Source organism: Anaerobacillus alkalilacustris (assembly GCF_001866005.1).
GTDB lineage: Bacteria > Bacillota > Bacilli > Bacillales > Anaerobacillaceae > Anaerobacillus > Anaerobacillus alkalilacustris.
This window is the reverse complement of sequence record NZ_MLQR01000050.1, coordinates 230,686-288,356: the sequence shown is the minus strand read 5'-3', so window position 1 is coordinate 288,356 and position 57,671 is coordinate 230,686. Positions and strand designations below refer to the sequence as shown.

The window sequence follows — 57,671 nt, the reverse complement described above, 5'->3', positions numbered from 1 at the left end:
TTGGATATTATAACAATAATGTTTAACTTTGCAAAATAATGTTGTCACCTCCCTTCTAAAAAATTGTAAGGATGAACAGCCAAAATAGCTGTATAAATAAAATCAACTTGTTAGGGGGATAAAAATGAGTACCAAGTTGAGGAAAAAAGAAGCAATTGTTGAAAAAGAAAATCAAATGATGACAGGTTCATCAATGCTGATCGAAGCAATAAAGCAAGAGGGAGTAGATGTGATTTTTGGTTACCCGGGTGGAGCAATTTTACCAGCCTATGATCAAATTTATAAGGATGGAATTCGTCACATCTTAGCAAGGCATGAGCAAGGCGCAATTCATGCAGCAGAAGGATATGCAAGAGTATCTGGAAAACCAGGTGTTGTAGTCGTGACATCTGGTCCAGGAGCTACTAATGTGGTTACGGGAATTGCAGATGCCATGATGGATTCACTTCCATTAGTTGTTTTTACTGGTCAAGTTGCAAGTTCTGTAATTGGTACAGATGCCTTTCAGGAAGCTGATGTAGTAGGTATTACAATGCCGATAACAAAACATAGTTATCAAGTGCGAAACGTAAATGATTTACCGAGAATAATTAAGGAAGCATTTCATATTGCGACAACTGGGAGACCAGGCCCTGTATTAATTGACTTACCAAAGGATGTTTCACTGGAAACAGGTTTGTTTGATTATAGTAAAGCAGTTGATTTGCCAGGGTACCAGCCTACGATCATGCCTAATAAGTTACAAGTTAGAAAACTTGTAGAAGCAGTAAGTAGTGCAAAGAAACCAGTTATCTTAGTTGGTGCCGGTGTGTTACATGCTAAAGGAACTGATGAACTGTTAAAGTATGTTGAGCAACAGCAAATACCTATTGCAAGTACCCTTTTAGGATTAGGAGCATTTCCAGGTGATCATGAATTGTTTTTAGGAATGGCTGGGATGCATGGAACTTACACAGCAAACATGGCTATTTACGAGTGCGATCTGTTAATTAGTATAGGTAGCCGTTTTGATGATAGGGTAACAGGAAACCTTGAGAAGTTTGCACCAAATGCTAAAATTGCACACATTGATATTGATCCAGCCGAAATTGGGAAAAATATTGAAACTCAAATTCCGATTGTTTCAGATGCAAAAGAAGCGCTAAAAGAATTAATTAGCCAAAATGGTGTCAAAGGACAAAATTCAGTTTGGGTCGAAGATTTAAAACGGTTAAAACAAGAGTATCCGTTATGGTACACAGAAGATACATCAGTAATAAAACCACAACAACTAATTGAGCGTATTTACGAAAAAACAAAAGGTGAAGCTATTGTAACAACAGATGTTGGACAGCATCAAATGTGGACAGCACAATTTTTTAAATTTAAAAAACCAAATCGTTGGGTTACGTCAGGTGGTTTAGGAACCATGGGATTTGGTTTCCCGGCTGCAATTGGAGCACAAATAGCTGAACCTAATACTCCGGTTATAGCATTCATGGGAGACGCTGGGTTCCAAATGACTCTGCAGGAGCTATCACTTTTACAAGAAATGAAACTTCCAGTAAAACTAGTAATTGTAAATAATGCTTCCTTAGGAATGGTTCGACAATGGCAGCAACTGTTTTTTGAAGAACGTTATTCAAACTCTTTATTCCCTGTTCAACCAGACTTCGTAAAACTTGCCGAAGCTTATGACATAAAAGGTATGAGAGTGGATAGTGTGGGTGATTTGGATAAAGCAGTTGAAGAGATGCTTGCTCATGATGGTCCAGTTTTAGTTGATTTTAGAGTAGCATCTAGAGAAAATGTATACCCAATGGTGGCACCAGGTAAAGGACTACACGAAATGATTGGGGTGAAACCATTATGAAACGAATAATAACAGCAACTGTAAATAATGTTTCAGGTGTATTAAACCGGGTGACTGGAATGTTTGCTAGAAGAAACTACAATATTGAAAGTATTACGGTAGGGCACACTGAAAATCCAGCAATTTCTAGAATGACTTTTGTAGTAGTTGTTGATAGTGAGCAAAGTATAGAGCAAGTTATAAAACAATTAAATAAACAAATAGATGTGCTCAAAGTTTCTGATATTACAGATGAGTCAATAGTTTCAAGAGAACTAGCACTTATAAAAGTGTTTAGTACGGCTCAACAAAGAAGTGAGATCGCAGCAGTAATTAACCCATTTCGTGCTTTAATTATTGATGTTGGAAAAGAGAGTATGACTGTCCAAGTCACTGGTGATCAAGAAAAAATAGCAGCACTTATTGATTTACTACACCCTTACGGGATCAAAGAGTTAGCAAGAACTGGTATTACAGCCTTTAAACGGGGGCAGAAAGTGTCAAATAATGACCAAAGAGTAGTTTTAATTAATTAGGAATTTGTAAGGAAATTGTGAAACATCACATGGTACTCTCACTTTCTTAATTTCAAAATTATAAATTTAAAATAATAAAATTAGAGGAGTTGTTTAATAATGGCAAAGGTTTATTATAATGGTGATGTAAATGAAGCAGTACTACAAGGTAAAAAGGTAGCAGTAATTGGTTATGGATCACAAGGTCATGCTCATGCTTTAAACTTAAAAGAAAGTGGAGTAGACGTAGTAGTTGGATTACGTAAAGGTGGATCTTGGGACAAAGCTGTAGCAGACGGTCATACTGTTGTTTCTGTAAATGAAGCTGCAGCACAAGCTGATCTTATCATGGTACTTTTACCTGATGAGTACCAACCAAAGATTTATAAAGAAGAAATTGAACCAAATTTAAAAGAAGGAAAAGCGTTAGTTTTTGCACATGGTTTTAACGTTCACTTCAGTCAGATCGTACCACCTGCAAATGTTGACGTATTCCTTGTAGCTCCAAAAGGTCCAGGTCATTTAGTTCGTAGAACGTATACTGAAGGAGCTGGAGTACCAGGATTAATCGCTGTATACCAAGACGCTACAGGAAATGCAAAAGAGTTAGCATTAGCATATGCAAAGCAAATTGGTTCAGCTCGTGCTGGTGTTCTTGAAACTACATTCCAAGAAGAAACTGAAACTGATCTTTTCGGTGAGCAAGCAGTGTTATGTGGAGGAACTTCTGCATTAGTAAAAGCTGGGTTCGAAACATTAGTAGAAGCTGGTTACCAACCAGAAGTGGCATATTTTGAGTGTTTACATGAATTAAAACTAATTGTAGACCTTATGTATGAAAGTGGATTAGAAGGTATGCGCTATTCAATTTCAGATACTGCACAATGGGGAGACTTTGTTTCGGGACCACGTGTAGTAACTGAAGATACAAAGAAAGCAATGAAAGATATTTTAACAGACATTCAAACAGGTAAGTTTGCGAAAGGTTGGATCCTAGAAAACCAAGCAAATCGTCCTGAATTTAACGCAATCAATGCTAGAGAAAAACAACATCCGATCGAAGTGGTAGGAAAAGAACTTCGTGAAATGATGCCTTTCGTAAAGGCAAAGCACAAGGACGTGGTCACAAGTGGGAAAAATTAATGTCTTTGATACGACATTAAGAGATGGTGAACAATCAGCTGGAGTAAATCTTAATTTTGAAGAAAAATTAGAGATTGCAAGGCAATTGGAGCGTTTAAACGTTGATATTATTGAAGCGGGTTTCCCCGCTTCATCCCCTGGGGATTTTCGCTCGGTAAAAGCAATTGCAGACACAATAAAAGGTTGTTCTGTAACAGGACTATCTCGTTCGGTTAAAAAAGATATTGATGCGGCTTGGGAAGCGCTAAAAGGTGGAGTCGAACCAAGACTACATGTATTTATTGCTACTTCACCTATTCATATGAAACATAAGTTAAAGAAAACCCCTGATGAAGTGGTTGAAGCAGCTGTTCAATCTGTTCGTTATGCAGCGAAATATTTTCCGCATATTCAATGGTCTGCTGAAGATGCATGTCGATCTGATCTAGATTTTTTAGTTCGTATTATAAAGGAAGTTATTGATGCAGGTGCTTCTGTCATTAATATTCCTGATACAGTCGGTTATATTACTCCACGTGAAATTGGAGAAATATTCTCTTATTTAAAAAATAATGTTCCGAATATAGATAAAGCTATTTTATCTACTCACTGTCATGATGACCTGGGTATGGCTGTAGCAAACTCTCTTTCGGCAGTTGAACATGGAGCAGGGCAAGTGGAGTGTACAATCAATGGTATTGGAGAGCGAGCAGGGAATGCATCTTTAGAAGAAATCGCAGTTGCTCTCAAAATCCGTGGTGATTATTACAACGCTGAAACAAGGTTAAAGTTAAATGAAATCAAAAGAACAAGTTCCCTTGTAAGTAAGCTTACAGGTATGGTTGTGCCTGGAAATAAAGCAATTGTAGGTGCGAATGCTTTTGCTCATGAATCTGGGATTCACCAAGATGGTGTATTAAAAGAAAAAACCACTTACGAAATTATTACACCAGAACTAGTTGGGGTTACTTCAAATCGAATGGTACTTGGAAAGCACTCAGGTCGCCATGCGTTTAAAGAAAAGGTTAAGGAACTTGGCTATAACGTAAAAGAGGAAGAATTAAATCGCCTTTTTGCTGCCTTTAAAGATTTAGCGGATAAAAAGAAAGAAGTAACAGAAGATGATATTTTTGCGCTTCTTACTGAAGAAAGAGTAGCGAGTAGTGTAGCTTATTATAAAGTTGAACAGCTTCAAGTCAACTACGGTACTAATAATATCCCAACTGCGACAATCACACTGAAGACTCCAGAAGGGGAAGAACTTCAAGAAGCTGCAACGGGTTCTGGGAGTGTAGAAGCCATTTACAATACTCTTGAGAGAATGATTGAATCTCCAGTTAAATTATTAGATTACCGTATTCAATCGGTAAGTGGTGGTAGAGACGCACTTGCGGAGGTTTACGTAAAAGTTAAGTTTAAAGAAGTAGAGACAAGTGGACGAGGAACGGCTAATGATGTCTTAGAGGCTTCAGCAAAAGCATACGTAAACGCGATTAATCGTGTTTTAAATCGCAAATCAAAGGAAGAATGTTCAGAAACAGTTCAGTTGTGATGTTAAAGGGGGAACAAAAATGAATAAAATAATAACAGTGTTACCTGGCGACGGAATTGGTCCTGAGGTTATCAAAGCAGCGCAGAAAGTATTAGATACTGTTGCCGAAAAGTTTAGCCACCAATTTACGTACCTGAATGCCAAAATAGGTGGAGTGGCGATAGACGAAGAAGGAACACCACTTCCTCAAGAAACAATTGACCTTTGTAAAAAAAGTGATGGTGTTTTGTTAGGAGCAGTAGGTGGACCAAAGTGGGATACACTTCCAGGACATATGCGTCCGGAGAGAGGTCTACTAGGTATCCGTAAAGCGTTAGAATTATATGCTAACTTACGACCGGTCACTGCTCACAAAAGCTTATTAGATGCTTCAACCTTAAAGAAAGAAGTTATTGAAGGTGTAGACTTAATGATCGTTCGTGAATTAACGGGCGGATTATATTTCGGTCAACCTCAAGAGCGACGACAAGAAAATGATGGAGAGTCAGTTGTCGACACTCTTTATTATAAGAATTACGAGATTGAACGAATTATTAGGCAAGCTTTTGAATTAGCTCGCCTACGTCGTAAAAAAGTGACATCTGTTGACAAAGCTAATGTTCTTGAATCAAGTAGAGTTTGGCGTGAGATTGCAATCGCTGTTCACGCAGATTATCCTGATGTAGAGTTAGAACATATGTTAGTTGACAATGCTGCGATGCAGCTAATCAGAGATCCTAAGCAATTTGACGTTGTAGTAACTGAAAATATGTTTGGTGACATCTTAAGTGATGAAGCATCAATGCTAACAGGTTCTCTAGGGATGTTACCATCTGCAAGTATTAATGGAAATGGACCAGGGCTTTATGAACCAATTCATGGTTCTGCACCGGATATTGCAGGGAAAAACTTGGCTAATCCATTAGCAACGATTTTATCAGTTGCAATGTTACTTCGTTACTCGTTTTTAATGCAAGAGGAAGCGGATGCTGTTGAAACTGCTGTTTCGAAAGTTTTGGAAGCAGGATACCGTACAGGAGATATTGCAGAAAAAGGACAGCCAGTGTTAAGTACAGAAGAAATGACTGAAAAAGTTATCGAACATATTCAATTAGCAGTAACAAATTAAAATGTAGAAAAGAGATGTAGAATTAAGAATTAGCTTGAAGGCGCTGCTTTTAAGTAGCGCCTTCAATAATTCTACATTTTCTTTTTACATTAGAATGGGAGAGGATCATGATGAGTAAAAAAACGATCATCGAAAAAATTTGGGATAAGCATACAGTTGTTGATGAAACAGGTAAACCTACTCTATTATACATCGACCTTCATATGGTTCACGAAGTTACCTCACCTCAAGCCTTTGAGGGATTACGTTTAAAGGGAAGAAAAGTTCGTCGTCCTGATTTGACGTTTGCAACAATGGACCACAACGTTCCAACGCTAAACCGTTATACAATCACTGATGAAATTGCCAAAAAGCAAATGGATACCTTGTCTGAGAACTGTAATCAATTTGGAATTAAAATTGCTGATTTAAACAGCCCTGATAGTGGGATTGTTCATGTAATCGGTCCTGAATTAGGTCTAACTCAGCCAGGTAAAACAATTGTTTGTGGAGATAGCCATACGTCAACTCATGGTGCGTTTGGTGCATTAGCGTTTGGAATCGGAACAAGTGAAGTAGAACATGTACTAAGTACACAAACATTATGGCAATCAAAGCCAAAAACGTTACAAGTACATGTAAAAGGTGACTTACCTATAGGTGTAACAGCTAAAGATGTTATTTTAGCAATTATTGCTAAATATGGTGTTAATTTTGGAACTGGTTCAGTCATCGAATTTACAGGTGAATCTATTCGTAAAATGACTATGGAAGAACGTATGACTATTTGTAATATGAGTATTGAAGCAGGTGCAAAAGCTGGTTTAATAAGCCCAGATGAAGTAACTTTCGAATACTTAAAAGGAAAAGAATATGCTCCACAAGGAGAAGCGTTTGAAAAAGCTGTTGCAGAGTGGAAAGCCCTTGCTACCGATGAAGGAGCTACTTATGATCAAACAGTTGAAATAGACGCATCTGAAATTGAGCCACAAGTAACTTGGGGAACAAATCCTTCACAAGGAATTGGTATTAATGGAGTAGTACCTAATCCTGCTAATGCTACAAATGCTGTTGATAAAAAAGCTGTAGAGCAAGCACTTGAATACATGGGTCTTGAACCTAATACACCAATTACTGATATTGAGATTCAACATGTATTTATTGGTTCATGTACAAACTCTAGAATGAGTGACTTGCGTGCAGCAGCGCAAGTAGCAAAAGGAAGAAAAGTAGCACCAGGAGTACGAGCAATGGTTGTTCCAGGTTCGCAGAAAATCAAATTACAAGCTGAGGCAGAAGGTTTAGATCAAGTTTTCTTAGAAGCTGGCTTCGAATGGCGTGAGTCTGGTTGTAGTATGTGTTTAAGCATGAACCCTGACTTCGTACCAGAAGGAGAACGTTGTGCTTCTACTTCAAACCGAAACTTCGAAGGTCGCCAAGGAAAAGGTGCAAGAACTCATCTAGTTAGTCCGGCAATGGCAGCGGCAGCAGCAATAGCTGGTAAGTTTGTTGATGTTCGTACATTTACTGAGGCAACAGTTTAATAGAATACATTTTTGTTGGAGGTGCAGTTAGTATGGCTGGAATTGTAGTTCATAAAGGTAATGCAGCGGCGATGGACCGTGTAAATGTAGATACAGATCAAATTATTCCAAAGCAATTTTTAAAACGTATTGAAAGATCTGGTTTTGGTCAATTCTTATTTTTTGATTGGCGTTTCAATGCTGATGGAACAGATAATAGTAACTTTGAATTAAATCAACCACACAACAAAAACGCAACTATTTTAGTAGCTAATGAAAACTTTGGTTGTGGTTCTTCAAGGGAACATGCTCCTTGGGCGATCCAAGATTATGGGTTTCAAGTAGTTATTTCACCAAGTTTTGCAGATATTTTTTACAATAACTGCGTAAAAAATGGTATTCTTCCGATCAAACTTACAGAATCTGAAGTAGAGGAATTACTAACGAAAGCTGATAAGGATGTTTATGAATTAACAGTTGATTTAAAAGAACAAACTGTATCTGATGACCAAGGTTTTTCAGCAAAGTTCACAATCGATCCGTACTGGAAAGAAATGCTAATGAACGGTTGGGATGAAGTATCTGTAACATTAAATTATGAAGAAAATATTTCTGAGTATGAAAAACAAAGAGCATAAGTAAGAGCAAGAAGGGGAGACAAACAATTGTCTTCCCTTCTTGTTTAAAAGATAAGCACAATTTATTAATTTCTAAGTTAGAAACTGTCTAGCTTTGTGAGTAAGTAAATCATGTGTGTTCTTGTTATAAGGCGTAGGAAGTTGTTTCGTTGTATTTCATATATTAGAGTGGTAAAATTAAAGGAAAAGGCGTTACTAAAGGGTGGAGCGATTGTTTCATGAGAGAGAAACAAAAAAAATTTAAGGAAAAGGTAGTTTTATTTCCGGGTGTAGTGGAAAAGCTTGTAGCAAAAGGTATGGAAGCATTAAAGCAAAAAAGTTTTTCAGATGCATTTTCATTTTTTGACCAAGCACTACAAATTGAACCGGATCATCCGCAAGCAAGGTTTGGTCTTGCTTTAAGCTTAATTGAACAAGCAAGGTTAGAAGAAGCTAAAGAAGTTACTGAACAAATGCTTAAAGAAGATGTTGGTAATTATTATGATATTTTACAAGTACATATTTCTTTATTGGTTCAACTAGGAGAATATGATGAAGTAGTTACTATGCTTGAAGGCATTATGACTGAAGAAAAGCTGCCGGCAAATCTAGCAGAATCTTTTTATCACCTATTACATTTTAGTCGTCAGATGGTAGATGATGGGACAAATGTAGAAATTGATATCGATATCAAACAGCCGCCAGAAGAAGTGTTAAATATGTTATATAATGGCACTGTTGAGAAGCAATGGCTAGCAATTCAAATGTTAGGGAAATTGCCAGCATCAGTTTTTATAGAAGCAGTCAAACAATACTTAATGACAAACCACTTTGATCCAGTACTGAAAAGTATTATTTTGCAGCAGCTAAAAGAAAAAAATGTAATAGAAAATATTGAAATACATAAGTTTGGTAAAGTGATCAACATAAATATTTCTGAATTAGAAGATGTTTACCATGAGGAATTTGGTCAAAATACTTTAAAGTTAGTAGCTGAACAATTAGAAAATGATAATCCTAGTTTATTTGAAGTAGTTACTCAATTGTGGTGGCATTATCTCTTTGCTATCTATCCTATTTCACCTGAACCGTTGCAACCTTCACTATGGGCTGCTGCTGTGCATAGGACGGGAATTGAAATGGCAGGAATGGACTTTGATGATTATAACTTAGCAAACAAATATAACGTAGATAAAGAAGAGATGGTCGTTTGTTCCGAGGAGATATTGAAAATTGAGAACGAGACATATAAAGGAATTACATAATAATACTGGTTACGATTCTTTTAAGTGTATTAGAGCCAGTATTATAGCTGGAAAGATAATGTACTAATTTCTAACAGTTGAAATGATACTACTCTATGGTATAATAGAATGGTTGTAAAAAGTGGAATATCATATAATTTTATATGCTTTAAGAAAGGTTATACCTTTGTTGGAGGATTAAATTACAATGAAAAATGAAACTCAATCTTATAATGATAGTTAGTTAAATTTTTCAAGTGTACAAGCCACAAATACTTAATGATTGAAAATGTTGGAGGGAAAGAATAAATGACTGCAAAATGGGAAAAGTTAGAAGGAAATCAAGGCGTACTTACAATTGAAGTAGAAGCCGCAAAGGTTGATGATGCGTTAGATCAAGCTTTTAAAAAAGTAGTAGGTAAAGTGAATGTACCTGGGTTCCGTAAAGGGAAAGTGCCTCGTGCAATGTTTGAACAACGTTTTGGAGTTGAATCGTTATACCAAGATGCTTTAGATATTTTATTGCCAAATGCATATGGAGCTGCGATCCAGGAAACAAATATTGAACCTGTAGACCGTCCTGATATTGATGTTGAACAAATGGGCAAAGGTCAAAATCTTATTTTCAAAGCTACAGTAACTGTAAAGCCAGAAGTTCAGCTTGGGGAATATAAAGGTTTAGAAGTTGAAGAATTGGAAACAACTGTAACTGATGAAGATGTTGAGCTTGAGTTAAAGCAACTTCAGGAAAAACATGCTGAATTAATCGTTGTTGAAGAAGGAACAATTGAAAATGGCGATACTGCTATTATCGATTTCGAAGGTTTTGTTGATGGTACACCTTTTGAAGGTGGAAAAGGTGAAAACTATTCATTAGAAATTGGTTCTGGTTCATTTATTCCAGGTTTTGAAGAGCAATTAGTTGGTGTTAAAACAGGAGAAGAAAAAGAAGTTGGAGTATCTTTCCCTGAAGAATATCACGCTGCTGATTTAGCTGGTAAACCTGCAGTATTCAAATGTAAAGTTCATGACATCAAACGTAAGCAGCTTCCAGAGCTTAATGACGAGTTTGCAAAAGATGTAAATGAGGAAGTTGAAACGTTAGAAGCTTTAAAAAATAATATTAAAGAAAAAATGATCCAAGACAAAGAAACAGAAGCTAACCACCAAAAACGCGACTCTTTAGTAGAAAAAGCTGCAGAGAATGCTACTATTGACATACCAGAAGCAATGATTACAACTGAAGTAGACCGTATGTTAGAGGAGTTTGGACAACGCCTTCAAGCTCAAGGTATGAATTTAGATTTATACTACCAGTTCTCAGGTACAGATGAAAATGGTATGCGCGAGCAATTTAAAGCAGATGCTGAAAAAAGAGTTCGTATTAACTTAACTCTTGAAGCTATTGCTCAAGCAGAAAATTTAGAAGTATCTGATGAAGAAGTTGAAGCTGAACTTGAGAAAATGTCAGAACTTTATAAGCGTTCTGTTGATGAGCTTAAACAAATTCTAGCAATGCAAGGTGGAATTACTGCTATGAAGGGTGATTTAAAAGTTCGTAAAGCAGTAGATTTACTTGTAGAAAATAGTAAAGTTGTTGCATAACAACACTAATAACAAGGCGCGATTATTTTCGTGCCTTGTTTTATACTATAATAATTTATAAATACTAATGAAACTCATAATTGTTTATCTTTGCTACTCTGATACTAAATGTAAATGTGGTTGGATGATGATTGTTTCAAACAAGATTTAGACTTATGTAGCTCCATTTAGTAATTATGAAATTCACTCACATAAAATAAATAAAATTTTTTAGATAAATAAGTTATGTTTTTTGTATTATTAGTAAATTAATTGTAGTAGGAACTAACAGGTATGATATATACATAAAGGCTTTAAATTATGTAAGTATATTTTCTCACAAGGAAATTTGAATTTCTTTATTTTTTTAAAAGGAAAAAAGGAGGTAAAAATTGAATTAATTACATATACTCTTAAATACATACGGAGTAATCAAAACTCAACTTCGTACATACTATGTTTTATATAGTGGGTGCTATAAATAGCGCTTACTGCCTAAGATGTGATAAAATGCAATACATACGAAAGACTAAATGAATTCGGTAAAATTTTAGTACCATATTAGTAACGAGAGATAGAACAAACTTTGAGGGGTGAAAATTTATGTTTAAATTTAATGACGAAAAAGGACAGCTGAAGTGTTCTTTTTGCGGTAAGACTCAAGATCAAGTTAGGAAACTTGTTGCTGGTCCAGGTGTTTACATATGTGATGAGTGTATCGAGTTGTGTACTGAAATCGTTGAGGAAGAATTGGGAACAGAGGAAGAAGTTGACTTTCAAGATATTCCTAAACCAAAGGAAATTCGTGAAATTCTAGATGATTATGTAATAGGACAGGAACAAGCTAAGAAGACATTATCAGTGGCTGTATATAACCACTATAAACGTATTAATTCTGGTCAAAAAGCAGATGAGGTTGAACTTTCAAAAAGTAATATTTGTATGATAGGCCCAACAGGGAGTGGGAAAACCCTCCTTGCGCAAACGATGGCTCGAATTTTAAATGTACCATTTGCTATTGCAGATGCTACAAGTCTCACGGAAGCAGGATACGTTGGTGAAGATGTAGAAAACATTCTTCTTAAATTAATTCAAGCAGCAGATTACGATGTGGAAAAAGCCGAAAAAGGAATTATTTACATCGATGAAATTGATAAAGTTGCTCGTAAGTCAGAAAATCCTTCTATTACTCGTGATGTATCCGGTGAAGGTGTGCAGCAAGCCCTTCTTAAAATTCTTGAAGGGACAACAGCAAGTGTTCCTCCTCAAGGTGGTAGAAAACACCCACATCAAGAATTTATTCAAATTGACACAACGAATATTTTATTTATTTGTGGTGGGGCATTTGATGGTATTGAACAAATTATTAAGCGTCGTTTAGGTAAAAAGGTTATTGGGTTTGGCTCTGATGTTGGTAAACAAGAAGATTTAAAACCGGGTGAATATTTGTCAAAAGTATTACCAGAAGATTTACTTCGTTTCGGTTTAATTCCAGAATTTATTGGAAGACTACCAGTCATCTCAAGTTTACAGCCTCTAGATGAAGACGCATTGATTGAAATTTTAACTAGACCAAAGAATGCTCTAGTTAAGCAATATGTCAAGTTGTTGGAATTAGATGACGTTGAATTAACATTTACTGATGACGCTTTAGTGGAAGTAGCAAAACAAGCCATTGAGCGTAAAACGGGAGCTCGTGGTTTACGTTCAATAATTGAAGGTATAATGTTAGATGTGATGTTTGAATTGCCTTCACGTGATGATATTGCAAAATGTACAGTTACCCCTGAAGTTGTTACTGATAATGCAAATCCTATTTTGGAAACAAAAGATGGAGAAGTTATACAAAAACCACTTCCGAAAGAAAGTGCGTAAAAACATAACATGATATAACGTGACGGCTTAACTGAATAATAGTTAATCAAACACTGATTTGTGCTCAAGGGTCATAGACCCTCACCTCCAAGAGTAGCGTAGGAGGGAACTTCCATTAAGGTGGAGTTGAGACTCCATCTGAATTTCCGATGTTCTAGCAAAGCTAGAACGAGTTCTCTTTTCTGCTCTTGTGGGTTGAATGAAAGCTAGTGAACAAACTATTTGTTCGCTAGCTTTTTTTTTTATTATAATCAGAATTTATAAATTTCTAACTTGGAAACTGTCTAGCGCAAGCAGCCTACGAGCTTGGTCACTTCAGTCAAGCAACTGACTTCAATTACCTCTTGAAATCCTTCGTTGATTAACTTCATGCAGCTTTGCTCCTGCGGTTACTCGTCGCACGAAAAACAATTGCTCCTGCGGTTACTCGTCGCACGAAAAACAATTGCTCCTGCGGTTACTCGTCGTACAAAACACTGCTTCGAGGAAGCTTGCTACGAAGCTTTGCTAGAAGACGCAGAAGCACATAGATTGCGGTCAAAGAGCAGACCGCTTCTTGTCGACCTTCCAGTGTTTGTCGCCGATAGGCGGGCGCCTTGCGCTTTTCATATAGGGAATGAAGTTCTTTGTAAAAATTTTTGAGTAGAGTTAGTAACTATTTTTTCCATGCGATAACAATTATTCCCTTCTTACAATTTGAAGATTACTCCATACATTACCGGAGATACTAAATGGCATAAGATCTTGAAAAATTAGTAGGAGGGTACTTCATGAATTGGACAGGCATAGCATTGTTAATTCAGTTATTTTTTGGGATTATCATTGGTCTTTATTTTTGGAACCTGTTGAAAAGCCAAAGGACACAACGGGTGTCAGTTGATAAAGAATCAAAAAAAGAACTTGAGCAACTAAGAAGAATGAGATCAATAAAATTAAGTGAGCCTCTGTCAGAAAAAGTGAGGCCGAAAAACTTTGATGAAATAGTTGGGCAAGAAGATGGTATTCGCTCTTTACGTGCTGCCCTATGTGGACCAAATCCACAACACATTATTGTATATGGTCCGCCAGGTGTCGGAAAAACAGCGGCTGCTAGGTTGGTTCTTGAAGAAGCTAAGAAAAACCCAGCTTCACCGTTTAGGGCTTCAAGTGTTTTTATTGAATTAGATGGTACAACAGCTCGATTTGACGAAAGGGGAATAGCAGATCCATTAATAGGTTCAGTACATGATCCTATCTATCAAGGTGCTGGTGCTATGGGTCAAGCTGGAATTCCACAGCCGAAACACGGTGCGGTTACGAAAGCGCATGGTGGAGTCTTATTTATTGATGAAATTGGAGAACTTCATTCAATTCAATTTAACAAATTGTTGAAAGTCCTTGAAGATCGAAAAGTATTTTTAGAAAGTGCATACTATAGTGAGGAGAATACACAGATTCCACAACATATACACGATATTTTCAAGAATGGATTACCTGCAGATTTTCGTTTAATTGGGGCAACAACACGAACCCCAAATGAAATACCACCAGCTATACGCTCTCGCTGTTTAGAAGTCTATTTTAGAGCTTTAACACCTACTGAAGTCATTAAAGTTGCTCAAAAAGCTGTAGATAAGATTAATTATGATTTAGAGGAAGGTGTTTTAGAGTTAATTTCTAAGTATGCAACAAACGGAAGAGAGGCAGTGAATATTGTCCAAATATCTTCTGGAATTGCGACGTCAGAAAATAGAGAATTTATTAAAGTTTCTGATGTAGAGTGGGTAATTCATTCTAGTCAACGATCTCCACGTCCAGAAAAGAATATTCATAAAGAACCAACCGTTGGCCTGGTAAATGGTCTTGCTGTTTATGGACCGAATTCAGGATCTATTATTGAAATTGAAGTTACTGCCTATGAAAATAAAGGAAAAGGAAAAATAAATATAACAGGGATAGCTGAGGAAGAAAGCACTGGTGACAGAGTGCGTTCAATTCGACGAAAAAGTATGGCCAAAGGCTCTGTGGAGAATGTGGCTACAGTTCTAAGAAAAATGGGAGTTCCTACAGATGATTATGATATCCATGTCAATTTTCCAGGGGGGACACCTATTGATGGTCCTTCAGCAGGAATTTCAATGGCTACAGCCATTTATTCTGCTATCAATACTATCAAAATTGACAATGAATTAGCTATGACTGGTGAATTAAGTATTCACGGGACAGTAAAACCTATAGGTGGTGTAGTAGCTAAAGTTGAAGCTGCTAAGCAGGCGGGTGCGAAACGTGTATTAATTCCGATTGAAAATTACCAAGCGATTTTTAAAGAACAAAAGGATGTTGAAGTAATTTGTGTGTCTACTCTACAAGAAGTTTTTGATCTCGCTTTTGTTGTCGAAGAAAGTTTAAAAGAAGAAGATGTCATTCCTGCTAGTATAATCAATCAGGATACTAGTCCTTCTGCGCTGGTTTAATAATAGTTGGGGCTTCTTGAACATATGAGGCCCCTATTAATAGTGATAGTTTATGTTATTGTTCTATACCATTGAAGAACACTTGGAGAACCGAAAAATATAGGTGTGAAATATTTGCTAAAGTATAAATAAAGAATAACTTTTATTCCTTAAATTAAGAGGGTTAGTTGCTCATACGTCTAAGCTTATTTGGTAGCTATTTTCATTAATGGTAAAACGCAAAAAACAATAGTTATGCTTCTGTCTAAGTAATACGCCTAATTTCATTGTAATATTAGACAAACTAGGAACGATAAGATAAAATTGTACAAGATTAAGTTTTTTCATTTCCTTCTAAATTTTACTAAATAAAAGCAAAACTTTTTCTTATGTAAAGTGGATTTAAGTGCTCTTATAAAATTTAATAAAAAAGTATTTATATTAGAGTAAGTGGAAGTTATAAGTTTCATGATAAGCATCCTCTCCATAAAAATAGAAGAAGTTGTACGGAGGTGTATACATAATGGCTGAAGAGAATAAAATTGTTATCCCGCTTTTGCCTCTTAGAGGAATACTTGTTTATCCAACAATGGTACTTCACCTTGATGTTGGTCGCAATAAGTCTGTTCAGGCTTTAGAGCATGTTATGGTGAATGACCATAATATACTTTTAGCCACACAAAGAGAAATTTCAATTGATGAACCAACAGAAAAAGAGATTTACACAATTGGTACACTTGCTAAGGTTAAGCAAATGTTAAAATTACCAAACGGTACTATTCGAGTTCTCGTTGAAGGGCTGCAAAGAGCTAAAGTTGAAAAGTTTTTAGAGAACGAAGAGTATTTCGAAGTGGAAATGACTCTTGTGGAAGATGAGATATTAGGCGATGCTGAGGAACAAGCACTGATGCGTAATGTCTTGCTTCATTTTGATCAATATATCAAGTTATCTAAAAAAATCTCAGCAGAAACGCATGCTGCGGTTGCAGATATTTTAGAACCAGGACATTTAGCAGATGTAGTTGCTTCACATTTGCCATTAAAAATTGTTCAAAAGCAAGAGATATTAGAAACTTTTTCTGTTAAAGACCGTTTAAATAAGCTAATTGAAATATTAAACAATGAAAAAGAAGTTTTAGGATTAGAAAAGAAAATTGGTCAACGTGTGAAAAAGTCAATGGAGCGCACACAGAAAGAGTATTATCTACGTGAACAAATGAAAGCAATTCAAAAAGAACTTGGTGATAAGGAAGGAAAAGAAGGTGAAATAGAAAGCTTTAAAGAGCGAATTAAAGAAGCTAACATGCCTGAAGTAATTGAGGAAAAAGCCTTAAAAGAACTTGAACGCTACGAAAAAATGCCGGCTACTTCTGCGGAAAGTTCTGTCATTCGCAACTATTTGGAATGGTTACTTAATCTACCGTGGCATAAAGAAACAACTGATGTATTGGATATTAAACGTACAGAAACAATTTTAAATGAAGATCATTATGGTCTTGAAAAAGTAAAGGAACGTGTACTTGAGTATTTAGCTGTGCAACAATTAACTCAACAACTTAAAGGACCAATTCTTTGTTTAGCTGGACCACCTGGAGTTGGGAAAACATCACTTGCTAGATCAATTGCAAGATCATTAGATCGTAATTTTGTTCGAATTTCATTAGGTGGAGTTCGTGATGAAGCTGAAATCCGTGGTCATCGTCGTACATACGTTGGTGCAATGCCTGGCCGTGTAATTCAAGGTATGAAAAAAGCAGGAACCATAAATCCTGTATTTTTACTTGATGAAATTGATAAGATGGCTCATGACTTCCGTGGAGACCCAGCCTCGGCTCTATTAGAGGTATTAGATCCTGAACAAAATAATACGTTTAGTGATCATTTTATTGAAGAGTCGTATGACTTATCAAAAGTAATGTTCATTACTACTGCTAATAACGTGGGTATGATACCAGGTCCTTTATTAGACCGAATGGAAATTATTCATATACCTGGCTACACTGAGGTTGAAAAGCTTCATATCGCGAAAGATTATCTGTTACCCAAACAAATGAAAGAGCATGGACTAGATAAAGGGAAATTACAAGTCAAGGACGAAGCAATATTAAAGGTTGTTCGTTACTATACTCGTGAAGCTGGAGTACGTAATCTAGAGAGACAGATGGCAACAATTTGTCGTAAAGCTGCAAAAATCATAGTCTCAGGTGAAAAGAAAAAAGTTATAGTCACAAATAATACGATTGAACAAATGCTTGGAAAATCGAAATACCGATATGGATTAGCTGAAGAAGAAGATCAAGTAGGTGCAGCAACTGGACTTGCTTATACATCAGCAGGTGGTGACACATTGTCCATTGAAGTGTCTATTGCCCCTGGGAAAGGTAAATTAACCTTAACTGGTAAATTAGGGGATGTCATGAAAGAATCAGCCCAAGCAGCCTTTTCGTACATTCGCTCACGTTCAGTGGAGTTAAATATTGATCCTACATTCCATGAAACAAATGATATTCACATTCACGTACCTGAAGGAGCGACACCTAAAGATGGTCCATCGGCAGGAATAACCATGGCGACGGCTCTTATTTCAGCCTTAACAGGTAAAGCAGTACGGAAGGAAGTTGGCATGACTGGTGAAATAACGTTAAGAGGTCGGGTCCTACCGATAGGTGGTTTAAAGGAAAAATCAATGAGTGCCCACCGAGCGGGATTAAAGATCATCATTCTTCCTAAGGATAATGAGAAAGATATAGATGATATTCCAGAAAGTGTTCGAAAGGATTTAACGTTTATTTCTGTATCACATTTAGATGAAGTTTTAAAGCATGCATTAGTGGGAGAGAAAAAATGAAAGTCACACAATCAGAAATAGTTATAAGTGCAGTAAAACCCGAGCAATACCCTGATACTGGTCTACCAGAGGTTGCTTTGGCAGGACGATCTAATGTAGGAAAATCATCATTTATTAATAAAATGATTAATCGAAAAAATTTAGCAAGAACCTCTCAGAAGCCTGGGAAAACACAAACGTTAAATTTTTATATTATTAATGAAGTGATGTATTTTGTAGATGTACCTGGCTATGGCTTTGCTAAAGTATCAAAATCAGAACGTGAAGCCTGGGGAAGAATGATTGAGACCTATATAACAAATCGCAAAACATTAAAAGCAGTGATTCAACTCATAGATATTCGCCATGATCCAACTAAGGATGACGTAGCAATGTACGAGTGGTTAAAGCACTACGACATACCTGTAATTATCATTGCTACTAAAGCAGATAAAATTCCTAAAGGAAAATGGCAAAAACATGAGAAAGCTATTAAAGAAAAATTAAATAAAGCTCCTAGTGATCCAATTGTTGTCTTTTCTTCAGAAACTGGTTATGGAAAAGATAAAGCATGGAAAACGATTGAAGAATATTTAGAGTCCTAAAGCAAGTGCTTTAGGACCTTTTCTATTTTAAAAGAAAATTATTAGATTTAGTTAGCCAAATGTTCGTTATATTTTTATCTTTATCAAATACTTCAAAAGATAGTAAATAAGGACCTGCTTCATACGAATAATAATAACTATTTTCCATTTCAGAGTATGATTTGTTTGTAGGTGCGCCTAATTTTTCAATAACTTCTGATATTTGAACGTTAATTCTTAGCCCAGGCATATTAATTGCAACTACATTTGAAGCTTCATCGAAAAGGTAGGCCATATCATTATAGTAATAATAAGTACCACCTAAATACCAATCAGTCATTGATGGCTCACCAACCTTTAAAATAACCTCATTTTTACTTGATCCAATGATTATAGGAGAAGTAACCATCCTTCCCGTAAGAGCTTCTGTAATAAATGAACTAGTCACATCCAAATCGTGATAACTCAAATAAAACTTGTTGTTTTCATGCCAAATATCAGAATAGAATTGTCCTAATTGTAAATCGACATCATCAGTAAACTTTACCTTGTCTAGAATAATTATTTCGTCTTCATTTTCTATCCAAGTATAAAAACTTATGCCTCTGACATGGTTATCTTGTTTCTCGGTTATAATTGTTTGGAATATACCTTCTTTTATTTCTTTAAGAAGGTTATTTTGAGTAAAATAATTATTATTTGAGGTGGTTATGAGGTTTTCATCATTATCAGGAGAAATATTCAATAATGTTGCTACTAGTTCATTTTCACTAGAAGAACTAATATAGATGTTGTGATTTCTGGAGTATTCATCTTCTAAATGGTGTAAATTAGTTTCTTGATTTGTACCACACGCAACTAAAAATATCCAACAAATGACGAATAAAATTTGTTTCATAGCAAGTCTCCTTTAAAATCAATAAAAATATCTACTAGCTTGTTTCGATACATTATGTTAAAAACCCTATAAAAAACATATGAAAAATTGCGACTATTTATTATCAAAAACTACATAGTTTAAAGGAAAAATAAAGAATTTTAGAGGAATATACCTTATTATGTAATCAAAGCGAAAGGTTTATTGAGTTAAATGTTGAAAGGTGGCCGAGAATGTAGAAATAGCATTTACGAAAATAACATAAACGCTGAGTCCTATTATATGGGATATATTTCTTACCCACATACTAGGTATTTGACCCTCAAATATGGTAAAATCGATAGAATAACAAAATACGTATTGGTGAACAATTTGTCACAATTAATAGACTTTTTAATAGTTGGAAGCTATCGTGTGTTCACTTTCTGTTCACAAACTTATTTTGTACTAGTTTAGCAACGTGTTATAATATATTTTAACAAATGATGCTATACGCACGTGTATGGGAATTAGAAACCAACTCAGGGGGTGAAAAAACGTGCACATCCTAGTTACTAGTTTAAATTACAAATCAACGCCTGTAGAAATTCGCGAAAAGTTTACGTTTCAAAATGAGGAGCGTACTTGCGCTATAAAAAGGCTTAAAAATACAAAGAGCATTTTAGAGGGTGTAATCGTTTCTACTTGTAATCGGACGGAAGTCTATGCAGTTGTCGATCAGGTACACACTGGTAGATACTATATTAAATCATTTTTATCTGAGTGGTTCGAACTTCCTATGGACGATTTTATAGATTATTTAGATATATATCAGGATGATCGTGCTATCGAACATTTATTACGAGTGACCTGTGGATTAAATTCAATGGTTGTAGGAGAAACTCAAATTCTTGGACAAATACGTGAAAGTTTTTTGTTTGCTCAAGAACTTGAGGCAACTGGCACGGTTTTTAATCATCTTTTTAAGCAAGCTATCACATTGGCTAAGAGAGCTCACTCTGAAACTTCAATCGGTGAGAATGCCGTATCTGTTAGTTATGCTGCTGTTGAATTAGGAAAGAAAATTTTCGGAGATTTTAAAAATAAGCATGTACTTATTTTTGGTGCTGGAAAAATGAGTGAATTAACTGGAAAACACCTGCATGCTAATGGTGTTGGTAAAGTGACAGTCATAAATAGAACAATGTCTAAAGCTATACAACTTGCGGATAAATTTTTAGGGGAAGCAAGACCTATAAATGAATTAACAGAAGCGCTAATAGATGCTGATATCTTAATTAGTTCTACTGGTGCCAAAAACTATGTTGTTACAAAGGATATGGTATCTTCCATTATTCGAAAGCGTAAAGGGCGTCCTTTGTTTATGGTTGACATTGCTGTTCCGCGAGATATTGAACCTAGTTTATGTGAGTTAGAGAGTGTCTATTTGTATGATATTGATGATCTTGAAGGGATCGTTCAAGCAAATCTAGATGAGCGGAAACGAGAAGCGGAAAAAATCGAAATAATGATTGACTATGAAATTGCAGAGTTTAAAAATTGGCTTAATACATTAGGAGTCGTTCCTATCATTTCTTCTCTCCGAACTAAAGCTCTTTCTGTCCATGAGGAGACCATGGCTAGTCTAGAAAGAAAGCTGCCTAATTTATCGGAACGTGAGAAAAAAGTGTTAAGTAAGCATATGAAAAGTATCGTTAATCAGCTTTTACGTGATCCAATTGTAGCTGCCAAAGAGTTAGCAGCTGAGCCTAATGCAGAAGAATCGTTAGCGTTATTTACAAGGATTTTTTCTCTTGAAGATCCAACTGTACAAGAAAAAGAATCCTGTAGTCAGTTAGAAGAGAGGGCTGAAGCAAAGCGAGAAGCTATTGTTTATGCCAAAGGTGCTGTAGTACGCTCCTAGAGAGGAGTTAAAAATGTTAAGTATGAATTTTATATATATATTCACTGTGATATTATACTGTTTAAGTGTTTTAGGTTATTTTATTGATTTCTTACAGAACAACCAGAAGGTTAATCGAATTTCCTTCTGGTTGCTTTCTATTGTCTGGGTACTACAGACAATTTTCTTTGTTTTACGGATGCTCGAATATAATCGACTCCCATTAATGACTTCTTTTGAAGGATTGTTTTTTTATGCTTGGATTATCGTTAGTGTTTCTTTAGTAATAAATTGGTTTTTCAAAGTGGACTTCTTCGTATTCTTTACTAATATATTTGGATTTGCAATTATGGCGTTTAGTATTTTTATTCCAACTGGTGATATTTCGCCTAAGCTACAAGAACTATTAATTGTAGAATTACTTTTTATCCATGTAACATTAGTATTGCTTGCGTATGGATCATTTACGTTTGCATTTATATTTTCAATTATGTATTACTACCAGCATCAAATGTTAAAGAAGAAAAGATGGTCTAAAAGATTGTTTCGTTTTGGAGACTTATCCAAATCAGAACATTTAGTCTTTATGTTTACGGTACTAGGATTTCCGTTATTATTGATGGGGGTTTTTTTAGGTTTAGTATGGGCTGCATTATCATTAGAACAGGTACCATGGTTTGATGCAAAGATTGTTACATCGGCACTAGTACTCCTTGTTTATGGATATTACTTGTATCAAAGAGTTGTGAAAAAAATTAGAGGTTATTCACTTGTTTTATTAAATATTGCTGGATTTTTATTAGTGCTAATTAATTATTTTCTATCAGGTTCACTTTCTAAGTTCCATCTCTGGTACTAGATAACGATTTGCTTTGTTCATTTGCCTAAGGTATTTAATCGGAAGAAGCAATTATATAGCTTCTTAAAGAGATAATATATAAAATAAAGAAATGAACAGTTAGAATTACTGTTGTTTCATCTCAAAAGAGTTTTCGAAATTAATCTTTTTCTTAATTGAATTCATACACGGGGGTTTATATGCGAAAAATTATTGTAGGTTCAAGACAAAGTCAATTAGCATTAACACAAACAAATTGGGTTATTGATCAGCTAAAAAAATTAGGGGCTCCATTTGATTTCGAAGTAAAAAAGATTGTTACAAAAGGGGATCAAATATTAAATGTAACTTTATCTAAAGTCGGTGGTAAAGGCTTATTTGTTAAAGAAATTGAGCAGGCAATGCTTAATAAAGAAATAGATATGGCAGTTCATAGCATGAAAGATATGCCAGCTATCCTACAGGAAGGACTTACAATTGGTAGTGTACCAAAGCGTGTTGATCCACGTGATGCATGGATTTCCAATAATGGCAAAGGCCTAATGGAAATTGAAGCAGGTTCTGTTGTAGGTACGAGTAGTTTAAGACGTTCTGCTCAAGTTTTAGCGAAGCGTCCTGATTTGGAAGTTAAATGGATTCGAGGGAATATAGATTCTAGATTACGTAAGTGTAGGGAAGGCGAATACGATGCGATTATTCTAGCTGCCGCAGGTTTGGCTCGTATGGGATGGAGTGCTAATGTTGTAACTGAGTATATCTCTACTGAACTCTGTTTACCAGCTGTTGGTCAAGGAGCGTTAGGTATCGAGTGTCGTGTAGACGATGTTGAACTTAAAGAGCTCTTAAATAAATTTACTGATGAAAACACAAATCGCTGTGTTATGGCAGAACGAGCATTTCTTCATAAAATCGAAGGTGGATGTCAAGTGCCAATCGCAGGCTACGCTGAACTAAATGAAAACGATGAAATTGTCTTAGTTGGTCTTGTGGGTTCACCAGATGGCAAAGTAATTTTACATGAAAGAATGGTAGGTAAAGAAGCACAAAGTTTAGGTGAACAGTTAGCTGTGAAACTACTTGATAAGGGCGCAAAAGAAATATTAGACGAAGTTATAAAAGAGCTAGAAAAGTAATGGAACTTAAAGGAAAGAGAATATTAGTGACGAGGGCAAAGGCACAAGCTTCTGCTCTCTCATTACAAATAGAGAAATATGGTGGAATTCCAGTTGAAATGCCGTTAATAACGTGCAAAGCAGTAAAAGATAAGACTATTATCCACAAAGAATTACGACTTTTACATACATATCAGTGGTTAATATTTACAAGTAAAAATGGGATAGATTTCTTTTTTGAAGAATTGAATTTAGTAAACGGTAGTTCGAATATACCGCCTACATGTAAAATTGCGGTGGTAGGGGAAAAGACAGAGAATGCTTTAGCACCATACGGTTTAAAAGCTGATCTAATTCCGGAATTATATGTTGCTGAAAGTTTGGTTGATTGTCTGCTTAATGTTTTAATTGAAGGGGAACGGGTATTAATTCCTCGTGGAAACTTAGCAAGGGATATCATACCGAAACGATTACGTGAGAACGAAATAAAAGTAACTGAGCTTGATGTTTATGAAACTGTTATTGAGACAAATTCGAAAGATGAGTTGTATAGAGCGATAAAAAATCAAGAACTCGATGTAGTTACTTTTACTAGTTCATCTACAGTTGAAAATTTTGTTCAACTTCTCAAAGGTTCTGATTGGCGGAATTATTTAGGTAACATAATTTTTGCTTCTATTGGACCGATCACAACAAAAACGATGAAAAAACATCACGTACCTGTCCATACAGAACCAAGCGAATATACTATCAATGGCATGCTTATTAGTGTGATGGACAAGCTAAAGGAGGAAAAATAAATGTTAGAGTTTAAAAGACATCGCCGTTTACGATCGTCAAAAAACCTTCGTTCAATGGTCAGAGAAACAGTTTTAAAAAAAGAAGACTTAATATATCCTATCTTTGTTAAAGAAGGAGAAAATATTAAAAATGAAGTTTCTTCAATGCCTGGAGTATATCAAATTTCTTTAGATTTATTAGAAGAAGAAATTCAAACGATTACAGATTTAGGTATCGTCTCAGTAATTGTATTTGGTGTTCCGAAAGAAAAAGATGAGGTAGGTACAAGTGCATATTGTGAAAATGGTATTGTTCAACAAGCTATTAAAAAAATTAAAGAGGTAAATAATGAGCTAGTAGTTATTGCTGATACATGCCTTTGTCAATTTACAAACCACGGACATTGTGGCGTGATAGAAGAAGGTATCATCTTGAATGATCCAACACTTGAACTTCTCAGTAAAACGGCTGTCTCTCAAGCGAAGGCAGGGGCTGATGTAATTGCACCTTCAAATATGATGGACGGATTTGTTGCGGCAATTCGAGTGGGGTTAGATGAAGCTGGCTTTAGTCATATTCCGATTATGTCATATGCAGTAAAATACTCTTCTTCATTTTATGGGCCGTTTCGTGATGCAGCTCATAGTGCGCCTTCATTTGGTGATCGAAAAACGTATCAAATGGATCCAGCTAATCGCTTAGAAGCACTACGTGAAGCAAAGAGCGATGTTCTTGAGGGAGCTGACTTCTTAATTGTAAAACCGGCATTATCATACCTAGATATCATCCGTGAAGTAAAGGATAACTTTACATACCCAGTAGTAGCTTATAATGTTAGTGGCGAGTATTCGATGATTAAAGGTGCAAGCTTAAATGGTTGGATTGATGAAAAAGCTGTAGTGATGGAAAAACTAATAAGCATGAAACGTGCGGGTGCTGATTTAATCATTACATACTTCGCTAAAGATGTAGCAAGATGGTTAAGCGAATAACTTAATATTTTTTGGATTTCATAATACATTTTTTACGTAACTAAGATACTATTTCTGGTTGAATTAGTGCTTTTTCAACTAGATATAGTTTGATGTCGCTAGATTAATGGAATTATGATATTCACTCATCTAGTAAAAAATATGATATTTACATTGTAGAGGGGGATATAAATGAAATCATTTGAAAAATCGACGGCAGCATTTAATAGAGCAAAATCATTAATGCCAGGGGGGGTTAATAGTCCTGTACGCGCGTTTAAATCAGTGAAAATGGATCCTATATTTATGGAACGAGGTAAAGGATCTAAAATTTATGATATTGATGGCAATGAGTATATTGATTATGTACTTTCCTGGGGGCCACTTGTATTAGGCCATGCTGATGAGCAAGTCGTTGAAGCTTTGAAAAAGACTGCCGAATTAGGAACTAGCTTTGGTGCTCCTAGTGAATTAGAAACCAAAATGGCTGAACTTGTAATCAGTCGTGTTCCTTCAGTTGAAGTTGTTCGCATGGTTAACTCTGGTACGGAAGCTACAATGAGCGCATTACGTTTAGCGCGGGGCTATACAGGGCGAAATAAAATTATTAAGTTTGAGGGCTGTTATCATGGGCATGGAGATTCTCTCCTTATTAAAGCAGGTTCCGGTGTAGCGACTCTTGGTTTACCGGATAGCCCTGGAGTACCTGAAGCAGTAGCTATGAATACGTTAACTGTCCCATACAACGATTTAGAAAGCTTGCGGTATGCTTTTGAACAATATGGTGATGACATTGCCGCTGTAATTATAGAACCAGTTGCTGGTAACATGGGAGTTGTACGTCCTTTACCAGGCTTTTTAGAAAGCGTACGTGAAATTACCGAACAAAATGGTACCCTCCTTATTTTTGATGAGGTTATGACAGGTTTCCGTGTTGGCTACCACTGTGCACAAGGTGTACTAGGAATTACCCCAGACCTTACTTGTTTAGGAAAAGTAATTGGTGGAGGACTGCCGGTTGGAGCGTACGGTGGGAAACGTGAAATTATGGAGATGATTGCTCCAAGTGGCCCGATATATCAAGCTGGTACACTTTCTGGAAATCCTTTGGCAATGACTGCGGGATACGAGACTCTATCGCAACTAACGGAAGCTCACTATGCTGAGTTTGAACGCCTTGGTATTAAATTAGCTAACGGTTTATCAGAAGCGGCAACTAAATATGGGATCCCACATTATACAAGTCAGGCGGGGTCTATGGTTGGCTTTTTCTTTACAGGAGAAGAAGTGATTAATTACGATAAAGCCAAGACATCTGATCTTGAGAGTTTCGCAACTTATTTCCGTTACATGATTGAAGAAGGAATATCTTTACCACCTTCACAATTTGAAGGTATGTTCCTTTCGACTAAACATACCGATGAAGATATTGAAAAAACGATTGCAGCAGCTAATAAGGTTTTTGCAAAATTAGTTGAATAAAGATAATTTTAAAAAGTTTTATAAGACTGAACTAACAATCATGGAGGCCTTGATCTCCACTGATTGTTAGTTTTACTTATACCACGGACATATGATTAACTAGTCATCGGCTTTCACTGGTGAAAGTTATTCTATATCGGACCTTAAGGAGCAGTTAATCCTCCACCTAAACTTTTCAATTCTCTCAAATTTTGAGGTGGGGTCTTACTGCCCCATAAGAGTGGGGATAATTGAACGAAAGAGGCCTAGCACATTTATTGTGTTGGGCCTTTTTACTTTTTGTTAATTTCTCTATTCGCCTCGAAAATATAGAAATTCATGAAAGTAATCATATTTTACTGAGTTCTGTCATACATCTGTAACGTATTGGTATAAGTCCGTTTAACGAGGACGTGTCCTTAAGTTTTTGCGGAATTACTTAAATTTAAATAGAGGAGGAGAGGTAGTTGACACAAGATCATTCATCAAAGCTATCATTTTCCATCGAAGAATCAGTGTGGCTAAATAAAGGTCAGGAAGTAGACGAAATTGTATCTTTGTCACTAGATCCGGAAATAACAGTACAAGAAAATGGAGATTACGTTTTAATTCGAGGTGGATTAAAGCTAACTGGTGAATACCGCTCCAATGGTAATAGCAATTCTAGTGAAAAGGAAAGTGACTCTCTTAGTGATCAAGTTGCTTATCGTTCAATTGAAGAAGTAACCTTAAATTCAGACGGTACGGGTGAAATTAAGCATTATTTCCCAATTGATGTGACCATTCCACAGGAACGTATTAGGAGATTAGACGAAATATATGTGATAGTTGAGTCTTTTGATTACGATTTACCGGAAAGAGGTTGTATTCAGCTAACTGCAGATATTGCAATTACGGGGATGTCTTCAGGAAAGGCCCAAAGAGATGCCCAATATTCAGAAGAACCAGCAGTTGATACTTTTAACCCATACTATGAAGAAGGAACAGATACAAAAGAACAAGATACAGCGCTAGAAAATGAAGAACGTACTTTCCATTATGAAGCATATAATCAGGAAGATACTGTAGTACCATTTCCTAGTGAAGAAGTACGATATGAAGAAGGGGAATCAGAAGACAATATTGAAGAATTTAATTCCGTAGAGGACGATGTAGAAGAACCGGTAGAAGCTAGCTTAGAGGAAGAAAATGATGCTAAAGAAGAAAGAACAGAAGAGGTTTTAGCGGAAGAAACAGAAGAAGTAAGCGAGGAAGTTGAGGTAACAAACGAAGTTACTGAGAAAGTGAAATCACCAGCAATAGCATTTGGGGTTATAAAAAAACGACCTAAACAAGAAGTAGTGGTAGAAGAAAATAAAGAACCACTAGAAGATAAAGATCAATCATTTAGTACGTTAAAAAGCCTTGCTGGCGATAGAAAGCAAGTTGTCAAAGACGAAGAAAGACTTGAGGAAGCAGAAGTTGATGTTACTGAAGTTTCTCTAGTGGATGAAGAGCAAGAAGAAGTAGAAACACCGCCTAGAGAAGAGAATGCATTGTACTTAACAAAAATGCTTTCAAAAGGTGAAGAGGAAGAATTTAAGAAATTAAAAATGTGCATCATTCAAGAAAGTGAAACATTAGATACAATTGCAGCGAGGTATGAAATTACCCAAAGTGCTCTAATTAAGGTTAATCGACTTGATGATGGAGAAGTAAAAGAAGGTCAGATTTTATATATTCCAGTTCCAAAATAAGCAATATGATAGGGAGAAATAATTATGGATATGTTGAGTCGAATCAAAATGGAATATGACCTTTCTGAACTAACGTGGATAAAGGAAAATACGATTTTTCAAAGCGAAAGAGGTAAGAAAAGGATCCGTATTTGGAAAGATAAACAGCTACTCGAGTGGCATGTTAATTGGCGTGATGAAATTAGTAAACAGTCTGGATTTTTGTTAGACCGTATGATCCGTACGAGAGATAGGAAGCCATTTTTCATTTGTGATAAAGACTTCGTTTCAATTCATGATGAAATTGTTGAACCTTATCCGACTAAAGGAAAAGAACAAGAGTGGGGTAGATTAATCGGTCATGCTTTGACTTATGGCATAAACCAAAGTAATGAAAATCATTGTTTCAAAAAAAGTGAACCTTTGCCATTAAAAACAGTAAGGGGGAGCCTAGAGCAGCTCTCCTTACTAGATCCAATGGCTAAGCTTGTCTTAGAGCGAAGCTACCTTGAAGCGAAAAAGAGAAACGAAAAAGCAAATTTGATACAAAAACGTGTCCAAGAAAAGAAACTTCCTGTCCTAACAAATTTTTCAAAACTAGAAGATGCAAGGCAAGTTTTTTTTCACTTGTATTGGATTTGTGGCAGTGAACAGCCGATAAGAGGTTATAAAACAATTAGAAATCTACTAGAGAAGTGGTATAGTAAGAACGGGAATCACTCAACAGTAGAATTACTTGATTCGATTAATCGATACTTTTCATTAAAAGAAGACCATGGCCTATTGTTGTTATCAGAATTGTTAATGCCACATGAGTTTGAAGAGACAGTTGCCAAATTATTTACATGCAAAAGTGTTAATGAAATGCCGGAAATTATTAATCAATATTTCAGTAGGTGGAAAACAACTCGAGAACTAGTGATATTATTAAGTAAGTGGATTGAAAAAGACGGAGAAAGGGTGGTGGCCAAATGATTAATAATGCAGCCCCCCGGAACTCTATAGGGCATATCCTTTTTCAATATGATTTGTATCCAGGAAAAATTGAGCAATTTGGCAAAGTTAAAAAAATTACCTCACCTAAAGGTACTTTTGCATTAAAAGAGTCTAATATGACACAGGAGCAAGCTAATTGGTTTTCTCATGTAATGAGAAGATTAGAAAAAATTGATTATTATCAAGTAGTTCCAGTCATACCTAACAAATATGGAGACTTAACGATTACTCACGGTAATAAAACATTCTATTTACAGCCGTGGTTTTGGGAAGAAGCTGAAGTACCTGATGAGAAAAAAGAAATAATTCTGTTTCGACAGTTGGGAAAACTTCATAGTTTAACCGTAAAACCTCAAGAGTTTTCAAAAGATACAATTGAAAATTCATATCAAGAATTATTGAAAAGATGGGAAAAGAGACGGTTAGAAATGGAATACTTTGCGGAACTGTGTGAACGAAAAACTTATATGTCACCCTTTGAGCTTACGTTCCTAACCCACTACAGCAGAATGGAGCAATTAGCAAATACTGCTTCAAATTACTTAAAGGAATGGTATGATGACTGTCTTGAAAAACAAACTTTTCGTGCTGTACTTTGTCATGGAAAGTTAGATCGTTCTCATATCTTCTATCATCCAAATGGATATGGTTATTTATTCAATTTTGAAAAAGCAGTATTAGATACACCAGTAAGAGATTTAGCCATTTCTTTTCGAAAATCTTTCCAGTATACGTTGTGGAAAGAAGATCAAGGAGCTGATTGGCTTGGGACATACGAGAGGTACTTACTTCTTGAAGAGGAAGAGAAGAAATTATTTGCAAGCTATTTAATTTATCCTGAGCTTATCTACAACTGTGTCGATCATTATAATCGTAGAGATGGTAGTATAACTGAATTACAATACGTACAAATTCTTGAAAAACGTATCATCACAATGACAAGAGTAAATCACTTTATTCATAATATACTTCTAAAGAAAGAAAGCAGTCAACCATCTGAATAGGTTGACTGCTTTCTTAAGGTTTATCAAAGAATGATGTGAAACTAGTATTGATTAGTTTTTGATCAGTCTAGCATCAGCGCCTACAAGAATCCTAATTACTTACCCTCTGTTAACTTTATAAATATACTCCTTGTTCTAGAAGACTACAGAGTGTTATTTTCAGTCGAAAAGGTATTCTTGTTTGTTCTTCACCGAGATTTGTTATAGCACTCCAGCAACGTACGTTAAATATAATACAACTAGTATGGCCAGGATAACTACATCAATGGTTGTGGGAAATAAAATTGTTCTAATTAGTTGAAACATTGATAATGGGATTAAAAATTGATAGCCGGCATCACGGACTCTCCGTAACCAAAGAGGAAGTCGATATTTACCTTTTTTAAACACCAAAAGTCATCCTCCTTATTCTATATTTCTTGTTCGTATAATGAATTTCATTCAATATTTTCTCTACTAAGATACTATAACTATTTACGCTAAACTATTCGTAATAGATATAGATTATGCGTCTCGGTATTGATAACTATGAAATTCACTCGAATAAAAAGTAAATTTTTTTATAACTAGAGCTAAAGTAAACAAACGTTTCTTAATAAGGGATTTGCTGAAAGTAAAGCTCCTCTAATATTTATGATATGCTACTAAGTTAGGCGAGTGAATATATTTTTTAAGATGAATTGAAAACAATTTGATTTACTGAGATGTAAGAACGGGAAAGTGTATGTTTTGTTCTCTCGAACGTCAAAATATTTACTTTATGTATGGAACAAGATATTTTGGAAATAATGCTAGTAAATTTTGATGTCACCTATTGACGTTTTTTTGTTATTACATGTAAAATGTTATTACACATTTGAAGTGAATATTTATCTGCTTAGAATGGGAAGAGTACATTTGTAAGACCATCAGAGAGAAAAATCAAAGATGCCTACTAGTAAGGTATCTTTTGCTGAGAGATTTTTTTGGTACGAAAAATGGAAGGTCGCCCTGGAGCTGCTTTTCTGAAATTTTTATATTAGTAAGAAAAGCCGGTTACATAACCGTTACATAAATGAAGTGTGCTATTTTAATTCATTTTTATTAGAATTATAGCAAACAAAGGTGGTACCGCGAATCAACTCTCTTCGTCCTTTGAGGATGGGGGAGTTTTTTATTTTTGAAAAAATAACTTATTTAAGTTTGAAAGGTGGTTAGCCAGTGTTTACTCAGTTGAAGGCACTTTAACTTACTTATGTAATAAATCGTCAGTGCTTTTAGTGTGTGAATAAGGTGCTTGCACTTTTCTAAAAGGGAGGAAATAAGAGATGGCAAATCAAGATTTATCAATGCCAACAAAGTATGATCCAAAAGCTACGGAAGCCAAATGGTATCCGTACTGGTTAGATGGGAAATTTTTCGAAGCGAAAGGTGAAGAAGGTAAAAAGCCATATACAATTGTAATACCACCACCAAACGTGACAGGAAAACTTCATTTAGGTCACGCGTGGGACACGACGTTACAAGATATATTAATACGTACAAAGCGAATGCAAGGTTATGACGCGTTATGGCTACCTGGAATGGATCATGCTGGGATTGCGACACAAGCAAAAGTTGAAGGTAAGCTTCGTGAAGAAGGGATCAGTCGGTATGACTTAGGTAGAGAAAAATTTCTAGAGAAATCATGGGAATGGAAGCACGAATATGCTGATTTTATTCGTAAGCAGTGGTCTAAGCTTGGTTTATCCTTAGATTATTCTCGTGAACGATTTACGCTAGATGAGGGATTGTCAAAAGCTGTTCGTGAAGTTTTTGTTAAGCTTTATGAAAAAGGACTTATCTACCGTGGTGAGTATATTATTAACTGGGATCCTCAAACAAAAACGGCATTATCGGATATTGAAGTTATTTATAAGGATGTTCAAGGTGCTTTCTACCACATGAAATATCCGTTAGCTGATGGTACGGGCTACATCGAAGTGGCGACAACTCGACCAGAAACAATGTTAGGTGATACGGCTGTAGCTGTTCATCCTGAAGATGAGCGTTATAAGCATTTAATAGGCAAAAAAGTGAAACTTCCAATTGTTGGTAGGGAAATCGAAATTGTTGCTGATGACTATGTAGATATGGAATTTGGTTCGGGAGCTGTAAAGATTACTCCAGCCCATGATCCAAATGATTTTGAAATTGGGAACCGTCATAATCTTGAACGTATCCTTGTTATGGATGAGTCAGGAAAAATGAATGAAAATGCAGGTAAGTATGAAGGTTTAGACCGTTTTGAATGCCGTAAGCAAATTGTAAAAGACCTTCAAGATGCAGAAGTATTATTTAAAATTGAAGAACATCTGCATTCAGTTGGTCACTCAGAACGTAGTGGAGCTGTTGTCGAGCCATATCTTTCAACACAATGGTTTGTTCGTATGGGACCTCTTGCAGAGGAAGCGATTAAGTTACAAAAGTCGGAAGGGAAAGTCAATTTTGTCCCTGAACGTTTTGAAAAGACTTATTTACACTGGATTGAAAACATTCGTGATTGGTGTATTTCTCGTCAGCTATGGTGGGGGCACCGTATTCCTGCTTGGTACCATAATGAGACGAAAGAAGTATATGTCGGTCATGAAGCACCAGCAGATCTTGAAAATTGGACACAAGACGAAGATGTTCTTGATACATGGTTTTCATCAGCGTTATGGCCATTTTCTACAATGGGTTGGCCAGATAAGGATGCAAAAGATTTCAACCGTTACTATACTACAGATGTCCTTGTAACAGGCTATGATATTATTTATTTCTGGGTTGCACGAATGATTTTCCAAGGTCTAGAATTCACTGGTGAACGTCCATTTAAAGACGTGCTTATTCACGGATTAGTACGTGATTCTGAAGGACGTAAAATGAGTAAGTCATTAGGAAATGGTGTTGATCCGATGGATGTTATTGACAAATACGGTGCCGATGCCCTCCGTTTCTTCCTCTCAACGGGAAGTTCCCCGGGAAATGATTTGCGTTTTTATTGGGAAAAAGTCGAATCAACTTGGAATTTCGGGAATAAAATTTGGAACGCATCCCGCTTTGCATTAATGAATATGGAAGGCTTAACTTATGAAGAAATTGATCTTACTGGTAAAAAGTCAATAGCAGATCAATGGATATTGACACGCCTACAAGAAACAATTGAAAATGTTACACGATTAATTGATGCCTATGAATTCGGTGAAGTAGGTCGTCTACTTTATAACTTTATTTGGGATGATTTCTGTGACTGGTATATTGAAATGGCGAAATTACCTTTGTACGGAGAAGATGAAGAAGCTAAGAAAACAACTCGTTCAATTTTAGCTTGCGTTCTTGATCATACAATGAAGTTGTTACATCCATTTATGCCATTTATTACAGAAGAAATTTGGCAGCACCTTCCGCATGTAGGAGAGTCAATTACAGTTGCACCTTGGCCAGTAAGAAACGAAACGCAAGTTTTCCCAGAAGCAACAAAGAAAATGAATTTACTTAAGGAAATCATTCGATCTGTTCGTAATACAAGAGCAGAGTTGAACGTTCCAATGAGTAAAAAAATTGAGTTGTTAATAAAGGCAAAAGATAGCGAAGTACTAAGCAATCTTGAAGAAGGACGTAGTTATTTAGAGAAGTTCTGTAATCCAGATCAATTAATGCTTGGTACTGATCTTCAAGCACCAGAAAAATCAATGTCATCAGTTCTTTCTGGTGTAGAATTGTACTTGCCATTAGCAGGACTACTAGACCTTGATGAAGAAATCGCTCGCCTAGAAAAAGAATTAAAACGACTTAATAGTGAAGTGGAACGTGTACAAAAGAAATTAAATAACCAAGGCTTCGTTTCTAAAGCGCCTGCTAAGGTTATTGAAGAAGAGAAAGCAAAAGAAAAAGACTATTTAGAAAAACGCGCTACTGTGCAAGCGAGAATTGATGAGTTGAAAGCATAAAGTTACAGAGGGTGCCCCAAAAGTGTCAGACACTTTTGGGGCACCCTCTTGCTTTACCTATCTGTTTCACGAAATGAAATCGATTTAAATTCGTTCAGGTGTTTATCGAATTCAACATCAACAAAAACACCGAACTCTCGATTATCCTCACGTAGCCAAAGTTTAAACTTCTCAACAGAGATTTGGTCATTTTTATTTTCTCTACCAATATGAAGGTAATCAATAACATTAGCTTTTGGATACTTTTTAATGGTTTCTTTCACAGCGATGTTCCCCCATTTAGCATAAGGAGGAATTTCATTTTCAGCCAGTACTCTCGAAGATAACAAGCTTACTAAACAAAGTATTAGTGTAAAGACAACCTTACGTTTCATTTCTTACACTTCTTTCTCTTTATGTAAGTATGTGAAAATTCACGCTAAACTTTTCAATACATGCTCTAAATAAAGTTTTACAATATTAACATTGGAATGAGCATAAAGTGTTCGTGATCCAGCAACATCTTCAATTTCGTTAAAAATAAATGAACCATCTTTTGCAAAAAGGAAGTCTATACCAACAAAGCCAAATTCATCTTCAAATTGATCCAATACCTTATGTACTAATGCCATTTGTTCACGCGATAACTCGTATAGTCGAGCTTTCCCACCTAATGAGAAATTAGCACGAAAATCATCATCAGAATACCTGAGTATTGCAGCAATAATTGTTTTTCCTACTACAAATACACGTACATCACGTCCAGGAACATCCCCCATTCGTTGAATAATTAGTTCTTTAGCTTGAACTTTCCTAAGTAACGTCTCTAACTCCTCTACGCTAGTTGCAGCAAACACTTCATTCCCACCTCTTCCAGTGACATCTTTGACTACGACCGGATAAGGAAATGGTAAATAATTTGGTTCGAATTCATCGCGATTTATAAATAATGTATCTAGCATTGGAATGTCTTTATTAGCTAAAAATTGATGTGTTTTCCCTTTATGATTACAAATATCTGATGTGAACGCTGTGTTATAAACTCTAATTTGTAAAGCTTCAAGCTGTTTACTCAGTAGTGGATCATTATTTCGTGAAATTACAAAATCGGGTTTTTCAAGCGTAACTCCTTTATGAAAAATAAATAGTTTATGATTTAATACACCATAACTAAGGTCCTCTTTTATTAGTAAACGAAGCTCAATATTTAGTTTTGTTGCTTCTTCTATAAACCAAGTAATAAAGCCTTCATTTATGATCGAACTTTCTCTATTATAAATTAACCATCCTGTTTTTTTCATTTGTACTCCTACCTATCCTTAAATTTTCTTGCTTGTAAGACATTCATATTATACACTAATATGAAACTTAATTTTAAAGGAGCTCGAACGATGATCTCTTATGATGAAGCATGTAATATTGTAAATTCGGCTAGTAAATTTGGAATTTGTTTAGGCTTGGAGCGAATGGAAGAAATATTAGTCCACTTCGGTTCTCCAGAAAAAAAGATACCGGCAATTCATTTGGCTGGTACAAATGGTAAAGGCTCTACTCTAACGTATTTAAAATCTATTTTTACGGAAGCAGGGTATTCGGTAGGTACGTTTACTTCACCAGCTATTCGTAAAATAAATGATAAAATTCAAGTGAATGATAAAGAAATCCTAGATTCTGACTTTTCTCTTATCATTGAGCAACTGAGCCCAATTATTAATAAAATAAAAGAAACAAGCTTAGGGGCGCCAACAGAGTTTGAAATCATGACTGCTGTTGCATTTCAATATTTTGCAACAAAGGCAAAACCAGATATTGTACTAATTGAAACAGGACTCGGAGGTAGATTAGATTCTACGAATGTCATTCAACCGCTCATCTCAATAATTACCAATATTGGACATGATCACATGGATATTCTTGGTCATACAATTGAAGCAGTAGCTAAAGAAAAAGCAGGTATTATTAAACAAGGTGTACCTGTTGTTTCGGGGTGCAAACAATTAGATGCTATTGAAGTGATGAAGAAAAAAGCGAAAGAAGCGTCCGCGAGTCTTTATCAATTTAAAGAAGACTTTACTTGTGATCATTCCGAGGGTCATTTTTCTTTTCAATACAAAGATTATGTTATAGAAAATTTACAGACTGGGATGCTCGGAAGACACCAACAAGAAAATGCAACGTTAGCGTTAATGGCAATTAGTATCCTTGAAAAAAATGGTTTTCAGGTTGGAGAAAAAGCTATTCGAAATGGGTTGGTTAAGGCAAAGATCGCTAATCGAATTGAAATCGTTCAAGAACAACCAACGATTATCTTTGATGGTGGGCACAATCCAGAAGGGATGGAGGCTTTAGCAACAACGTTAGCAAATTCTTTTCCTTCTAAAAGAATATACATACTTTTTTGCGCAATGAAGGATAAGAATATGAAAGATATGTTAAAACCGATTAGTACGATTGCAAAAGAAATTATTTTAACGAGCTTTTTATATGATCGTGCCATGGATCCTCACCAAGTATATGAGGAATGTTCGTATTCGAATAGCAAAGTAATTGACAATGTATCTGATGCTTATGACTACTTAGAAAAAAAATTACATGTTGATGATGTATTAGTTGTAACTGGATCGTTATATTTCTTAAATTATTTTAGAAATGAATGTAAAAAGTAGTACTTGCTACTTATTATAAATATCTAATGCTTTTATTTTATAGTATATTAGTATTGAGGACTATCTACCTAGAATGGTTATTGGGGGGAAGGTAATGTTTAAAAAAACAAAAAATATGTTATCTTCTGTAAGCGCAAAGCTATCTAACGGTAGTCAAGGTGGTTTTACACTAATTGAAGTTCTAGCATCATTGGTAATCTTATCAATTATACTAGTAACTTTTTTTGTTTTTTTTAATCAAGCTTTATTATTTTCAGGTAAAAATGAAGATAAACTTGTAGCTTACAACTTAGCAAGAAAAACATTAAACATAGTAGAGGAAAATTATGCTGATCTGACCGGAAGTGAACTAACTATTTCTTGTGAAAGTTACCCAACTCATTATCGTGACGATTTAAAGTTGGCTCTGTATGAAACAACTTGTTATTACAAAGAAAATAATCGTTACTATTTTCCAGAAATAACGATTACGAAACAATCTTTTGATAATTTTACAAGTCCAGTTTTATACCTTGTTCATGTCAAAATATATTCATCAGATAATTTAGTAGAACGAGAACTATTGTCTGAAACGTTTGGGTATGTAAGGGGTGGAGTTTAATTGATGTATGTAAAAAATAGTAAAGGTTTAACATTAATTGAGCTGTTAGCTACCCTTTCAATTTCAATTATTATTTTAGGACTCGTTTCAAGTGTTCTTATTCAAAGTTATCGAAGTATGGAAGTAAGTAACACCCATATTGACTTAAGGCAAGAAGCAAATATTATTATAACGATGTTGGCGAACGCTCACGAAAAAAATAATTATGAGATTTTCTATAGTAAAACTGGGAATGATAAATGGGAAATTATGATAGGAGATCAAAAAATTAAAAGTAGAGATTATGACCTTGTTGTAAAAATATTTTCAGGTAATTCAACATTAGAAATTAATACTAGTATAACAGATCCACAATCCATTAGTCTTCCTTTTACAGTGAATGTAAAAGAGCCGTTACATGTAGATGAATTAAGATTAACAAATATAAATGATCCGACAAAATCATTTGAACTATCTACAATTATAAGTCGTTTGTAGGAGGTAGGTATAATATGAAACGATATTTCAATAATCAAGGTTATACTTTAGTAATTGTCCTCCTAACTATTGTATTAATTAGTTTGTTTTCCTTGATGCTTATTCCCAAAGCTTTAAGTACATCATTGCAGATAAATAAAAGCGAAGGAATGGCACAAGCAAAAGATCTTTCTGAAATGGGCATCCATTACGCACATGCATTAATAGAAAATAAGATAATTTTGGCTATAAATGACGCAAAAGGAGATCCGAATTTCAATAAAACAAATCACGACAAACTTTTCTGTGAAAAATTCACTAATCGTCTAAATCAACTATCATTTCCATATTCTATCAATGTGAACCCAAATTATTTATACAAAATACAATATGCAGATCAAATAAATATAAACTCAAAAGATAATACGAATTGTATAGGGTTTAAAGATCTTACTTTACCCATAGAAAGTGTGGGGATGGTAAATGGAAAATTCGAAAAGCGGATTGAGGGTCAATTTGTGATCGGAAATAAAGGAGTATATCCAATTCCAAGCGAATCAGATGGTGGTTCCGGTGAACTACAACCTGTTGATCCAAACACTTTACCTTTGATTGAAGTTTTAAACACAGTTATATTAAGTGGTAGGGATGTTGAGGAAATGTATTCTTCTCCTCGCTTTTCGCACCCCGTCAGCATAAGAGGGAATGGGCAGCTCTCAATTGGTGGAAATGCCTGGTTTAACGGTAATCCCTCTTTTGATTTTAGAGGCAATAACGGGATTTTAATCGTTTCAGGAAATGCATATTTTAGAGATAAGATAGAAATTCACGGGAATCAAACTAATTATGTTTGTATTCGTGGTGATGCTTTTTTATTACGAAGTGGAACACAAAATACATGGGATCAATATACAGATATTAAAAATTTAGTTAGTTATTGCCCACCTTTTATTTGGGAACAAATTGAGTTTTTTTATGATATTAATGAGTGGGGAATTAATGAGAATTTAAATGTCATTTATTAATTTTTTTTACGAAATAGAAACGTATCTTTCAACAAAAAGGATGACATACCTTGATACAGTTTGTTTTTATCATTATTGGAGTTGTTTTCTCGGTTCTAATTTTTAGAGTTTTTCCTTTTAACTTAAAGCGTAAGTATTTAATAAAGGTGATAGGTATTGCTGTTGTGAATGTACTAATCACTTATTTGTTGTACTCCATGTTTTCATTACCTATTGCTATAGGTGGCCTTTTAGTATTGACAGCTCTATTTGCTTATTTAGTAACGAACCAAGAAGCAGTTGATAATCACGTTTATAATGAAGTGAATGAGAAAGATAAAGATAAAGAAAAAAATGAGCAACACGTACAACAACCAAATGAGCTTAATACTATACATATTCAATTAGATCAAGATAGTATTGATCATCTTGTTAAGGCTGTGGCTGATGATGGCTTAGAGAGTTTGGTAGAAAAGGAAATCACTCCTAGATTAAAAGAGACTTTTACTTCACATGAAGATACTCAAGCTATAAAAGAACAAGATCAGCAGGAAAATCCTGAAGTAAATGAACATTTTATAAGTAAACCTATAGGGAAAATAAAAATAAAAGGAGAAAACAAAGTTCACATTGAAGAATCCTCTGAAAAAATATCGAAAGAGATCGAATTGTTAGGTGAAGATGAAAATAGGGTGGAGTCTTTTGAGTACAATGAACGAATAGAAATGAATGGTACTCCCAGTCAAGATGAACTAGAACTATTATTTGCAGGTAGTACTCGAAAGAACATGCTTGTAGATGAAATAGAAGATCATAAAGAAGCAACAGAATACCATTTACCTCTTTATGATAGAAGTTTATTTAATGAATTTAAGTCCGAAGAAGTGTCTGAATTAGATGAAATAAATAAAGATAAGCAATATGTTGATATTGAAGCAAATAATAAGCAAAGTGAATTAAAGGAAAGTATCTTGAAAAAACGCACAAAGCTTTTTGAAGATATTGAAAAAGATTACTAAATTAGGGGAGAGGAAGGGAGTATGAAGGATTACAGTTTTTTTAGTAAAACGTTTTTCATAATTTTATTTTATACTTCTTTTATCGGTTTGTTCTCAGTAGGTGGAACTTATGCAATCGAGACATACTACCCTAAACAAAGTTATTTTCCAGACGGCACTATGCTAAGTTCAATACCGATTAGTGGGTTATCGGAAGCTGAAGCTAAAGATGCAGTAAGAAGTGAAATTGAAAATTGGAAAAGTAGTGCATCTATTTCGATCGTATACTTTGATGAAGCAGTTGAATTAGATAGTAGTCAAATTGAGTTTTTCATTCAAGAAAGTTTAGAAGGTGTTGAAAATGGATATGGTGACCTTTACTCAAATGTTTCATCAGTGACAGAAAAAGCTATTGAATCTTTTTCTTATGATGTTAATAACATAAATCTAAATTCGCTAACGGAAGAAGTCCAAACCTATGTAAATTTACTAAGTACAAGCCCACTTTTTATTGATGTAAATGACTACGTATCACCTAATCATCCAATTGAAGTTGTCGCAAGTAGTGTTACAACTAATTTTGAAAGTACATTCTTACTTCCAAGATGGGTAGAACAACTCGATGGGGTTGTGATTGATGCAAGAAGCAGGTTTTCGTTGCTTCAAACTATGGCTGACATAGGTGCAGTACGAACAGAGACAGAATCATTAAATGTATTAGCTACTGCTCTTTACAATTTGTTTTTAGAAACGAACTTTCAATTTATTGAACGACATGGTGGGAGGGCTTTACCGAATTATGCAGATGCCGGTTATTATTCAGTTGTTAAACCTGATCAAGCAGATTTGATTGTAGAAAATCCTAATTATTATTCGTATACACTTAAATTGGCATTGGTAAATAATGAATTGACAGCTTCACTCGAAGGGGTATCTTTACCATATCAATTTACAGCTGTTACAAAAAATGAAAAAGTCATTGCTCCAAGGAAAGTTGTTCATTTTTCTTCTATTCGTAGGAAAGGTGACAAACAAATAGTTAAAAACGGAGAAAATGGTTATTATGTAGAATTGTACCGTCAAATAAGAAATAAAAAATCAAACAAACTGATTAAAGAGTACTTATTATTTGAAGATTTTTATTCACCAGTTCATCAAGTTGAGGAATGGAGTGTAAAAGAGAGACTAGAACAGCTTCGAAATGCTAATGATCTAAATGATAATGACATTGAAGAACAATTAGACAAAGATGAATTATTACGAAAGCAAAAAGAGGATCAAGATGATATTGGTTCAGATGAACAATATTTTGAGGAAGAAGATGAATTAATTAAAGGTTATTAACTGAGAAAAGTTCATAATTATCCAAAATATTAAATCTATATTTAGTTATGATCGGTTTACCGTGACTTAATGATGGATTTTAGTGGCAAGAATATTAAATTATGAAATTAATTAACGACCTTTGCTGATATTACTTAATTGTTAAGTGGGGTATTTGCATGGCAAAAGAACGAAAACGATTAGGCGACCTACTTGTTGAAGCAGGTCTTTTACAGAAAGATCAGGTTGAAGCAACGTTAAGGTCGAAAAAACAAGGTCAAAAGCTTGGTGACGCGTTACTTGAACGAGGTTTAATCACAGAGCAGCAATTAATTGAAGTATTAGAATTTCAATTAGGTATACCTCATATTTCTTTGCAACGCTATCCTGTAGATACAACATTAATGAATATTGTTCCTAAGGAGCTTGCGCGAAGAAACATTTTAATCCCGATAAAAAGAAATGGAGATCAACTTCTCGTCGCAATGGCTGATCCGATGGACTACAATGCGCTAGATGATTTACGTATGTCTACAGGTTTCCAAGTTGAACAAGTCATTGCATCTAAAGAAGATATTCTACAAGCGATTAACAAACACTATGCAATGGATGAGTCTATGCGAGACTCTATCGTAGAAAAACTCGAGGAAGATTTAGCAGCAGCTGTAGCCAATGCAGGTGAAGAAGATGCGCCAGCCATTCGTTTGGTCAATCAAATATTACTAAATGGAATTCAGAAAAAAGCTAGTGATATTCATATTGATCCTCAAGAAAGGAAGCTACTTGTTAGGTATAGAGTCGATGGTCTCTTAAAAACGGAGCGAGCTTTACCGAAAAATTTACAAAATGTCTTAACAGCTAGGATTAAAATAATGGCAAACTTAAATATTACTGAAACTAGGTTGCCACAAGATGGTAGGATTAAGGTTACGATTGATTTTAATCCGATTGATTTACGGATTTCAACTTTACCTACTGTTTATGGAGAGAAAATTGTTATACGAATTTTAGATTTAGGTTCTGCCTTAGTGAACCTTGGACAACTTGGTTTTAACAAAATCAACCATAAACATTTTGTAAACTTAATTGCAAAGCCTTCAGGTATTATTTTAATTACTGGACCTACAGGTTCTGGGAAAACCTCAACATTATATGCAGCATTGAACCACTTAAATAGTGATGAAGTTAATATTATTACGGTTGAGGACCCTGTTGAATATCAAATCGAAGGCATTAATCAAGTACAAGTTAATACAAATGTTGGACTAACTTTTTCTACTGGTTTACGTTCAATTTTACGCCAGGATCCTAACGTAGTTATGGTCGGGGAAATTCGTGATGCTGAAACCGCTGAAATTGCGATTAGAGCCTCACTAACAGGCCATTTAGTATTAAGTACCCTTCATACGAATAGTGCAATTGCGACAATTCCCAGGCTAATTGATATGGGGATAGAGCCTTTTTTAGTTGTATCTTCACTTTCTGGGATTGTTGCTCAACGACTTGTCAGAAAAATTTGTCGTGAATGTAGCGAAGAGTATGAACCAACCGAAATGGAAAAAAATCTATATATACGTCGTGGTATTAAAATGGGTAAAACATATCGTGGTAAAGGCTGTGAGGTTTGTGGTTCTACGGGTTATCAAGGACGTGTCGCAATTCAAGAAATATTGGTTATTGACGATGAAATTCGCCAGATGATGATGAATAACAAAACGACAACCTCTATTCGTGATTACGCACTTCAAAATGGGATGATCTTTCTTATTGATGATGGTTTATTAAAAGTTAAGCAAGGACTAACAACAATAGAAGAAGTACTAAGGGTTGCAATAGAAGACTAGACAAGGAGGAGCAAAGTAATGAAACAACGACTTGAAGAATTATTAAGAGCGGCTTTTGAAAATGGTGCATCTGATTTACATTTAACAGTCGGTGTTCCTCCTGTAATGAGAATTAACGGTGACTTAAAACAGTTTGGAGAAGATATTTTAAAACCAAATGATACAGAAGGAATGGCTAAATCAATCATTTCAGAAGGACTTTGGAAGGTTTTTTTAAAAAAAGGTGAACTAGACTTTTCTCATGGAATGATTGGTTTATCTAGGTTTCGGATAAATGCTTATTTTCAACGTTCCTGTGTTAGTATGGCTATACGAGTTGTACCGACAAGTATACCAACACTCGAACAATTAAACATGCCAGTTGTTCTTAAAGATATAGCCAAAAAGCCACAAGGACTTGTTCTTGTCACAGGTCCAACTGGAAGCGGAAAGTCAACGACTCTTGCTGCGATGATTGATCATTTAAATAACACCTATCGAAAGCATATTATTACGTTAGAAGATCCAATAGAATACTTGCATAAACACCGCCTATGTATCATTGATCAACGAGAAATAGGGTTTGACACTCAAAATTTTTCTAATGGACTACGTGCGTGCTTACGTCAAGATCCTGATGTTATTTTGGTAGGAGAAATGCGAGATTTAGAGACAATTTCTACAGCTATTACCGCTGCAGAAACGGGTCACCTTGTATTAGGGACGTTGCATACGACAGATGCTCCCGCTACGATTGATCGAATTATTGATGTATTTCCACCAAACCAACAACCACAAGTTCGAATACAGCTTGCCTCCGTATTAAAGGCAATTGTGTCTCAACGATTACTACCAACTGCAGATAATCAAGGTCGTTGCGCTGCTACGGAAATATTAATTAATAATTCTGCTATAAAAAACTTAATACGAAATGAAAAAATACATCAAATTACAAGTGTCATGCAGACCAGTAGGGCAGTAGGAATGCATACACTTGAAATGTCAATAAAAGAGCTCTTAGATCAGAAAAAAATAAGTGAGGAAGTTGCTCAACCTTATGTTAGTGAGTTGGGGTCGTAATGCCGTATTTTAAGTATACTGCAAGAGAGAGCACCGGTAAGTTAAAAGAAGGACGAATAAAAGGTTTCTCAGAGAGAGAAGCAAAAGAAACATTAATCGCTGATGGAATGATTGTGAAGGATATTGAAGAATTAACAGGACTATTATATAAAGATATTTCCTTTGGAAGTGTGGTAAAGTCACAACAATTTGTCATGTATTTACGTCAATTTTCAACGTTACTAAAAGCTGGAATTTCAGTTATTGATGCGACTAGTATCTTAGCTGAACAAACAAACTCGAAACGATTACAATATACATTAAAATCAATAGAAATAGAACTTCGAGCTGGAAACCCATTCTCTGAAGCTGCTGAAGCTCATAAAAAAGTTTTTCCAGCCTTGTTTACAAATATGCTTCGTGCAGGTGAAGCCGGCGGGAATTTAGATGAGGTTTTAGAACGGTTAGCTACTTATTATGAGAAGCAATATCTTACTAGACAAAAAGTAATTTCTTCTCTTTCATACCCTGCAGTGGTAGGCTCTATTGCGATAATTGTTGTCGTCTTTCTATTGTCATTTGTCGTTCCGACATTTGCTGATTTGTTTCGATCATTCGATTCAGAGCTTCCGTTGATTACCCAGATGGTTTTATCAGCTGGTAGTGTTTTTAAAAAAGTTTGGTGGTTACTAATTTTACTACTTATAGGCATGGTTGTCGCTTTTAAAGTCATTCAAGAAAATCGACGCTATAAATATTATTTTGACTTTTTAATTTTGAAAATTCCTATCTTTGGATCACTATTTCAAAAAGCGGTATTAGCAAGAATGACACGTACACTAGGGTCACTATTTTCTTCATCAGTACCAATTTTACAAGCAGTTTCGATCGTTGAGAAAATAGTAGGAAATGAAGTAGTGGCAAAGGTAATCCGTGAATCCCGAAACGCACTAGAAAAAGGGGAATCGATAGCGGGTCCCATGGAAGCCCATTGGATTTTTCCACCACTTGTAACTCAGATGGTGCGGGTAGGAGAGAAAACAGGATCACTTGACACAATGCTTGACAAAGTTGCCGATTTTTACGAGACAGAAGTAGACATCGCTACGGAACGCATTAAATCATTAATAGAACCTTTAATGATAGTAGTTCTAGCAGGTATAGTCGGAGTTATCGTTGCTTCAATTGCCATACCAATGTTTCAGATCTTTGAAAATATTGGGTAAATAGTCATAAAAAGTACTAGTCAAAATGACACGGAACTACTAGAGGAATAATATTAAAAGTAATATAATAATGTTAAGTATTAAATAAAATAATATTTTGAAGCTAAGAAGAATCATCTATATTTGGGCACTTGGATGATTTCGAGCTAGTAGTGCAACCGGCCAAATTTTGTATATGCATAAATTTATGGATATTGAAGAGTTGGTCGTCTTTTATTTTTAAAGTCATTTTGTTGCAAGAAGCACTAAGTAAACTTTAAAAAATTTTATTGATGGAGGAAAGATAATGAGAAAAATGTTAAAAAATCAAAAAGGTTTGACGTTAATTGAATTGTTAGCAGTTATTGTTATATTAGGAATCATCGCAGCGATTGCGGTGCCGAGTATTGGGAATATAATATCAAAAACTGAGGAAAAAGCTAAGGTTGCAGAAGCTATTCAAATTATTAATGCAGCGAAGTTGGATAGAGCTGCAAACCCAAGTAGAGCAGTGTGGTCACATAATGGAAATCAGCCTACAGATGGGAATTTTGGAGAGAGTGATACTAATTATAATGAATTATCAAGTTATCTTGAAAAAGTTTCAGATACAACTTATGAAGTTCGATATAATTCAGGAAATTTTGAGATAAGATTACATGATGCTAATGACGTAGTGAAAGATGGATTTACGAATAGCGCAACAGAAACTGAGCTAATAAACTATACTAGGTAACCTTATATGTACTTTTTACTCTATCTCTACACTCTCACCCTAGGTCTTGTCCTAGGGTCTTTTTACAACGTCGTTGGTTTGCGGGTGCCGAATGGTCAATCGATTGTTCGCCCCCGTTCTCACTGTTCAAAATGCAAACGTACGTTATCTGCATTAGAACTTATTCCTGTTATTTCTTACATATTTCAAAAGGGGAAGTGTAAAGGATGTGGGACGAAAATATCTCCCATCTACCCTTTCATAGAGGCTACTACGGGTCTCTTATTTGTCTATGCATTTCACCAATTTGGGTTTACATCGGAAACTATTGTCGCTTGGGTTTTCATTTCATTACTCATTATCATTTTTGTTTCCGATATCCACTACATGATAATTCCAGATCAAGTTTTACTTTTTTTTGCTCCATTTCTTTTAGTCATGCGTTTGTTTTTAGCGCCATTAGACACATGGTGGAATCCTTTTTTAGGTGCGGTTATCGGCTTTACTTTACTACTAGCCATTGCCATTATTAGTAAAGGTGGAATGGGTGGCGGTGACATTAAATTATTTGCTGTCATTGGGGTTGTTTTAGGTTGGCAAGGTGTATTACTAGCATTTTTTCTTTCTACACTGATCGGGGCAATCATTGGTATAATAGGTTTAACGTTAGGGAAAATAAGGCGAGGTGAGCCCATACCATTTGGACCATTTATCGTAATAGCAACCCTCATAACTTATTTTTTCGAAAAAGAGATTTTTACGTGGTATTGGAGTCTATTTATATAATTGTCATTAGAAACGTGGTGAAAAACTGTGGTATTGTTTCGTGGGAAAAAGCAAATGAGAACAGCGATAATTATTAAAGATCATGTGATTCGCTTTGTTCATGCAAAGCGAGCAGACTTAGCTAGTATTGATTCCTTTGGAGAACGGTACTTACCTACTGGAGTCATTCATGATGGGAAAATCGTCGAGTGGGAAACGTTAGAAGGGATATTGCACGATTGTATTGAAGAATGGCAGTTAAAGAAACATTATGTTCAGTTTATTGTTCCTGATGCCTATACGGTTTTACGTCATGTTCAAGTACCTCTTAGCATAAAAGTTGATGAAATAAAGGGGTATTTATATACAGTTATTGGTGAAACGGTACATCTTCCGTTTGATGAAGCTACCTTTGATATTCATAACCTAGGTGAGAAAGATGGTCAAAGAGAAGTTTTATTAATTGCTACACCAGAAAAGAAAGTACAGGAATACGTAAATTTATTAACTGAAGTGAAGGTAAAGCCGAATGCTGCCGACATCTCAGCTTTATCTCTTTACAGATTATTACATTCTTTGGATCGCGATAATAAAAATGATCATTTTTTGTTTGTACAAGTTGATTTACTATCAATAAATATTACGATTTTTCATAATCAGAAACCTGTTTTTATGAGACATATAAAGTTATCGACCGAAGATAAATGGAGGTATTTCAACGAAGGTACCGAAGAAGTTTCTTGGGAAGGAAATCAAAGTGAGATAGAAAACCAAATACAAGATATCATAACGGAAGTTGATCGGATTATGAATTATTATCGTTACAGTATGAGGCAAGGAAAATATCGTGTAACAAAATTGGTTGTAATCGGAGATCATCCATATTTAATTGATATTAGTAAGAAATTTCAAAAATCTTTTGGCGTTGATATCGAAACGATAACCAAAGAAACAATTAAAACTATGAATGGAAAAGAGATACCTGAACGCTTCTATGAAATTGTAGGATTAGCTTTGAAAAAAGAGGTTCACGATGTTAGTTGAAATTAATTTATTAACGGAAAAAGATAAAAAAGATATAACGAATTGGCTAATCGTCACGGTGATCTTTGTCCTATTACTAGTTTCTTTTCTATTCATTTATGTTCATAGTAACAAATACGAGGCAGAAATCGATGCTCTTACAGACGAGCACTCCTTCGTTATGGAACAAATCTCCCTAAAACAGCAGTTAATCGACGATAAGCCAGCTTCCTATTATGAACAATTGAAAACAGCAATTTATTCTTTAGAGGAAATAGTTATTCCCACTTCAATGCTTCTAAATGAGTTGGTGAGATTATTGCCTGAACATGGTTATTTCTCACAGTTTTACTTTCAAAAACCTGACGAGGTAACTATAATTGCTTATTTTGACCAAATGTCTTCCATTGCTGCCTATAGTTATGAGCTAAATAAGTCTCCATATATGTTTTCTGTTCATTTAACGAGTATTGAAACAGCAATGATGGTTGGAAATGAAACGATTGTTGATGATATATTACCGAGGTATGTTGCTAGTTTTACAATAAAAGTAAATCGATCAGCTTTTCATGTAACGGAGGACTCATAGATGAAAGTATCATTTACGAAGAAAAAACTGATCACTCTCATTACTGGAATAGTTTTAGTTTTCATTAGTTATCTAGGTTGCTACTTTTATTTGATTTACCCCAAATTAACGATTATCGATCAGGTAACTCACCAACTTGATACTGAAAAACAAATTTTACTAACATTAGAAAAAAGTCTTTTAAAAGAAGAGGACCATAATGATGAAACAACTGAACTGCAACGACAGCTACCGGTTGATCCACTCATGGACCAATTGCTATTACATTTTCAGAGAGTAGAGGCATTATCAAACACTTACATTCTTTCAATGAATATTGATCAGGATTCAACCGTATATCCTGTGTTTTTAGAAGACGTGGAAGAAAACTTGGAATATTCGATTGATACATTAGAAGGAATAGTGGCAATGAATGTAAGTTTAACAGTCAACGCAAAAACGTATGAAGATCTTTTTCAATTTCTTGTTGAGATAGACCGCTTACCTAGAATAGTAAGTATAGATAACATTTCATTTATAGGAGCGCAAGAAACAGAGATCATTCACGACCCTCAAGAGTATCTTGAGTTTTTTGTAACAGTAAGTGCGTTTTATTACCCTGATTTATATGAGTTGAGTGATGAGGTACCAAAAGTTATTCATCCTAACCCAAGTGAGAAAAAAAGTCCGCTTCTCGTCCAATAAAAACTAGAATAAGACTGAAATAAAGTGTACTACGTGTAAAAGACATTTTATCAGAAGTCTTGTTCTTTTTTTACAGTATCAGAATTTATAAATTTCTAACTTGGAAACTGTCTAGCGCAAGCAGCCTACGAGCTCGGTCACTTCAGTCAAGTTTCTGACTTCACTGACTTCTTGGCTTCCTTCTTTGAAGATACTTCATGCTACTTTTCTCCTGCGATTACTCGTCGCACAAAACACTGCTTCGAGGAAGCCTACTTCGAAGCGGTGCAGTTAGACGCTAAAAGCACGCTGAAGCCAAAGAGCGGCTTTTAGTCAAAGGCTGCCCCATTGAAGCTACTACTTGGATTACTTCGAAGCTGCTTTGCTCTTGAGCAAACGGAGTGGCACACGAGCAGCTGCTCGTGACCAAGGTGCTTGCGCTTTTCCTGTTGAAATTATTTCAATATCCCTTTAACTTTTCTAGTTCTATCTATCAATATTTATTAATAGACTATAGTAAATTGATTATAGAAAGGAGCTGGCAATGTTGGACAATACGAAGAAGAATGACCGGCGAATTTCAATCGTATTAAATGGACAAGAGAAACGGTATGAAGAGCTGGAGAAGGACAAGCACGCTTATGAGCATTTACTAGAAAAGGAGATAAGTGCAACTCAAGAAGAGGATCATAAGGATGAATTTCATTGGATCCTCCCTGAAAACGAATCAAACGATTCTTCACCTAAAATTGTTGACTTAGGGGAGAGGCGTCATAATAAAAAAAAGTTAGAGGGGCCTTTTTGGGATGATGGAAAAAGTGAACAAGCCCCTAAATTGCCACCAACAAAAAGAAAAAAGAAGCAAAAGTTTGATTTTAAATTTAAAATTAAAGATCTTCCCTTAGGGATTATTGGTATTGTTATGTCTGCAATTATCGTAGGGGTTAGTTTTGGCTTTATGATGTTAACGATCTTTACTGGTGATAAACCACAAGCCATGGAAGTGATAAATCCTGTACAAGCCACAGAAATCGCGACAACAGAAATAGAAGCCCCAGAAGTGGTTATGAATGGACAAATTCCTGTTCTTGGAGTGGAGATTGTGCAAGGTGGTGCTTTTTCTTTAGTGGATAAAGCTACAGAAACAGCGAAGTCTATCCAAAATAAAGGATTTGCAGCAGCGATTACAAATACAACCGAGCCTGTCTATTTATTTATTGGTCTTGGTATAGACCGAGAACAAGCAAATGTTTTAGCCGAGCACTATAAGGCTAATGGACAAGATGTATATGTAAAGCCATATGCTGTTACAACTTCAGGTACGGTTGATAGTCAAGAACAATCTCTTTTCCTAGAAAAAAGTGTAGATTTATACCAACAACTAATTTTATTATCCGTAAATGGACTAGCTAATGGATCATCATTAGTAACAGACGAGACCTTAGCTGATTTAAAGGCAACTAATGAGATACTTGTATCATTAGGGAACCCTTTTAAAGGTAGTGAACAAGAATCGTTGGCTAACGATTTTCAAAACGCATTAGTTAATGCTTATCAAAGTTTGTTAAGTTATGCTTCATCGAACGAACCAAACAACCTCTGGCAGGTTCAACAATTTTTATTAGATGGAATGCTAGCCTATGAGAAGTTAATTAAGACCTTTTCTTAGATGATAAAAGAGGCTAACTCAAACGTCGTATTAAACGACCATTTAGTTCAGCTTCTTTTTATTTTTTACAAAACAGAATTTATAAATTTCTAACTTGGAAACTGTCTAGTGCAAGCAGCCTACGAGCTCGGTCACTTCAGTCAAGCAACGGACTTCAATTACTGCTTGAGATCCTTCTTAGATTAACTTCATGCAGCTTTGCTCCTGCGGTTACTCGTCGCACGGAAAACAATTGCTCCTGCGGTTACTCGTCGCACAAAACACTGCTTCGAGGATGCTTGCTACGAAGCTATACTAGAAGACGCAGAAGCACGTAAACGTAAGAAGCCAAAGAGCGGCTTCTGTCAATGGCCGCCCCAGTGAAGCTACTACTTGTATTACTTCGAAGCTGCTTTTCTCTTGAGCAAACGGAGTGGCACAGGAGCAGCTGCTCGTGACCAAGGACCTTGTGCTTTTTTTACTTTGACTTTTCTCTTTTTACAATTTATAACTAATGTTGTACATAATATAAAAGTAGGGTAAAGCTGAAATAAATGTCACACGTTAGATGCAACAAATAGATAGAGAGGTGGAGGTTTTTACATGTCAAATGTTCGGATTGAACGTGATTTAATGGGAGAAAAGGAAATACCTCAAGACGCTTATTATGGGATCCAAACGGCACGTGCCATTGAGAATTTTCCAATCACTGGTTATCCGCCACACCGTGAATTAATTCGAGCGTTCGGGTTTGTAAAAAAAGCAGCAGCAATGGCAAATCGCGATGTAGGGGTATTAAATAAAAAAATTGCTGATGCCATCGTTCAAGCGAGTGACGAGATCATTGAAGGAAAGCTCATTGAACATTTTGTTGTTGATTCGATACAAGGTGGTGCAGGGACTTCATTTAATATGAATGCAAATGAAGTAATTGCTAATCGGGCAATTGAATTGCTCGGGGGGAAAAAGGGAGACTACATGACAGTTAGTCCGAATACGCATGTTAATATGGCCCAATCAACAAATGATACGTTTCCAACAGCTATCCATATTGCCTGTTTACATTTAGCTAGTGGGCTTACAAGTTCATTACATGAATTAATTACTGCATTGGAGAAAAAAGAAAAAGAATTTGATCAAATCATAAAAATGGGGCGTACCCATCTTCAAGATGCTGTACCTATTCGTCTTGGGCAAGAGTTTGGAGCGTATAAACGTGTGTTGTCTCGTGATTTAAAACGTATTAAAAATTCAGTCTGTCATTTATATGAAATTAATATGGGAGCTACCGCTGTAGGTACTGGATTAAATGCAGTACCAGAATATATTACTCTTGTTGCAAAATATTTAGCAGAACATACAGGTATGCCGTTTAAAAGTGCTGAAGATCTTGTTGATGCTACGCAAAATACCGATGCATATACTGAACTTTCGAGTTCATTAAAAATATTAGCGATTAATATATCAAAAATTGCTAATGACTTAAGATTGATGAGTTCTGGCCCGCTAACTGGAATAAATGAAATTAACTTGCCGCCTCGCCAAGCAGGTTCATCGATTATGCCTGGTAAAGTCAACCCAGTTATGTGTGAAGTCATAAACCAAATCTCGTTTCAAGTGATTGGTAATGATCACACGATTTCTTTAGCATCTGAAGCAGGTCAATTAGAATTAAATGTGATGGAACCCGTATTAGTATTTAATTTATTACAATCTTTATCAATCCTTCAAAATGGAATGAAAGTATTTAAAGAATACTGTATCGAGGGAATAACTGCTAACAGAGAGCGTTGCTTAGATATGGTAGAAGGAAGTGTTGGAATTATTACTGCAATAAACCCACACGTAGGATATGAGGTAGCAGCTAGAATTGCAAAAGAAGCCATTCAGACAAAACGTCCAGTTAGAGAAATTTGTATTGAAAGAGGGATACTCTCAGAGGAAGAGTTAAAAGTTATTTTAGATCCAAATGAAATGACTGTACCTGGAATTGCTGGGGCAGATCTACTTTTTGAATAAGTAAGTGTCTTAGTTCCCAAAACCGAGCGACATAAAACTATAGCTAGTTGGAATGGTTTTAGTATCTTGGTGGAGAAAATAATTTAAAAATAAAAAAATAATTGAAAATTTTGTACAATTTGGTATCCTAAGTATATCCTTTGTACAAAATTTTCTTTTTACATGTAGTTCAAAAAATAGGCAGATATTTTGCTGCCCTACCTTTTGGTCCTCAAGGTAACGTTTTGAACAGCTATGAGAAAAATAATTAGACAAAGGAGAATCTTCGTGAAAAAACTCATATTAGCCTCTGGCTCACCTCGTCGAAAACAGCTTCTTGAACAAGGGAAGCTTGAATTTTCTATTTCCACAAGCACAGTTGATGAAAACGTAGATGAAACGAAACCCCCAAATGAAGTAGTAGAAGAGCTTGCGATGAGAAAGGCAAAAGATGTCTTATTACGTCATGATGATAGTATTATCATCGGAGCTGATACAATTGTTTCTATAAATGGGCAAATTTTAGGAAAGCCTAATAATGAAACTGAAGCAACAGAAATGCTCCAACTCCTTTCAGGAAACGATCATGATGTATACACTGGTGTAGCAATACTCTCAAAGATGAAAACTGTACTCTTTCACGAAAAAACAGTTGTATCTTTTTGGGAGCTTACAAACGAAGAAATTATTCAATATATTGCAAGTGGTGAACCTTTTGATAAGGCTGGATCCTATGGTATACAAGGGTTAGGTGCGTTATTTGTCAAAAAAATTTACGGTGACTATTTTACTGTTGTCGGACTACCACTAGCGAGGACCATAAGAGAGTTAAAAACTTTCGAAGTTTAATCGGGAGTCGCTTAAGTTTTCGCTACCATGTCTTGCATCAAAAGCTGCTTCCATGAAAAAGGAGGAGAATTTATGCAAGCAAAACCACTAATGATTCGTGATGTGCCAAGTGGTGAAAGACCAAGGGAACGTCTGTTAAAAGAAGGGGCTCAAGCTCTATCTAACCACGAACTCATTGCGACAATTTTAGGTTCCGGGACAAAGCAGGAATCTGTCATTCAGTTATCTCAACGAATTTTACATCATTTTAACGGATTACGTCTATTAAAAGAAGCAACGGTTGAGGAATTGAAAAGCATAAAAGGTATTGGTGATACAAAAGCGGTACAATTACTTGCGGCGATAGAATTGGGGAGTAGAATTCATAAACTGCAGGTAGAAGATCGCTTTATTATTCGCTCACCAGAAGATGTTTCACGCTATGTGATGGAAGACATGCGTTTTTTAACACAAGAACATTTTGTATGCTTATACCTCAACACAAAAAATCATGTTATTTTCAAAAAAACAATTTTTATTGGAAGTCTTAATGCTAGTATTGTACACCCAAGGGAGATATACAAAGAGGCATTTCGACATTCAGCAGCATCAATTATTTGTCTTCATAACCACCCCAGTGGGGACCCGGCGCCAAGTAGAGAAGATATTGAAGTCACTAAGCGTCTTGTTGAAAGTGGAAAAGTAATTGGAATCGAAGTTTTGGATCATATTATTATTGGTGAGAAGAAATTTGTAAGTTTGAAGGAGAAAGGGTATGTTTAAATTCGTAAAAAGTTCGTGAAAAAGAGGAATATTGAAAGTAGGCGCTTTGAAGCGCTTACTTTCAAATTTGTTTTATAAGCTTTGATATTCTCTATGAAACCACTATCCTTTTTTATTTTTTTTAGATATAATCAAATTTATGGATTTATTTATGCTTAAAAAAAGTGTAAGCTTATTTATGGTAACAAAAAACAATTCTAAATAATTTGTTGATAAGCGCCAAGGACCATATACAACTAGAATAACATTTTTAGCGGTAACGCTTTTCGATTGAAGGGAGATACATAGATGTTTGGTGGTTTTTCAAAAGATTTAGGAATAGATTTAGGTACAGCTAATACCCTAGTTTACGTGAAGGGGAAAGGTGTTGTCGTACGTGAACCTTCTGTTGTTGCGATTAGAACAGATACAGGTACGATCGAAGCAGTTGGTAATGATGCAAAGAACATGATCGGTAGAACACCAGGAAATATTGTAGCAGTTAGACCAATGAAAGACGGTGTAATTGCAGACTTTGATACAACTGCAACTATGATGAAATATTTTATTAGGCAAGCACAAAAAAATAGATCGATTTTCACCCGTAAACCAAATGTAATGGTGTGTGTACCGTCAGGAATTACCGCAGTTGAAAAGCGTGCGGTTGAAGATGCTACAAAACAGGCGGGAGCGCGTGAAGCTTATACGATTGAAGAGCCTTTTGCAGCAGCAATTGGTGCAGATCTTCCAGTTTGGGAGCCTACTGGTAGTATGGTTGTCGATATCGGTGGTGGTACGACTGAAGTTGCGATTATTTCATTAGGTGGTATTGTTACGAGCCAGTCAATTCGTGTAGCAGGCGATGAAATGGATGATGCAATTATCCAATATATTAAGAAAGCTTATAACTTAATGATTGGTGAGCGTACAGCTGAAGCTGTTAAGTTTGAAATAGGCTCTGCAGGTATCCCAGAAGGTATTGATGATATGGATATCCGCGGTCGTGACCTTGTTACTGGTTTGCCAAAAACAATCACGATTACTGCAGTGGAAATAGCAGAGGCGCTTGCAGATACAGTTAACACTATTATTGAATCAGTGAAAAATACATTAGAAAAGTCTCCACCAGAATTGGCAGCAGATATTATGGATCGTGGTATTGTTCTAACTGGTGGTGGTGGTTTATTACGAAATCTAGATAGAGTATTAAGTGATGAGACACATATGCCAGTATTGGTGGCTGAAAATCCGTTAGATTGTGTTGCGCTTGGAACAGGGAGAGCTTTAGAAAATCTGCACTTGTTCCGCTCGAAGGCAGGTATTACAGTTCGTTCAAATCGTAAGTAAGTAGGTGTGTTAAATGCCCCAATTTTTTTCAAATAAAAGACTAATAGTGCTTCTCGTTTGTATTATTCTATTGGTGGCATTAGTAGGCTATTCCATGAATGATCGACGAAGCTTAACATGGCCCGAGCAGTTTGTCAAAGATTCAGTCGGTTGGGTCCAGACCGTTTTTCAACAACCCGCTCTTTATGTAGCGGGTTTCTTTGAGAACGTAAATAATATGAAAAATTTATATGAAGAAAACCAGATATTAAAAGCGCACCTAGATAATTATGCCGAAACTGCAGTAGAGGTTAATGTATTAAGAAGGCAAAATGAAAATTTAAAAGAAGCGCTAGATATTACAGAAAGCCTATTTGATCATAATGTTAGGCCAGCCTTAGTTATTCATCGTTCTCCAGATCGTTGGAATGAATATATCGGTATAAATAAAGGTGAACAGCATGGTGTCAAGAGAGATATGGCCGTTATTACATCAAAGGGCTTGGTTGGTAAAGTTAAACATGTTTCGCAATTTACTTCTACTATTCAACTTTTGACAGATCACGATCGTACGAATCGTATTTCTGCAATGGTGGATGCCGAGGACAAAGAAGTATTTGGTTTTATTGAGGGATTTGATGAGATAACTGGAGCATTGATGCTCCGGAAAATAGAGGCAGATGCCGAAATCGAAGAAGGTCAAAAAGTCATTACTTCTGGACTAGGTGGAGTTTTCCCTCAAGGATTGTTAATCGGAGAAATAATTCGTGTTGAGGCAGATGAATATGGACTGACAAAAAATGCATACGTCCAACCATCAGCGAGCTTTCATAATCTAGATTATGTATTAATTATCGAACGTACTAGCCCAAAACTTGGTGATGAGATAATTTCAAAACAGGAGGGAGGATAATATGGTTCGCTTTTTCCTTCCTTTTCTTATTTTCCTCCTTTTCATTATTGAGGGAACGATTATGCAAACTTTTTCTCCTGAACGGTTCGGATCTGAGTACTTTATTATTCCACGATTTGCTTTTCTTGTTGTTCTCGTTTTAAGTATTTTTCTGGGCAGAGCATTGGGTACTGTTTATGGTTTGATTTTAGGTTTGTTCCAAGATGTTGTTTATACTCATATTTTAGGTATTTATATTTTTAGTATGGGTTTAATCGCTTATTTTTTAGGCCTTTCATATAAGTTATTTCAAAAAAATCTGTTTTTATTAATTATTACAGCGGTTTTTGGTACGGTATTATTAGACTACCTAGTTTTCGGTTTACATACAATGATTGGAATAACTGAACTTGCCCATGAGCGCTTTTTTCGAGAAAGACTTCTGCCGAGTATCATTATCAATAGTGTATTCATGATTGTGTTTGCATATCCTTTAAGGAAATTTTTAGTCTTTTTACAAAAATGTGATGACATTGAAGAAAAAATAAACAAAAGAAAAAAGGATTTTAGGTGGCAACGTTGAATAAAAGAAAGTTGAGGTGAACTTTGGAACATGCAAAAAACTAATAATATAACCATAAGAGGGACCAAAGAAGGCCTAATTTTATTTTTAGACGACGAATGTTCGTTTTCTGATCTAGTTAGTGAGCTTGAAGAAAAGCTTTCCTCAAAGTATCCTCAATCTTCAGAAGGACCTGCAGTGCATGTTAAGGTATCTGTTGGAAATCGTTATTTAACAGAAGGACAGACAATTGAGCTTAAGAAAATTATTAATGATAAGCAAAAGTTGATTATTAATGAAATCGAATCGAATGTTATGACGAAGGACGAGGCAGAAGATCTAATAAAAGAATCACAAATGACGACGATTGTAAAAGTAGTTCGCTCAGGTCAAGTTTTAGAAGTTAA

General features: G+C 35.5%; 49 protein-coding genes, 1 riboswitch and 1 other annotated feature (1 of these 51 running past the window's edge). Of the genes, 45 read left to right on the top strand and 4 right to left on the bottom strand.

Features of this window, described 5'->3' with window-relative positions; genetic code table 11:
• The first annotated feature begins 124 nt into the window (after nt 1-124).
• From ilvB to yihA, 13 genes are all read left to right on the top strand, one after another.
• Nucleotides 125-1,852, top strand: a complete 1,728-nt coding sequence (gene ilvB / locus BKP37_RS18900; protein ID WP_071311179.1) for an acetolactate synthase large subunit — start codon at nt 125-127, stop codon at nt 1,850-1,852.
• A complete protein-coding gene (ilvN, locus tag BKP37_RS18895; RefSeq protein ID WP_071311178.1) occupies nt 1,849-2,367 on the top strand; it encodes an acetolactate synthase small subunit in 519 nt (172 codons plus the stop codon). The genes ilvB and ilvN overlap by 4 nt, the downstream gene beginning before the upstream one ends.
• A gap of 99 nt (nt 2,368-2,466) precedes the next feature.
• Nucleotides 2,467-3,489, top strand: a complete 1,023-nt coding sequence (gene ilvC / locus BKP37_RS18890; protein ID WP_071311177.1) for a ketol-acid reductoisomerase — start codon at nt 2,467-2,469, stop codon at nt 3,487-3,489.
• Nucleotides 3,476-5,020, top strand: a complete 1,545-nt coding sequence (locus BKP37_RS18885) for a 2-isopropylmalate synthase (protein ID WP_071311176.1) — start codon at nt 3,476-3,478, stop codon at nt 5,018-5,020. Before ilvC ends, BKP37_RS18885 begins: the two co-directional genes overlap by 14 nt.
• 19 nt (nt 5,021-5,039) lie before the next feature.
• Nucleotides 5,040-6,128, top strand: a complete 1,089-nt coding sequence (gene leuB / locus BKP37_RS18880; protein ID WP_071311175.1) for a 3-isopropylmalate dehydrogenase — start codon at nt 5,040-5,042, stop codon at nt 6,126-6,128.
• A gap of 110 nt (nt 6,129-6,238) precedes the next feature.
• Complete coding sequence (gene leuC, locus BKP37_RS18875; protein ID WP_071311174.1) at nt 6,239-7,651, top strand: 3-isopropylmalate dehydratase large subunit; 1,413 nt, start codon at nt 6,239-6,241, stop codon at nt 7,649-7,651.
• A gap of 32 nt (nt 7,652-7,683) precedes the next feature.
• A complete protein-coding gene (gene leuD, locus BKP37_RS18870) occupies nt 7,684-8,268 on the top strand; it encodes a 3-isopropylmalate dehydratase small subunit (RefSeq protein ID WP_071311173.1) in 585 nt (194 codons plus the stop codon).
• A gap of 218 nt (nt 8,269-8,486) precedes the next feature.
• Nucleotides 8,487-9,512, top strand: a complete 1,026-nt coding sequence (locus BKP37_RS18865; protein ID WP_071311172.1) for a tetratricopeptide repeat protein — start codon at nt 8,487-8,489, stop codon at nt 9,510-9,512.
• A 288-nt stretch (nt 9,513-9,800) separates the two neighbouring features.
• Nucleotides 9,801-11,096, top strand: a complete 1,296-nt coding sequence (gene tig, locus BKP37_RS18860; protein WP_071311171.1) for a trigger factor — start codon at nt 9,801-9,803, stop codon at nt 11,094-11,096.
• Between the two features lie 582 nt (nt 11,097-11,678).
• A complete protein-coding gene (clpX, locus tag BKP37_RS18855; RefSeq protein ID WP_071311170.1) occupies nt 11,679-12,950 on the top strand; it encodes an ATP-dependent protease ATP-binding subunit ClpX in 1,272 nt (423 codons plus the stop codon).
• A gap of 770 nt (nt 12,951-13,720) precedes the next feature.
• Nucleotides 13,721-15,403 carry an ATP-dependent protease LonB gene (gene lonB, locus BKP37_RS18850; protein WP_071311169.1) on the top strand — a complete coding sequence of 561 codons (1,683 nt, stop codon included), beginning with the start codon at nt 13,721-13,723 and terminating at the stop codon, nt 15,401-15,403.
• 502 nt (nt 15,404-15,905) lie between these two features.
• Entirely contained in the window at nt 15,906-18,230 is a 2,325-nt protein-coding gene (lon, locus tag BKP37_RS18845; RefSeq protein ID WP_071311168.1) for an endopeptidase La, read from the top strand.
• Entirely contained in the window at nt 18,227-18,814 is a 588-nt protein-coding gene (gene yihA, locus BKP37_RS18840; RefSeq protein WP_071311167.1) for a ribosome biogenesis GTP-binding protein YihA/YsxC, read from the top strand. The genes lon and yihA overlap by 4 nt, the downstream gene beginning before the upstream one ends.
• Nucleotides 18,815-18,836: 22 nt before the next feature.
• On the opposite strand, the gene BKP37_RS18835 is transcribed toward yihA, so the two are convergent.
• On the bottom strand, nt 18,837-19,691 hold the full coding sequence (locus BKP37_RS18835) for a DUF4309 domain-containing protein (RefSeq protein WP_071311166.1): 855 nt from the start codon (nt 19,689-19,691) through the stop codon (nt 18,837-18,839).
• A 517-nt stretch (nt 19,692-20,208) separates the two neighbouring features.
• Between BKP37_RS18835 and hemA the strand changes: the two genes are divergently transcribed.
• The 9 genes from hemA to ysxE all read left to right on the top strand — a co-directional run bounded on the left by hemA (nt 20,209) and on the right by ysxE (nt 30,429).
• Nucleotides 20,209-21,573 carry a glutamyl-tRNA reductase gene (gene hemA / locus BKP37_RS18830; RefSeq protein WP_071311165.1) on the top strand — a complete coding sequence of 455 codons (1,365 nt, stop codon included), beginning with the start codon at nt 20,209-20,211 and terminating at the stop codon, nt 21,571-21,573.
• A gap of 13 nt (nt 21,574-21,586) precedes the next feature.
• Nucleotides 21,587-22,411: a cytochrome C assembly family protein gene (locus tag BKP37_RS18825; RefSeq protein WP_071311164.1), complete on the top strand. Its 825-nt coding sequence runs from the start codon at nt 21,587-21,589 to the stop codon at nt 22,409-22,411.
• A 179-nt stretch (nt 22,412-22,590) separates the two neighbouring features.
• Nucleotides 22,591-23,523 carry a hydroxymethylbilane synthase gene (gene hemC, locus BKP37_RS18820; protein WP_071311163.1) on the top strand — a complete coding sequence of 311 codons (933 nt, stop codon included), beginning with the start codon at nt 22,591-22,593 and terminating at the stop codon, nt 23,521-23,523.
• Nucleotides 23,523-24,302, top strand: coding sequence for a uroporphyrinogen-III synthase (locus BKP37_RS18815; protein WP_071311162.1), 780 nt, complete (start codon nt 23,523-23,525; stop codon nt 24,300-24,302). The genes hemC and BKP37_RS18815 overlap by 1 nt, the downstream gene beginning before the upstream one ends.
• On the top strand, nt 24,303-25,274 hold the full coding sequence (gene hemB, locus BKP37_RS18810; RefSeq protein WP_071311161.1) for a porphobilinogen synthase: 972 nt from the start codon (nt 24,303-24,305) through the stop codon (nt 25,272-25,274).
• 171 nt (nt 25,275-25,445) lie between these two features.
• A complete protein-coding gene (hemL, locus tag BKP37_RS18805) occupies nt 25,446-26,735 on the top strand; it encodes a glutamate-1-semialdehyde 2,1-aminomutase (protein WP_071311160.1) in 1,290 nt (429 codons plus the stop codon).
• A 446-nt stretch (nt 26,736-27,181) separates the two neighbouring features.
• Nucleotides 27,182-28,450 (top strand): stage VI sporulation protein D, encoded by a 1,269-nt coding sequence (spoVID, locus tag BKP37_RS18800; protein ID WP_071311159.1) that lies wholly within the window; start codon nt 27,182-27,184, stop codon nt 28,448-28,450.
• 24 nt (nt 28,451-28,474) lie between these two features.
• Entirely contained in the window at nt 28,475-29,404 is a 930-nt protein-coding gene (locus BKP37_RS18795) for a hypothetical protein (RefSeq protein ID WP_071311158.1), read from the top strand.
• Nucleotides 29,401-30,429 carry a spore coat protein YsxE gene (gene ysxE / locus BKP37_RS18790; RefSeq protein WP_071311157.1) on the top strand — a complete coding sequence of 343 codons (1,029 nt, stop codon included), beginning with the start codon at nt 29,401-29,403 and terminating at the stop codon, nt 30,427-30,429. The genes BKP37_RS18795 and ysxE overlap by 4 nt, the downstream gene beginning before the upstream one ends.
• A 201-nt stretch (nt 30,430-30,630) precedes the next feature.
• Here ysxE and BKP37_RS18785 read toward each other — a convergent pair whose 3' ends face one another.
• The gene (locus BKP37_RS18785; RefSeq protein ID WP_071311210.1) at nt 30,631-30,819 is read right to left on the bottom strand and encodes a hypothetical protein; all 189 of its coding nucleotides are present in this window, start codon (nt 30,817-30,819) and stop codon (nt 30,631-30,633) included.
• Between the two features lie 479 nt (nt 30,820-31,298).
• Nucleotides 31,299-31,567, top strand: a binding site (T-box leader).
• Between the two features lie 169 nt (nt 31,568-31,736).
• Between BKP37_RS18785 and BKP37_RS18780 the strand changes: the two genes are divergently transcribed.
• Nucleotides 31,737-34,379: a valine--tRNA ligase gene (locus tag BKP37_RS18780; RefSeq protein ID WP_071311156.1), complete on the top strand. Its 2,643-nt coding sequence runs from the start codon at nt 31,737-31,739 to the stop codon at nt 34,377-34,379.
• A gap of 53 nt (nt 34,380-34,432) precedes the next feature.
• On the opposite strand, the gene BKP37_RS18775 is transcribed toward BKP37_RS18780, so the two are convergent.
• Nucleotides 34,433-34,753 carry a DUF3889 domain-containing protein gene (locus BKP37_RS18775; RefSeq protein WP_071311155.1) on the bottom strand — a complete coding sequence of 107 codons (321 nt, stop codon included), beginning with the start codon at nt 34,751-34,753 and terminating at the stop codon, nt 34,433-34,435.
• 39 nt (nt 34,754-34,792) lie between these two features.
• Nucleotides 34,793-35,659 carry an ATP-grasp domain-containing protein gene (locus tag BKP37_RS18770; protein WP_071311154.1) on the bottom strand — a complete coding sequence of 289 codons (867 nt, stop codon included), beginning with the start codon at nt 35,657-35,659 and terminating at the stop codon, nt 34,793-34,795.
• 90 nt (nt 35,660-35,749) lie between these two features.
• Here BKP37_RS18770 and BKP37_RS18765 point away from each other — a divergent pair, with 90 nt between their 5' ends.
• The 22 genes from BKP37_RS18765 to minC all read left to right on the top strand — a co-directional run.
• Nucleotides 35,750-37,024 (top strand): bifunctional folylpolyglutamate synthase/dihydrofolate synthase, encoded by a 1,275-nt coding sequence (locus BKP37_RS18765; RefSeq protein WP_071311153.1) that lies wholly within the window; start codon nt 35,750-35,752, stop codon nt 37,022-37,024.
• Between the two features lie 94 nt (nt 37,025-37,118).
• Nucleotides 37,119-37,625 (top strand): type IV pilus modification PilV family protein, encoded by a 507-nt coding sequence (locus BKP37_RS18760; RefSeq protein ID WP_071311152.1) that lies wholly within the window; start codon nt 37,119-37,121, stop codon nt 37,623-37,625.
• A gap of 3 nt (nt 37,626-37,628) precedes the next feature.
• Entirely contained in the window at nt 37,629-38,102 is a 474-nt protein-coding gene (locus BKP37_RS18755) for a PulJ/GspJ family protein (protein ID WP_139193182.1), read from the top strand.
• A gap of 14 nt (nt 38,103-38,116) precedes the next feature.
• Nucleotides 38,117-39,106 carry a hypothetical protein gene (locus BKP37_RS18750; RefSeq protein WP_071311150.1) on the top strand — a complete coding sequence of 330 codons (990 nt, stop codon included), beginning with the start codon at nt 38,117-38,119 and terminating at the stop codon, nt 39,104-39,106.
• A gap of 50 nt (nt 39,107-39,156) precedes the next feature.
• Nucleotides 39,157-40,104: an APC family permease gene (locus BKP37_RS18745; RefSeq protein WP_071311149.1), complete on the top strand. Its 948-nt coding sequence runs from the start codon at nt 39,157-39,159 to the stop codon at nt 40,102-40,104.
• 21 nt (nt 40,105-40,125) lie between these two features.
• Nucleotides 40,126-41,427 (top strand): VanW family protein, encoded by a 1,302-nt coding sequence (locus BKP37_RS18740; protein WP_071311148.1) that lies wholly within the window; start codon nt 40,126-40,128, stop codon nt 41,425-41,427.
• A gap of 158 nt (nt 41,428-41,585) precedes the next feature.
• Complete coding sequence (locus tag BKP37_RS18735) at nt 41,586-43,250, top strand: GspE/PulE family protein (protein WP_071311147.1); 1,665 nt, start codon at nt 41,586-41,588, stop codon at nt 43,248-43,250.
• Between the two features lie 18 nt (nt 43,251-43,268).
• The gene (locus BKP37_RS18730; protein WP_071311146.1) at nt 43,269-44,309 is read left to right on the top strand and encodes a type IV pilus twitching motility protein PilT; all 1,041 of its coding nucleotides are present in this window, start codon (nt 43,269-43,271) and stop codon (nt 44,307-44,309) included.
• The gene (locus BKP37_RS18725) at nt 44,309-45,514 is read left to right on the top strand and encodes a type II secretion system F family protein (protein WP_071311145.1); all 1,206 of its coding nucleotides are present in this window, start codon (nt 44,309-44,311) and stop codon (nt 45,512-45,514) included. The genes BKP37_RS18730 and BKP37_RS18725 overlap by 1 nt, the downstream gene beginning before the upstream one ends.
• Nucleotides 45,515-45,603: 89 nt before the next feature.
• A riboswitch (cyclic di-GMP riboswitch) is annotated at nt 45,604-45,687 on the top strand.
• A 113-nt stretch (nt 45,688-45,800) separates the two neighbouring features.
• Complete coding sequence (locus BKP37_RS18720) at nt 45,801-46,229, top strand: pilin (RefSeq protein WP_071311144.1); 429 nt, start codon at nt 45,801-45,803, stop codon at nt 46,227-46,229.
• Nucleotides 46,230-46,235: 6 nt separating this feature from the next.
• Complete coding sequence (locus BKP37_RS18715; protein ID WP_071311143.1) at nt 46,236-46,994, top strand: prepilin peptidase; 759 nt, start codon at nt 46,236-46,238, stop codon at nt 46,992-46,994.
• 27 nt (nt 46,995-47,021) lie between these two features.
• Complete coding sequence (gene pilM, locus BKP37_RS18710; RefSeq protein WP_071311142.1) at nt 47,022-48,017, top strand: type IV pilus biogenesis protein PilM; 996 nt, start codon at nt 47,022-47,024, stop codon at nt 48,015-48,017.
• Nucleotides 48,007-48,585, top strand: a complete 579-nt coding sequence (locus BKP37_RS18705; protein WP_071311141.1) for a PilN domain-containing protein — start codon at nt 48,007-48,009, stop codon at nt 48,583-48,585. Before pilM ends, BKP37_RS18705 begins: the two co-directional genes overlap by 11 nt.
• Nucleotides 48,586-49,269: a type 4a pilus biogenesis protein PilO gene (locus BKP37_RS18700; RefSeq protein WP_071311140.1), complete on the top strand. Its 684-nt coding sequence runs from the start codon at nt 48,586-48,588 to the stop codon at nt 49,267-49,269.
• 523 nt (nt 49,270-49,792) lie between these two features.
• Nucleotides 49,793-50,917, top strand: a complete 1,125-nt coding sequence (locus BKP37_RS18695) for an SPOR domain-containing protein (RefSeq protein ID WP_071311139.1) — start codon at nt 49,793-49,795, stop codon at nt 50,915-50,917.
• A gap of 582 nt (nt 50,918-51,499) precedes the next feature.
• Nucleotides 51,500-52,915 carry an aspartate ammonia-lyase gene (gene aspA / locus BKP37_RS18690; protein WP_071311138.1) on the top strand — a complete coding sequence of 472 codons (1,416 nt, stop codon included), beginning with the start codon at nt 51,500-51,502 and terminating at the stop codon, nt 52,913-52,915.
• A 267-nt stretch (nt 52,916-53,182) separates the two neighbouring features.
• Entirely contained in the window at nt 53,183-53,743 is a 561-nt protein-coding gene (locus BKP37_RS18685) for a Maf family protein (RefSeq protein ID WP_071311137.1), read from the top strand.
• A gap of 72 nt (nt 53,744-53,815) precedes the next feature.
• Nucleotides 53,816-54,505 (top strand): RadC family protein, encoded by a 690-nt coding sequence (gene radC, locus BKP37_RS18680; RefSeq protein WP_071311136.1) that lies wholly within the window; start codon nt 53,816-53,818, stop codon nt 54,503-54,505.
• Between the two features lie 288 nt (nt 54,506-54,793).
• A complete protein-coding gene (locus tag BKP37_RS18675) occupies nt 54,794-55,831 on the top strand; it encodes a rod shape-determining protein (RefSeq protein ID WP_071311135.1) in 1,038 nt (345 codons plus the stop codon).
• Nucleotides 55,832-55,844: 13 nt separating this feature from the next.
• Nucleotides 55,845-56,723 carry a rod shape-determining protein MreC gene (gene mreC / locus BKP37_RS18670; protein ID WP_071311134.1) on the top strand — a complete coding sequence of 293 codons (879 nt, stop codon included), beginning with the start codon at nt 55,845-55,847 and terminating at the stop codon, nt 56,721-56,723.
• A 1-nt stretch (nt 56,724) separates the two neighbouring features.
• The gene (gene mreD / locus BKP37_RS18665) at nt 56,725-57,285 is read left to right on the top strand and encodes a rod shape-determining protein MreD (protein WP_071311133.1); all 561 of its coding nucleotides are present in this window, start codon (nt 56,725-56,727) and stop codon (nt 57,283-57,285) included.
• A 30-nt stretch (nt 57,286-57,315) separates the two neighbouring features.
• A protein-coding gene (minC, locus tag BKP37_RS18660) for a septum site-determining protein MinC (RefSeq protein ID WP_071311132.1) crosses the window boundary here: on the top strand, nt 57,316-57,671 show its 5' portion. 310 nt of this gene lie beyond the right edge of the window; the window shows 356 of its 666 coding nt (coding positions 1-356); the start codon lies at nt 57,316-57,318; its stop codon lies off the right edge, out of view.

Excerpts from the sequence above, each read along its gene's own strand:
- ilvB (WP_071311179.1), top strand. The coding sequence starts at position 125 with ATGAGTACCAAGTTGAGGAAAAAAGAAGCAATTGTTGAAAAAGAAAAT.
- ilvN (WP_071311178.1), top strand. The coding sequence starts at position 1,849 with ATGAAACGAATAATAACAGCAACTGTAAATAATGTTTCAGGTGTATTA.
- ilvC (WP_071311177.1), top strand. The coding sequence starts at position 2,467 with ATGGCAAAGGTTTATTATAATGGTGATGTAAATGAAGCAGTACTACAA.
- leuB (WP_071311175.1), top strand. The coding sequence starts at position 5,040 with ATGAATAAAATAATAACAGTGTTACCTGGCGACGGAATTGGTCCTGAG.
- leuC (WP_071311174.1), top strand. The coding sequence starts at position 6,239 with ATGAGTAAAAAAACGATCATCGAAAAAATTTGGGATAAGCATACAGTT.
- leuD (WP_071311173.1), top strand. The coding sequence starts at position 7,684 with ATGGCTGGAATTGTAGTTCATAAAGGTAATGCAGCGGCGATGGACCGT.
- BKP37_RS18865 (WP_071311172.1), top strand. The coding sequence starts at position 8,487 with ATGAGAGAGAAACAAAAAAAATTTAAGGAAAAGGTAGTTTTATTTCCG.
- tig (WP_071311171.1), top strand. The coding sequence starts at position 9,801 with ATGACTGCAAAATGGGAAAAGTTAGAAGGAAATCAAGGCGTACTTACA.
- clpX (WP_071311170.1), top strand. The coding sequence starts at position 11,679 with ATGTTTAAATTTAATGACGAAAAAGGACAGCTGAAGTGTTCTTTTTGC.
- lonB (WP_071311169.1), top strand. The coding sequence starts at position 13,721 with ATGAATTGGACAGGCATAGCATTGTTAATTCAGTTATTTTTTGGGATT.
- lon (WP_071311168.1), top strand. The coding sequence starts at position 15,906 with ATGGCTGAAGAGAATAAAATTGTTATCCCGCTTTTGCCTCTTAGAGGA.
- yihA (WP_071311167.1), top strand. The coding sequence starts at position 18,227 with ATGAAAGTCACACAATCAGAAATAGTTATAAGTGCAGTAAAACCCGAG.
- BKP37_RS18835 (WP_071311166.1), bottom strand. The coding sequence starts at position 19,691 with ATGAAACAAATTTTATTCGTCATTTGTTGGATATTTTTAGTTGCGTGT.
- BKP37_RS18825 (WP_071311164.1), top strand. The coding sequence starts at position 21,587 with ATGTTAAGTATGAATTTTATATATATATTCACTGTGATATTATACTGT.
- hemC (WP_071311163.1), top strand. The coding sequence starts at position 22,591 with ATGCGAAAAATTATTGTAGGTTCAAGACAAAGTCAATTAGCATTAACA.
- BKP37_RS18815 (WP_071311162.1), top strand. The coding sequence starts at position 23,523 with ATGGAACTTAAAGGAAAGAGAATATTAGTGACGAGGGCAAAGGCACAA.
- hemB (WP_071311161.1), top strand. The coding sequence starts at position 24,303 with ATGTTAGAGTTTAAAAGACATCGCCGTTTACGATCGTCAAAAAACCTT.
- hemL (WP_071311160.1), top strand. The coding sequence starts at position 25,446 with ATGAAATCATTTGAAAAATCGACGGCAGCATTTAATAGAGCAAAATCA.
- BKP37_RS18795 (WP_071311158.1), top strand. The coding sequence starts at position 28,475 with ATGGATATGTTGAGTCGAATCAAAATGGAATATGACCTTTCTGAACTA.
- ysxE (WP_071311157.1), top strand. The coding sequence starts at position 29,401 with ATGATTAATAATGCAGCCCCCCGGAACTCTATAGGGCATATCCTTTTT.
- BKP37_RS18780 (WP_071311156.1), top strand. The coding sequence starts at position 31,737 with ATGGCAAATCAAGATTTATCAATGCCAACAAAGTATGATCCAAAAGCT.
- BKP37_RS18775 (WP_071311155.1), bottom strand. The coding sequence starts at position 34,753 with ATGAAACGTAAGGTTGTCTTTACACTAATACTTTGTTTAGTAAGCTTG.
- BKP37_RS18770 (WP_071311154.1), bottom strand. The coding sequence starts at position 35,659 with ATGAAAAAAACAGGATGGTTAATTTATAATAGAGAAAGTTCGATCATA.
- BKP37_RS18765 (WP_071311153.1), top strand. The coding sequence starts at position 35,750 with ATGATCTCTTATGATGAAGCATGTAATATTGTAAATTCGGCTAGTAAA.
- BKP37_RS18760 (WP_071311152.1), top strand. The coding sequence starts at position 37,119 with ATGTTTAAAAAAACAAAAAATATGTTATCTTCTGTAAGCGCAAAGCTA.
- BKP37_RS18755 (WP_139193182.1), top strand. The coding sequence starts at position 37,629 with ATGTATGTAAAAAATAGTAAAGGTTTAACATTAATTGAGCTGTTAGCT.
- BKP37_RS18750 (WP_071311150.1), top strand. The coding sequence starts at position 38,117 with ATGAAACGATATTTCAATAATCAAGGTTATACTTTAGTAATTGTCCTC.
- BKP37_RS18740 (WP_071311148.1), top strand. The coding sequence starts at position 40,126 with ATGAAGGATTACAGTTTTTTTAGTAAAACGTTTTTCATAATTTTATTT.
- BKP37_RS18735 (WP_071311147.1), top strand. The coding sequence starts at position 41,586 with ATGGCAAAAGAACGAAAACGATTAGGCGACCTACTTGTTGAAGCAGGT.
- BKP37_RS18730 (WP_071311146.1), top strand. The coding sequence starts at position 43,269 with ATGAAACAACGACTTGAAGAATTATTAAGAGCGGCTTTTGAAAATGGT.
- BKP37_RS18725 (WP_071311145.1), top strand. The coding sequence starts at position 44,309 with ATGCCGTATTTTAAGTATACTGCAAGAGAGAGCACCGGTAAGTTAAAA.
- BKP37_RS18720 (WP_071311144.1), top strand. The coding sequence starts at position 45,801 with ATGAGAAAAATGTTAAAAAATCAAAAAGGTTTGACGTTAATTGAATTG.
- BKP37_RS18715 (WP_071311143.1), top strand. The coding sequence starts at position 46,236 with ATGTACTTTTTACTCTATCTCTACACTCTCACCCTAGGTCTTGTCCTA.
- BKP37_RS18705 (WP_071311141.1), top strand. The coding sequence starts at position 48,007 with ATGTTAGTTGAAATTAATTTATTAACGGAAAAAGATAAAAAAGATATA.
- BKP37_RS18700 (WP_071311140.1), top strand. The coding sequence starts at position 48,586 with ATGAAAGTATCATTTACGAAGAAAAAACTGATCACTCTCATTACTGGA.
- BKP37_RS18695 (WP_071311139.1), top strand. The coding sequence starts at position 49,793 with ATGTTGGACAATACGAAGAAGAATGACCGGCGAATTTCAATCGTATTA.
- aspA (WP_071311138.1), top strand. The coding sequence starts at position 51,500 with ATGTCAAATGTTCGGATTGAACGTGATTTAATGGGAGAAAAGGAAATA.
- radC (WP_071311136.1), top strand. The coding sequence starts at position 53,816 with ATGCAAGCAAAACCACTAATGATTCGTGATGTGCCAAGTGGTGAAAGA.
- BKP37_RS18675 (WP_071311135.1), top strand. The coding sequence starts at position 54,794 with ATGTTTGGTGGTTTTTCAAAAGATTTAGGAATAGATTTAGGTACAGCT.
- mreC (WP_071311134.1), top strand. The coding sequence starts at position 55,845 with ATGCCCCAATTTTTTTCAAATAAAAGACTAATAGTGCTTCTCGTTTGT.
- mreD (WP_071311133.1), top strand. The coding sequence starts at position 56,725 with ATGGTTCGCTTTTTCCTTCCTTTTCTTATTTTCCTCCTTTTCATTATT.